Origin of the sequence: Streptomyces sp. NPDC000134, from assembly GCF_042899225.1 — a bacterium.
Taxonomy (GTDB): Bacteria; Actinomycetota; Actinomycetes; order Streptomycetales; family Streptomycetaceae; genus Streptomyces.
In genome coordinates this window covers 111,101-166,959 of sequence record NZ_JBIAZN010000012.1, presented here as the reverse complement: position 1 = coordinate 166,959, position 55,859 = coordinate 111,101, and the positions used below count along the sequence as shown (strand labels likewise).

52 protein-coding genes (2 of these 52 running past the window's edge) are annotated in these 55,859 nt (G+C 72.9%); 30 read left to right on the top strand and 22 right to left on the bottom strand.

Going from position 1 to position 55,859, the window contains the following annotated elements:
- Positions 1-112, top strand: partial view of a 3-hydroxyacyl-CoA dehydrogenase gene (locus ACFY32_RS19865; RefSeq protein ID WP_359190285.1) — the 3' end only. The gene continues 1,406 nt to the left of window position 1, outside the view; only the last 112 of its 1,518 coding nucleotides appear in the window; its start codon lies off the left edge, out of view; it ends in the stop codon at positions 110-112.
- Positions 109-699 (top strand): TetR/AcrR family transcriptional regulator, encoded by a 591-nt coding sequence (locus ACFY32_RS19860; RefSeq protein ID WP_359190282.1) that lies wholly within the window; start codon positions 109-111, stop codon positions 697-699. The genes ACFY32_RS19865 and ACFY32_RS19860 overlap by 4 nt, the downstream gene beginning before the upstream one ends.
- A 24-nt stretch (positions 700-723) precedes the next feature.
- Here the strand turns inward: ACFY32_RS19860 and ACFY32_RS19855 are convergent, their stop codons facing one another.
- On the bottom strand, positions 724-1,359 hold the full coding sequence (locus tag ACFY32_RS19855) for an Lrp/AsnC family transcriptional regulator (protein WP_390674900.1): 636 nt from the start codon (positions 1,357-1,359) through the stop codon (positions 724-726).
- 189 nt (positions 1,360-1,548) lie between these two features.
- On the opposite strand from ACFY32_RS19855, the gene pdhA (ACFY32_RS19850) reads away from it, so the two are divergent.
- The 7 genes from pdhA (ACFY32_RS19850) (at position 1,549) to ACFY32_RS19820 (ending at position 10,099) form a co-directional block, all read left to right on the top strand.
- Positions 1,549-2,685, top strand: coding sequence for a pyruvate dehydrogenase (acetyl-transferring) E1 component subunit alpha (gene pdhA / locus ACFY32_RS19850; RefSeq protein WP_390674856.1), 1,137 nt, complete (start codon positions 1,549-1,551; stop codon positions 2,683-2,685).
- On the top strand, positions 2,682-3,686 hold the full coding sequence (locus ACFY32_RS19845) for an alpha-ketoacid dehydrogenase subunit beta (protein WP_359190276.1): 1,005 nt from the start codon (positions 2,682-2,684) through the stop codon (positions 3,684-3,686). Before pdhA (ACFY32_RS19850) ends, ACFY32_RS19845 begins: the two co-directional genes overlap by 4 nt.
- Positions 3,686-5,494 (top strand): dihydrolipoamide acetyltransferase family protein, encoded by a 1,809-nt coding sequence (locus ACFY32_RS19840; RefSeq protein ID WP_390674855.1) that lies wholly within the window; start codon positions 3,686-3,688, stop codon positions 5,492-5,494. Before ACFY32_RS19845 ends, ACFY32_RS19840 begins: the two co-directional genes overlap by 1 nt.
- A gap of 107 nt (positions 5,495-5,601) precedes the next feature.
- A complete protein-coding gene (locus ACFY32_RS19835) occupies positions 5,602-6,576 on the top strand; it encodes an NTP transferase domain-containing protein (RefSeq protein ID WP_359190270.1) in 975 nt (324 codons plus the stop codon).
- On the top strand, positions 6,573-7,943 hold the full coding sequence (locus tag ACFY32_RS19830) for a molybdopterin molybdotransferase MoeA (RefSeq protein WP_390674854.1): 1,371 nt from the start codon (positions 6,573-6,575) through the stop codon (positions 7,941-7,943). The genes ACFY32_RS19835 and ACFY32_RS19830 overlap by 4 nt, the downstream gene beginning before the upstream one ends.
- Positions 7,940-9,037, top strand: a complete 1,098-nt coding sequence (locus ACFY32_RS19825) for a potassium channel family protein (RefSeq protein WP_359190264.1) — start codon at positions 7,940-7,942, stop codon at positions 9,035-9,037. The genes ACFY32_RS19830 and ACFY32_RS19825 overlap by 4 nt, the downstream gene beginning before the upstream one ends.
- An 81-nt stretch (positions 9,038-9,118) precedes the next feature.
- A complete protein-coding gene (locus tag ACFY32_RS19820; RefSeq protein WP_390674853.1) occupies positions 9,119-10,099 on the top strand; it encodes an NAD(P)H-quinone oxidoreductase in 981 nt (326 codons plus the stop codon).
- A gap of 23 nt (positions 10,100-10,122) precedes the next feature.
- Here the strand turns inward: ACFY32_RS19820 and ACFY32_RS19815 are convergent, their stop codons facing one another.
- A complete protein-coding gene (locus tag ACFY32_RS19815; RefSeq protein ID WP_390674852.1) occupies positions 10,123-10,374 on the bottom strand; it encodes a hypothetical protein in 252 nt (83 codons plus the stop codon).
- A 482-nt stretch (positions 10,375-10,856) separates the two neighbouring features.
- On the opposite strand from ACFY32_RS19815, the gene ACFY32_RS19810 reads away from it, so the two are divergent.
- Positions 10,857-11,399, top strand: a complete 543-nt coding sequence (locus ACFY32_RS19810) for a bacterial proteasome activator family protein (RefSeq protein WP_359190252.1) — start codon at positions 10,857-10,859, stop codon at positions 11,397-11,399.
- An 81-nt stretch (positions 11,400-11,480) separates the two neighbouring features.
- On the opposite strand, the gene ACFY32_RS19805 is transcribed toward ACFY32_RS19810, so the two are convergent.
- Positions 11,481-13,112 (bottom strand): protein kinase, encoded by a 1,632-nt coding sequence (locus ACFY32_RS19805; RefSeq protein ID WP_390674851.1) that lies wholly within the window; start codon positions 13,110-13,112, stop codon positions 11,481-11,483.
- A gap of 361 nt (positions 13,113-13,473) precedes the next feature.
- On the opposite strand from ACFY32_RS19805, the gene ACFY32_RS19800 reads away from it, so the two are divergent.
- On the top strand, positions 13,474-15,096 hold the full coding sequence (locus ACFY32_RS19800) for a protein kinase (RefSeq protein WP_359190246.1): 1,623 nt from the start codon (positions 13,474-13,476) through the stop codon (positions 15,094-15,096).
- Between the two features lie 67 nt (positions 15,097-15,163).
- On the opposite strand, the gene ACFY32_RS19795 is transcribed toward ACFY32_RS19800, so the two are convergent.
- Positions 15,164-16,222 carry a phosphotransferase gene (locus ACFY32_RS19795; protein WP_390674850.1) on the bottom strand — a complete coding sequence of 353 codons (1,059 nt, stop codon included), beginning with the start codon at positions 16,220-16,222 and terminating at the stop codon, positions 15,164-15,166.
- A gap of 200 nt (positions 16,223-16,422) precedes the next feature.
- Entirely contained in the window at positions 16,423-17,085 is a 663-nt protein-coding gene (locus ACFY32_RS19790; protein ID WP_359190243.1) for a response regulator transcription factor, read from the bottom strand.
- A 324-nt stretch (positions 17,086-17,409) separates the two neighbouring features.
- Here ACFY32_RS19790 and pdhA (ACFY32_RS19785) point away from each other — a divergent pair, with 324 nt between their 5' ends.
- From pdhA (ACFY32_RS19785) to ACFY32_RS19775, 3 genes are read left to right on the top strand one after another with little or no spacing between them, the layout of a single operon-like run.
- A complete protein-coding gene (gene pdhA / locus ACFY32_RS19785) occupies positions 17,410-18,651 on the top strand; it encodes a pyruvate dehydrogenase (acetyl-transferring) E1 component subunit alpha (protein WP_390674849.1) in 1,242 nt (413 codons plus the stop codon).
- A 1-nt stretch (position 18,652) separates the two neighbouring features.
- On the top strand, positions 18,653-19,630 hold the full coding sequence (locus ACFY32_RS19780; protein ID WP_390674848.1) for an alpha-ketoacid dehydrogenase subunit beta: 978 nt from the start codon (positions 18,653-18,655) through the stop codon (positions 19,628-19,630).
- Positions 19,631-19,640: 10 nt separating this feature from the next.
- Positions 19,641-21,083, top strand: a complete 1,443-nt coding sequence (locus tag ACFY32_RS19775; protein WP_390674847.1) for a dihydrolipoamide acetyltransferase family protein — start codon at positions 19,641-19,643, stop codon at positions 21,081-21,083.
- Positions 21,084-21,153: 70 nt separating this feature from the next.
- On the opposite strand, the gene ACFY32_RS19770 is transcribed toward ACFY32_RS19775, so the two are convergent.
- Positions 21,154-22,002 carry a D-alanyl-D-alanine carboxypeptidase family protein gene (locus tag ACFY32_RS19770; RefSeq protein WP_390674899.1) on the bottom strand — a complete coding sequence of 283 codons (849 nt, stop codon included), beginning with the start codon at positions 22,000-22,002 and terminating at the stop codon, positions 21,154-21,156.
- A gap of 239 nt (positions 22,003-22,241) precedes the next feature.
- On the opposite strand from ACFY32_RS19770, the gene ACFY32_RS19765 reads away from it, so the two are divergent.
- Entirely contained in the window at positions 22,242-22,892 is a 651-nt protein-coding gene (locus ACFY32_RS19765; RefSeq protein WP_390674846.1) for a GntR family transcriptional regulator, read from the top strand.
- The gene (locus tag ACFY32_RS19760; protein ID WP_359190225.1) at positions 22,889-24,205 is read left to right on the top strand and encodes an MFS transporter; all 1,317 of its coding nucleotides are present in this window, start codon (positions 22,889-22,891) and stop codon (positions 24,203-24,205) included. The genes ACFY32_RS19765 and ACFY32_RS19760 overlap by 4 nt, the downstream gene beginning before the upstream one ends.
- A gap of 92 nt (positions 24,206-24,297) precedes the next feature.
- On the opposite strand, the gene ACFY32_RS19755 is transcribed toward ACFY32_RS19760, so the two are convergent.
- Positions 24,298-25,122: a maleylpyruvate isomerase family mycothiol-dependent enzyme gene (locus ACFY32_RS19755; protein ID WP_359190222.1), complete on the bottom strand. Its 825-nt coding sequence runs from the start codon at positions 25,120-25,122 to the stop codon at positions 24,298-24,300.
- A 192-nt stretch (positions 25,123-25,314) separates the two neighbouring features.
- On the opposite strand from ACFY32_RS19755, the gene ACFY32_RS19750 reads away from it, so the two are divergent.
- Entirely contained in the window at positions 25,315-26,118 is an 804-nt protein-coding gene (locus tag ACFY32_RS19750) for a carbon-nitrogen family hydrolase (protein ID WP_359190219.1), read from the top strand.
- Between the two features lie 48 nt (positions 26,119-26,166).
- Here ACFY32_RS19750 and ACFY32_RS19745 read toward each other — a convergent pair whose 3' ends face one another.
- Positions 26,167-26,667, bottom strand: coding sequence for an LURP-one-related family protein (locus ACFY32_RS19745; protein ID WP_359190216.1), 501 nt, complete (start codon positions 26,665-26,667; stop codon positions 26,167-26,169).
- A complete protein-coding gene (locus tag ACFY32_RS19740; RefSeq protein WP_390674845.1) occupies positions 26,664-27,731 on the bottom strand; it encodes a helix-turn-helix domain-containing protein in 1,068 nt (355 codons plus the stop codon). Before ACFY32_RS19740 ends, ACFY32_RS19745 begins: the two co-directional genes overlap by 4 nt.
- Before the next feature lie 52 nt (positions 27,732-27,783).
- Here ACFY32_RS19740 and ACFY32_RS19735 point away from each other — a divergent pair, with 52 nt between their 5' ends.
- Positions 27,784-28,194 (top strand): cupin domain-containing protein, encoded by a 411-nt coding sequence (locus tag ACFY32_RS19735; protein WP_390674844.1) that lies wholly within the window; start codon positions 27,784-27,786, stop codon positions 28,192-28,194.
- Positions 28,195-28,223: 29 nt separating this feature from the next.
- Entirely contained in the window at positions 28,224-30,089 is a 1,866-nt protein-coding gene (locus ACFY32_RS19730) for a thioredoxin-like domain-containing protein (RefSeq protein WP_390674843.1), read from the top strand.
- A 12-nt stretch (positions 30,090-30,101) separates the two neighbouring features.
- On the opposite strand, the gene ACFY32_RS19725 is transcribed toward ACFY32_RS19730, so the two are convergent.
- From ACFY32_RS19725 to ACFY32_RS19715, 3 genes are all read right to left on the bottom strand, one after another.
- On the bottom strand, positions 30,102-30,353 hold the full coding sequence (locus tag ACFY32_RS19725; RefSeq protein WP_359190204.1) for a DUF6458 family protein: 252 nt from the start codon (positions 30,351-30,353) through the stop codon (positions 30,102-30,104).
- Between the two features lie 147 nt (positions 30,354-30,500).
- Entirely contained in the window at positions 30,501-31,802 is a 1,302-nt protein-coding gene (locus ACFY32_RS19720; RefSeq protein WP_359190202.1) for a M18 family aminopeptidase, read from the bottom strand.
- A 172-nt stretch (positions 31,803-31,974) separates the two neighbouring features.
- Positions 31,975-33,801: an acyl-CoA dehydrogenase gene (locus tag ACFY32_RS19715; RefSeq protein WP_359190199.1), complete on the bottom strand. Its 1,827-nt coding sequence runs from the start codon at positions 33,799-33,801 to the stop codon at positions 31,975-31,977.
- 150 nt (positions 33,802-33,951) lie between these two features.
- Here ACFY32_RS19715 and ACFY32_RS19710 point away from each other — a divergent pair, with 150 nt between their 5' ends.
- The 3 genes from ACFY32_RS19710 (at position 33,952) to ACFY32_RS19700 (ending at position 36,644) form a co-directional block, all read left to right on the top strand.
- Entirely contained in the window at positions 33,952-34,416 is a 465-nt protein-coding gene (locus tag ACFY32_RS19710) for an SseB family protein (protein WP_359190196.1), read from the top strand.
- Between the two features lie 123 nt (positions 34,417-34,539).
- Positions 34,540-35,517 (top strand): pirin family protein, encoded by a 978-nt coding sequence (locus ACFY32_RS19705; RefSeq protein ID WP_359190193.1) that lies wholly within the window; start codon positions 34,540-34,542, stop codon positions 35,515-35,517.
- Between the two features lie 65 nt (positions 35,518-35,582).
- Positions 35,583-36,644 carry an AI-2E family transporter gene (locus tag ACFY32_RS19700; RefSeq protein ID WP_390674842.1) on the top strand — a complete coding sequence of 354 codons (1,062 nt, stop codon included), beginning with the start codon at positions 35,583-35,585 and terminating at the stop codon, positions 36,642-36,644.
- On the opposite strand, the gene ACFY32_RS19695 is transcribed toward ACFY32_RS19700, so the two are convergent.
- Entirely contained in the window at positions 36,599-38,743 is a 2,145-nt protein-coding gene (locus ACFY32_RS19695) for a SpoIIE family protein phosphatase (RefSeq protein WP_390674841.1), read from the bottom strand. The genes ACFY32_RS19700 and ACFY32_RS19695 overlap by 46 nt on opposite strands.
- 151 nt (positions 38,744-38,894) lie before the next feature.
- On the opposite strand from ACFY32_RS19695, the gene aspS reads away from it, so the two are divergent.
- The gene (aspS, locus tag ACFY32_RS19690) at positions 38,895-40,658 is read left to right on the top strand and encodes an aspartate--tRNA ligase (RefSeq protein ID WP_390674840.1); all 1,764 of its coding nucleotides are present in this window, start codon (positions 38,895-38,897) and stop codon (positions 40,656-40,658) included.
- Positions 40,659-40,715: 57 nt separating this feature from the next.
- Here aspS and ACFY32_RS19685 read toward each other — a convergent pair whose 3' ends face one another.
- The 3 genes from ACFY32_RS19685 to ACFY32_RS19675 form a co-directional block, all read right to left on the bottom strand.
- On the bottom strand, positions 40,716-41,648 hold the full coding sequence (locus ACFY32_RS19685; protein ID WP_390674839.1) for a hypothetical protein: 933 nt from the start codon (positions 41,646-41,648) through the stop codon (positions 40,716-40,718).
- Positions 41,645-42,229, bottom strand: a complete 585-nt coding sequence (locus ACFY32_RS19680; RefSeq protein WP_390674838.1) for a DUF6932 family protein — start codon at positions 42,227-42,229, stop codon at positions 41,645-41,647. The genes ACFY32_RS19685 and ACFY32_RS19680 overlap by 4 nt, the downstream gene beginning before the upstream one ends.
- Before the next feature lie 98 nt (positions 42,230-42,327).
- Positions 42,328-42,840, bottom strand: a complete 513-nt coding sequence (locus tag ACFY32_RS19675; RefSeq protein WP_359190178.1) for an ATP-binding protein — start codon at positions 42,838-42,840, stop codon at positions 42,328-42,330.
- A 134-nt stretch (positions 42,841-42,974) separates the two neighbouring features.
- Between ACFY32_RS19675 and ACFY32_RS19670 the strand changes: the two genes are divergently transcribed.
- Together ACFY32_RS19670 and ACFY32_RS19665 are read left to right on the top strand one after the other, a co-directional pair.
- On the top strand, positions 42,975-43,850 hold the full coding sequence (locus tag ACFY32_RS19670; RefSeq protein ID WP_390674837.1) for a helix-turn-helix domain-containing protein: 876 nt from the start codon (positions 42,975-42,977) through the stop codon (positions 43,848-43,850).
- Positions 43,847-44,068 carry a DUF397 domain-containing protein gene (locus ACFY32_RS19665; RefSeq protein WP_390674836.1) on the top strand — a complete coding sequence of 74 codons (222 nt, stop codon included), beginning with the start codon at positions 43,847-43,849 and terminating at the stop codon, positions 44,066-44,068. Before ACFY32_RS19670 ends, ACFY32_RS19665 begins: the two co-directional genes overlap by 4 nt.
- On the opposite strand, the gene ACFY32_RS19660 is transcribed toward ACFY32_RS19665, so the two are convergent.
- From ACFY32_RS19660 to ACFY32_RS19650, 3 genes are all read right to left on the bottom strand, one after another.
- Positions 44,046-44,411: a PH domain-containing protein gene (locus ACFY32_RS19660; RefSeq protein ID WP_390674835.1), complete on the bottom strand. Its 366-nt coding sequence runs from the start codon at positions 44,409-44,411 to the stop codon at positions 44,046-44,048. The two genes, ACFY32_RS19665 and ACFY32_RS19660, sit on opposite strands and share 23 nt — an antisense overlap.
- 105 nt (positions 44,412-44,516) lie before the next feature.
- Positions 44,517-46,133 carry a methionine--tRNA ligase gene (gene metG / locus ACFY32_RS19655; RefSeq protein ID WP_359190165.1) on the bottom strand — a complete coding sequence of 539 codons (1,617 nt, stop codon included), beginning with the start codon at positions 46,131-46,133 and terminating at the stop codon, positions 44,517-44,519.
- A gap of 10 nt (positions 46,134-46,143) precedes the next feature.
- Entirely contained in the window at positions 46,144-47,610 is a 1,467-nt protein-coding gene (locus tag ACFY32_RS19650) for a VWA domain-containing protein (protein ID WP_390674834.1), read from the bottom strand.
- A 232-nt stretch (positions 47,611-47,842) separates the two neighbouring features.
- Here ACFY32_RS19650 and ACFY32_RS19645 point away from each other — a divergent pair, with 232 nt between their 5' ends.
- Positions 47,843-49,918 (top strand): PhoX family protein, encoded by a 2,076-nt coding sequence (locus ACFY32_RS19645; protein WP_359190888.1) that lies wholly within the window; start codon positions 47,843-47,845, stop codon positions 49,916-49,918.
- Between the two features lie 34 nt (positions 49,919-49,952).
- Here the strand turns inward: ACFY32_RS19645 and ACFY32_RS19640 are convergent, their stop codons facing one another.
- The 3 genes from ACFY32_RS19640 to ACFY32_RS19630 all read right to left on the bottom strand — a co-directional run bounded on the left by ACFY32_RS19640 (position 49,953) and on the right by ACFY32_RS19630 (position 52,452).
- Positions 49,953-50,960, bottom strand: coding sequence for an endonuclease/exonuclease/phosphatase family protein (locus tag ACFY32_RS19640; RefSeq protein WP_390674832.1), 1,008 nt, complete (start codon positions 50,958-50,960; stop codon positions 49,953-49,955).
- A gap of 52 nt (positions 50,961-51,012) precedes the next feature.
- Positions 51,013-51,927 carry a hypothetical protein gene (locus ACFY32_RS19635; RefSeq protein WP_359190159.1) on the bottom strand — a complete coding sequence of 305 codons (915 nt, stop codon included), beginning with the start codon at positions 51,925-51,927 and terminating at the stop codon, positions 51,013-51,015.
- 162 nt (positions 51,928-52,089) lie between these two features.
- On the bottom strand, positions 52,090-52,452 hold the full coding sequence (locus tag ACFY32_RS19630; protein ID WP_359190156.1) for a hypothetical protein: 363 nt from the start codon (positions 52,450-52,452) through the stop codon (positions 52,090-52,092).
- 219 nt (positions 52,453-52,671) lie between these two features.
- Here ACFY32_RS19630 and ACFY32_RS19625 point away from each other — a divergent pair, with 219 nt between their 5' ends.
- From ACFY32_RS19625 to ACFY32_RS19610, 4 genes are all read left to right on the top strand, one after another.
- A complete protein-coding gene (locus ACFY32_RS19625) occupies positions 52,672-53,814 on the top strand; it encodes a PP2C family protein-serine/threonine phosphatase (protein ID WP_359190153.1) in 1,143 nt (380 codons plus the stop codon).
- Between the two features lie 82 nt (positions 53,815-53,896).
- Positions 53,897-55,009: a hypothetical protein gene (locus ACFY32_RS19620; protein ID WP_359190150.1), complete on the top strand. Its 1,113-nt coding sequence runs from the start codon at positions 53,897-53,899 to the stop codon at positions 55,007-55,009.
- A 9-nt stretch (positions 55,010-55,018) separates the two neighbouring features.
- Complete coding sequence (locus ACFY32_RS19615; protein ID WP_390674831.1) at positions 55,019-55,381, top strand: hypothetical protein; 363 nt, start codon at positions 55,019-55,021, stop codon at positions 55,379-55,381.
- Between the two features lie 4 nt (positions 55,382-55,385).
- Positions 55,386-55,859 carry the start of a substrate-binding domain-containing protein gene (locus ACFY32_RS19610; RefSeq protein WP_390674830.1) on the top strand. It continues 2,193 nt past the right edge of the window, so only the first 474 of its 2,667 coding nucleotides appear in the window; its start codon is at positions 55,386-55,388; its stop codon lies off the right edge, out of view.

Genomic DNA, 55,859 nt, shown 5'->3' with positions numbered 1-55,859 from the left:
CGGACTCCTGGACGAGCTGCACCTGCGGGACCCTTGTGGCCGCTACGCGCCGTCCCTGGCGCTCTACCGCCACGCCCACGCCTCCGACAAGCGGGAGGACAGTCCCTCATGACCACCGCCAAGCGTGACACGTACACCCCCGAGACGCTGCTGACCGTCGCCGTGCGGATCTTCAACGAGCGCGGTTACGACGGCACCTCCATGGAGCACCTGTCCAAGGCCGCCGGCATCTCCAAGTCCTCGATCTACCACCACGTCTCCGGCAAGGAGGAACTGCTGCGCCGGGCCGTGAGCCGGGCCCTGGACGGGCTGTTCGGCATCCTCGACGAGGAGCAGGCGCGCGTGGGGACCGCCGCCGGGCAACTGGAGCACGTCGTACGGCGCATGGTCGAGGTGCTCATGGCCGAGCTGCCCTACGTCACGCTGCTGCTGCGGGTGCGCGGCAACACCGGCACCGAGCGGTGGGCGCTGGAGCGGCGGCGCGAGTTCGACCGCCGGGTGGCCGAGCTGCTGCGGGCGGCGGCGGCCGAAGGGGACGTGCGGGCCGATGTGGAGGTGCGGCTCGCGACCCGGCTGGTCTTCGGCATGATCAACTCGATCGTCGAGTGGTACCGGCCCGACGGCCGGGGCTCGGCCGAGCGCGAGGTGGTGGACGCGGTGGTGAAGCTGGTGTTCGCAGGGCTGCGGACCGGCGGGTGACGGCCCGCGCGGCGGGCGGTGCCGTCAGCCGCGGGGTTCCAGGTCCTGTTCCTCGAAGACCAGCAGGGTACGGGTGCTGAGCACCTCCGGGATCGCCTGGATACGGGTGAGGACCAGCTCGCGCAGGGCCCGGTTGTCCGGCGTGTGCACCAGCAGCAGGACGTCGAAGTCGCCGCCCACCAGGGCGATGTGGGAAGCGCCGGGCAGCTCTTGGAGCTGCTCGCGCACCGCGCGCCAGGTGTTCTGCACGATCTTCAGCGTGATGTACGCCGAGGTGCCCTGCCCGGCGCGCTCGTGGTCGACGCGGGCGCTGAAACCCCGGATGACACCGTCCTCGACGAGCCGCTTGATGCGCGCGTAGGCGTTGGCGCGGGAGACGTGGACGCGCTCGGCGACCGACCGTATCGAGGCGCGGCCGTCCGCCTGGAGCATGCGCAGGATGTCCTGGTCGATGGCGTCCAGGGGACGCGGCGGCGGCAGGGCGGCGGGGTCGCGGGGCGGGTCGGCGGGGGCGGCGGGAGCGGCGGCGGCGGTGCTGGGAGCGCTGCCCGCAGGGCCGTCGGGACCCGTGCCGGGACTGCCGCCCGCACGGCTGTCGGGGGCGCCGGGACCACCGCCCGCACGGCTGTCGGGACCGGGCCGATCCGGCCGTTCGGCCATTTGTTCAGAGGCCATCCGCCCCGGCCCTCCCGTCGTGGACGTCCTGCGCCCATCCCAGGCTGTGGAGAACCGTTTGTCCACAGCCTGGGGGGCACCGTAGCCAAAATGTGCCGACGACCGAACAATCGGTAGGCGAGGCCCGTCACACCCGTGAGGGGTCGCGAAGCCACTCCCACGAGGAGGTGCGTCATGACGGTCATGGAGCAGCGGGGCGCTTACCGGCCGGCCCCGCCGCCCGCCTGGCGGCCCCGCACGGACCCCGCGCCGCTGCTGCCCGACCCCGAGCCCTACCGCGTCCTCGGCACCGAGGCCGCCGCCGACGCCGACCCCGGCCTGCTGCGCACCCTCTACGCCCGCCTGGTGACCGGCCGGCGGTACAACGCGCAGGCCACGGCCCTCACCAAGCAGGGACGCCTGGCCGTCTACCCCTCCAGCACCGGCCAGGAAGCCTGTGAGATCGCCGCCGCGCTCGCCCTGGCGGACCGCGACTGGCTCTTCCCCAGCTACCGGGACACCCTCGCCGTCGTCGCCCGCGGCGTCGACCCCGTGCAGGCGCTCACCCTGCTGCGCGGCGACTGGCACACCGGCTACGACCCGTACGAGCACCGGGTCGCGCCGCTGTCCACGCCGCTGGCCACCCAGTTGCCGCACGCCGTCGGCCTCGCGCACGCCGCCCGGCTCAAGGGCGACGACGTGGTGGCGCTGGCGATGGTCGGCGACGGCGGCACCAGCGAGGGCGACTTCCACGAGGCGCTGAACTTCGCGGCCGTCCAGCGGGCCCCGGTCGTCTTCCTCGTGCAGAACAACGGCTTCGCGATCTCCGTCCCGCTCGCCAAGCAGACCGCGGCCCCGTCGCTGGCCCACAAGGCCGTCGGCTACGGCATGCCCGGCCGCCTGGTCGACGGCAACGACGCGGTCGCCGTCCACCGGGTCCTCTCCGACGCCGTGCGGCACGCGCGTGCGGGCGGCGGCCCCACCCTGGTGGAGGCGATCACGTACCGGATGGACGCGCACACCAACGCCGACGACGCCACCCGCTACCGGGGCGACGCCGAGGTGGAGACCTGGCGCCGGCACGACCCGATCGACCTGCTGGAGCGCGAGCTGACCGCCCGGGGGCTGCTCGACGAGGACGGCGTCCGCGCCGCCCGCGAGGACGCCGAGGCCATGGCCGCCGACCTGCGGGCCCGGATGAACCAGGACCCGGAGCTGGACCCCATGGACCTGTTCGCCCATGTGTACGCCGAACCCACCGCGCAACTGCTGGAACAGCGCGAGCAGTTGCGGGCCGAGCTGGCGGCCGAGGCGGAGGGGGCGCAGCGATGACGACCGTCGCCACCCGCCCGGCCACCATGGCGGGAGCCCTCACGCGTGCGTTGCGCGACGCCATGGCCGCCGACCCGGCCGTGCACGTGCTGGGCGAGGACGTGGGCACGCTCGGCGGGGTCTTCCGGGTCACCGACGGCCTGGCGAAGGAGTTCGGCGAGGACCGCTGCACGGACACCCCGCTGGCCGAGGCCGGCATCCTCGGCACGGCCGTCGGCATGGCGATGTACGGGCTGCGGCCGGTCGTGGAGATGCAGTTCGACGCCTTCGCCTACCCGGCGTTCGAGCAGTTGGTCTCGCACGTGGCCAAGACCCGCAACCGCACGCGCGGGGCGATGTCCCTGCCGCTGACGATCCGCGTCCCCTACGGCGGCGGCATCGGCGGCGTCGAACACCACAGCGACTCCTCCGAGGCGTACTACCTGGCCACCCCCGGCCTGCACGTCGTCACCCCGGCGACGGTCGCCGACGCCTACGGGCTGCTGCGGGCCGCCATCGCCTCCGACGACCCGGTGGTCTTCCTGGAGCCCAAGCGGCTGTACTGGTCGAAGGACGCCTGGAACCCCGAGGACCCGGCGCCCGTCGAACCCTTGGGCCGCGCGGTGGTGCGGCGCTCGGGGCGGAGCGCCACACTCATCACGTACGGGCCGTCCGTACCCGTCTGCCTGGAGGCGGCCGAGGCGGCCCGGACCGAGGGCTGGGACCTGGAGGTGGTCGATCTGCGCTCGCTGGTGCCGTTCGACGACGGGACGGTCTGCGCCTCGGTGCGGCGGACGGGACGCGCGGTCGTCGTCCACGAGTCGGGTTCCTTCGGGGGCCCCGGCGGCGAGATCGCGGCCCGGGTCACCGAGCGCTGCTTCCATCATCTGGAGGCGCCGGTGCTGCGGGTGGCCGGGTTCGACGTGCCGTACCCGCCGCCGATGCTGGAGCGCTACCACCTGCCCGGTGTGGACCGCATCCTTGACGCGGTGGGGCGTCTGCAATGGGAGGCCGGAAGCTGATGGCACAGGTGCTGGAGTTCAAGCTCCCCGACCTCGGGGAGGGGCTCACCGAGGCGGAGATCGTGCGCTGGATGGTCGAGGTCGGCGACGTGGTCGCGGTCGACCAGCCGGTCGTCGAGGTGGAGACGGCCAAGGCGATGGTCGAGGTGCCCTGCCCCTACGGCGGCGTGGTCACCGCCCGCTTCGGCGAGGAGGGCGCGGAACTCCCGGTCGGCGCGCCGCTGCTGACGGTGGCGGTGGGCGAACCGGCGTCGGGTGGCGAGGGCTCGGCCGGTGCCGGGGGGGCGGTGCGTGCCGAGGGGCCGGCGGGCGTCGGGAACTCGGCGGGTGCCGGGGCCCTGGCGGGCGTCGGGAACTCGGCGGGCGCCGCGGGCTCGGCGGGCGCCGACGGCTCGGTCGCGGGCGAGGGCGCGGCACGCGAGGAGGCGCGGGCCGGTGGGGCGCGGGCCGGTGAGGCGCGGGCCGAGGGCTCGGGGAACGTGCTCGTCGGGTACGGCACCTCGCGGGCGCCGGCCCGGCGGCGCAGGGTACGGCCGGGGGAGCCGGCACCGGCCGGGACGTCCGCGGCGGGCTCGGTGCCGCCGGTCTCTTCGCCGTCCACGGCGGGCTCGGTGCCGCCGCCCTCCCGGCCGCCTATGGCACAGGTGGACGGCGGCTCTCGCGGTGCCGACGGGCACGGGCACGGGTCCGTCGCCGAGCGGGCCGACGGGCCCGTGCCCGTCATCTCGCCGCTGGTGCGCAGGCTGGCCCGGGAGAACGGGCTCGACCTGAGCGAACTGACCGGTTCCGGGCCGGACGGGCTGATCCTGCGCGCGGACGTGGAGTACGCGCTGCGTGCCGCCGCCGCGCGGAACCGGACGCTCGCGACCGGCGTCCCCGCGCCGGGGACCGCCCCCGCACCGGAGGCCGCCGGGTCCGCCGGGGTCGCCCGATCTGCTGGGATCACCGGGGCCGACGGGATCTCCGGGGCCGACGGGATCTCCGGGTCCGCCGGGATCACCGGACCCGCCGGTGTGCACAGCGTCTCCGGAGCGCACGGCAGCCCCGACGCCCACGGCGCCCCCGGAGCGCACGGCACCCCCGACGCCCACAGTGCCCCCGGAGCGGACGGCACCTCCGGTGCCGTCCGGGTTCCCCTCAAGGGCGTGCGCGGGGCCATCGCCGACAAGCTGTCCCGCAGCCGGCGGGAGATACCGGACGCGACCACCTGGGTGGACGCCGACGCGACGGAGCTGCTGCGGGCGCGGGCCGCGATGAACGCGGTGGGCGGGCCGAAGATCCCCCTGCTCGCCCTGCTGGCCCGGATCTGCACCGCCGCCCTCGCCCGCTTCCCCGAGCTGAACTCCACGGTCGACCTGGAGGCCAGGGAGATCGTGAAGCTGGACCGCGTCCACCTCGGGTTCGCCGCGCAGACCGACCGGGGCCTGGTGGTGCCGGTCGTCCGGGACGCGCACACCCGGGACGCCGAGTCCCTCGGCGCGGAGTTCGCCCGGCTCACCGAGGCGGCCCGCACCGGGGCGCTGACCCCCGCGGAGGTCACCGGCTCCACCTTCACGCTCAACAACTACGGCGTGTTCGGCGTCGACGGCTCCACCCCGATCATCAACCACCCCGAGGCGGCCATGCTCGGTGTCGGCCGGATCGCCGCCAAGCCCTGGGTGCACGAGGGGGAGCTGGCGGTGCGGCAGGTCGTCCAGTTGTCGCTCACCTTCGACCACCGGGTCTGCGACGGCGGCACCGCGGGCGGCTTCCTGCGGTACGTGGCGGACTGCGTGGAGCAACCGGCCGTCCTGCTGCGCACGTTGTGACCGTACGCCGTGGCGAGCCCGCCGTAATCGCGTGGGCTCCCCCGCGTTCGTAATCGCGTGGGCTCCCCCGCGTTCCCTGTGATCGCCCGGACACGCATACTCGGGGGGTGACCGCCTACCCGCCCCCCGGCACCCCCGGCGCCGGCCCCGACCCGGGGCCGCCCGTCGCGTACGACGCCGTCGTGCTGGCCGGCGGGGCCGCCCGGCGGCTCGGCGGCGCCGACAAGCCCGGCGTCCGCGTGGGCGGGCGGGCCCTGCTCGACCGGGTGCTCACCGCCTGCGCCGACGCCTCGGTCACCGTCGTCGTCGCCGGTCCCCGGCCGACCGTGCGGCCCGTCGTCTGGGCCCGCGAGGAACCGCCGGGCGCCGGACCGCTCGCCGCGCTCGCCGCCGGGCTGCGGCACACGACGGCGCGGTACGTCGTCGTCCTCTCGGCCGACCTGCCGTTCCTGCGCGGACGGACCGTCGGCCGCCTGCTGTCGTCCCTCGCCGCGAGCCCCGCCGACGCGGTGCTGCTCACCGACGCCGACGGCCGCGACCAGCCGCTGGTGGCCGCCTACCGGACGGCCGCCGTGCGCCGCGGGCTCGCCGCGCTGGCCGACGACGGGACCGGGCTCGCCGGGCTGCCGCTGCGGAGACTGACCGCCGGTCTCACGCTCGCCCGCGTCCCCGACGCCGTCGCGTCCTTCGACTGCGACACCTGGGACGACATCGCTACCGCCAGGTCACGGATCAGGGAGCATGGGCACGTGCTGAACGAATGGATCTCCGCCGCCAAGGACGAACTCGGCATCGAACTCGACGTCGACACCAAGGTCCTGCTCGACCTCGCACGCGACGCCGCGCACGGTGTGGCCCGGCCCGCGGCCCCGCTGACCACCTTCCTCGTCGGTTACGCCGCCGGGCGGGCCCAGGGAGGTCCCGAGGCCGTCGCCGAGGCCGCCCGCAAGGCCGCGGCGCTCGCCCTGCGCTGGGCGGCGGAGGCCGAGGGCGCCGAGGGTGCCGGTCCGGGCGGTTCCGCCGGGGGCCGGGCGGACGTGGCCCCCGACGCCACGCCCGACACCCGCCCGGACGCCGGATGACCGCCCGCGCCGGGACCGGCACCGACGCCCACGACCTCGACGTCGAGGAGGCACTCGCCCTCGTGAAGGAGGAGCCCGTTCCTCCCCCGGCCCCGGCCCCCGGTGACGACGGCCCGGCGTCCCCCGGGCAGGCCGGCGGTAGGCCGGAGCGGCACCGCGCCACCCCCTGGCGCGAGGCCCGCGCGATCGCCGCCCGCACCGCCCGGAGCGGCCCCCGCCGTACCCCCGTCTCCATGGGTCTTGAGGCCGCGCTCGGGCTCGCCCTGGCCGCCCCGCTCACCGCCCTCACCGACCTGCCCTCCTTCGACACCTCGGCGATGGACGGCTGGGCGGTCGCCGGACCCGGCCCGTGGGCCGTGCGCGACGAGGGCGTCCTGGCCGGACCCGCCACGCACGCGCCCCTCACCGACGGCGAGGCCGCCCGTATCGCGACCGGCGCCAGGGTCCCCGCCGACACCACGGCCGTCCTCCGCACGGAACACGGCCGCACGGAACACGGCCGCACGGACGCGAACCGCCTGCACGCCCTCCGGGACGTCGTCCCCGGCCAGGACATCCGCCCCCGAGGCCAGGAGTGCCGCACCGGCGACCGGCTTCTGCCGGCCGGGACGACGGTGACCCCGGCCGTGCTGGGGCTCGCGGCGGCGGCCGGGTACGACGCCCTCACCGTCGCCCCCCGCCCGCGCGCCGAGATCCTCGTCCTGGGCGACGAGTTGCTGACCGAGGGGCTGCCCCACGGCGGTCTGATCCGGGACGCGCTCGGCCCGATGCTGCCCTTCTGGCTCCGGGCGCTCGGCGCCGAGGTGACCGCCGTACGCCGCCTCGGTGACGACGCCGAGGCCCTGCACCGGGCGGTCACCGACTCCGACGCCGACGTCCTGCTCACCACCGGCGGCACCGCCGCGGGCCCCCGCGACCACGTCCACCCCACCCTGCGCCGGATCGGCGCCGAACTGCTCGTGGACGGCGTCCAGGTGCGCCCCGGCCACCCGATGCTGCTGGCCCGCCTCCAGGACGGCCGGCACCTCGTCGGACTGCCCGGCAACCCCCTCGCCGCCGTCTCCGGCCTGCTCACCCTCGCCGAGCCCCTGCTGCGCGGCCTCGCCGCCCGGCCGGTCCCGGGGCCGCACGGGAGGCCGCTGCGGGAGGCGGTGCAGGGGCACCCGCACGACACCCGGCTGGTGCCCGTGGTGCTGCGCGGCGGCGGGCCCGTACCGCTGCGCTACAACGGACCGGCCATGCTGCGTGGTATCGCGGCGGCCGATGCGCTGGCCGTGGTCCCCCCCGGCGGGGCACGGGCGGGTCAGGAGGCCGAACTGCTCGGCCTGCCCTGGGCCAGCGGCGGAATCGAAGGGTGTTTCATGTGAAACTTCCGCGCCAGGACGCGATCGCCCGCCAGGCGGACGAGCATCTCGTGACCCACAAGGTGAAACTCCCCAGGAAGATGGTGGAGCACCCGATCCGCCAGGTCGGCAAGCGGCTCTCCATGGCCCTGTTCGTCCTCCTGGCGACCGCGCTGATCGTCTATGTGGACCACGACGGCTACAACGACAACTCCGACGGTTCCGTCGATCTCCTCGACGCCTTCTACTACGCGACCGTCACCCTCTCCACCACCGGATACGGCGACATCACGCCCGTCGGTGACGCCGCCCGGCTGACCAACATCTTCGTCATCACGCCGCTGCGCGTGCTGTTCCTGATCATCCTGGTCGGCACCACCCTGGAGGCGCTCACCGAGCGCACCCGGGAGGAATGGCGACTGACCCGCTGGAGGTCCACCTTGCGCGATCACACCGTCGTCGTCGGCTTCGGCACGAAGGGAAGGTCGGCGCTGAAGACCGTCTGCGCGACCGGTCTGCGCAAGGAGCAGGTCGTCGTGGTCGACCCGAGCGGCAAGGTGATCGACGCCGCGACGGCCGACGGTTTCGCGGGCGTGGTCGGCGACGCGACGCGCAGCGAGGTGCTCAAGCGGGCGGAGGTGCACAAGGCCCGGCAGATCATCATCGCCACCCAGCGCGATGACACGGCCGTGCTGGTCACGCTGACGGCCCGGCAGCTCAACCGCGGCGCCAAGATCGTGGCGGCGGTCCGCGAGGAGGAGAACGCGCCGCTGCTCAAGCAGTCCGGCGCCGACGCCGTGATCACCAGTGCCAGCGCCGCGGGCCGGCTGCTCGGGCTCTCCGTGCTCAGCCCGGCCGCCGGCATGGTGATGGAGGACCTCATCAGCCAGGGCAGCGGCCTCGACATCATCGAACGCCCGGTCATAAAGGCCGAGGTGGGCAAGACCCCGCGCGAGGTCGACGACCTGGTGGTGAGCGTCCTGCGCGGGCACCGGGTGCTCGGGTACGACGATCCGGCGGTCGGCAGGCTGGAGCTGACGGACCGGCTGATCACCATCGTGCGGGCGACACCGGGCAGCCAGGTCGCGCCCGACGCCCGCCCGCTGCCGATGGACTGAGACCTCGGTGACCAGGCGGCCTCCCCGGCCGGCGGCGGCGTCCGCGGGCTCCGGGGCGGCGGGGGGAGTAGCGTCCCCCTCATGCATGCGATCACGATTCCCGAACCCGGAGGCCCCGAGGCACTGGTCTGGGCCGAGGTCCCCGATCCGGTGCCCGGCGAGGGCGAGGTCCTGGTCGAGGTGACGGCCAGCGCCGTCAACCGGGCTGACATCATGCAGCGCCAGGGCTACTACGACCCGCCGCCCGGCGCCCCCGCCTACCCCGGCCTGGAGTGTGCGGGCCGGATCACCGCGCTCGGCCCCGGCGTGACCGGCTGGAACGTCGGCGACGAGGTGTGCGCGCTGCTCGGCGGCGGCGGTTACGCGGAGAAGGTCGCCGTCCCGGCCGGCCAGCTCCTGCCGCTGCCCCAGGGCATCGGCGTCAAGGAGGCGGCGGCGCTGCCCGAGGTGGTCTGCACGGTCTGGTCGAACGTGTTCATGGTCGCCCACCTCCGTCCCGGCGAGACCCTGCTGGTGCACGGCGGTTCCAGCGGCATCGGCACCATGGCGATCCAGTTGGCCAAGGCGCTGGGCGCCAGGGTCGCCGTGACCGCGGGCACCAAGGAGAAGCTGGAGCGCTGCGCCGAGCTGGGCGCCGACATCCTGATCAACTACCGGGAGCAGGACTTCGTCGCCGAGATCGCGGAGGCCACGGACGGCGCCGGCGCCGATGTCATCCTCGACAACATGGGCGCCAAGTACCTCGACCGCAACGTCCAGGCGCTGGCCGTCAACGGCCGGCTGGCGATCATCGGCATGCAGGGCGGCACCAAGGGCGAGCTGAACATCGGCGCCCTGCTCGCCAAGCGGGGCGCGGTCAGCGCGACCTCGCTGCGGGCCCGCCCGGCGCGGGAGAAGGCGGCCATCGTGGCGGCCGTGCGCGAGCATGTCTGGCCGCTGTTCGGGGACGGTCACCTCCGGCCGGTCGTCGACCGGGAGATGCCGATGAGCGAGGCCGCCGCCGCCCACCGGGTGGTGGAGGAGAGCGGGCACATCGGCAAGGTGCTCCTGGTCACCGCGTAGCACCGGGTCCGGGCCCGCCGCGGTCACGGCCGGCCGCGGCGGAGCCGGAGCCCGGCGAAGGCGAGGGCGAGCCCGAGGCCCATGAGCACCAGCCCGGTGCCGAGCGGCAGCACCCGCAGCACCGGCTCGGGCCCGGCCCGGGGCACGGTCCGCGGACCGCGCTCCGGCGCCGGCGAGGACGGCACCGCGGCGGTCCGCCCGGCCCCCGCCGAGGTCCGCACGTCCCTGGGCGGTACGTCGTGCAGCGGTACGTCCCCGCCGCCGCGCTCCTCCACCGGGCGGGCGGCCTCCTCAGCCGGCGTCTCCCGCCGTCCGGGCCGCTGCCGCCCCTCCCCGGCCCGGCTCCCGGCCCGGGACGGCTCATCGGCGGAGGCGGCGGCGGACGGGGACCCGGAGGCGGCCCTCGACCCGGCCGCCGAGGCGGAGGAAGAGGGAGAGGGAGAGGAAGAAGGGGACGCGGGACCGGAGGCGGAAGGGACGCCGGGAGCGCTCGGCCGCCCCGAGGCCGGAGAAGAGGGTGCGGCCGCCTCCCCCGGTGGCGGCGCGGACGCGCCGTACGCGTGCGGCGACAGCAGCACGACCGCCGCCAGGACACCCGCCGGCCCCGTCGCGCCCAGGGTGCGTAGCCATCGAGTCACGGAACAAGCCTCCCGCTCCCGGACCGTTCCGGCATTCCGGGCGCCGCCGTACGCGGTGGACCGGGCTTGTGCGGGGGCGCCGCCCAGGTAGGGAGCACCCGTACGAGACAATGGACGGTATGGAGATGCCGAGGAACGACAGGTCGTCGGAGAACCCCCAGATCCTGGTCGTCGGCCAGGACGGTATGGCGCTGAGCGGCGGTGACGGGGACGAGGACTCCCGTGAGACCCCGGTGACGGAGCAGGTCGAGCAGCCCGCGAAGGTCATGCGGATCGGCAGCATGATCAAACAGCTCTTGGAGGAGGTGCGCGCCGCTCCCCTGGACGACGCGAGCCGGGCCCGGCTGAAGGAGATCCACGCCAGCTCGGTGAAGGAGCTGGAGGACGGTCTCGCGCCGGAGCTGGTCGAGGAGCTGGAGCGGCTCTCGCTGCCCTTCACGGAGGAGTCGACGCCGAGCGACGCGGAGCTGCGGATCGCGCAGGCCCAGTTGGTGGGCTGGCTGGAGGGCCTGTTCCACGGCATCCAGACCACGCTGTTCGCCCAGCAGATGGCCGCCCGCGCCCAGTTGGAGCAGATGCGCCGCGCCCTGCCGCCGGGCATGACCGGGGACGGCGACGACGGCCAGGGTCTCGGCGGCCGCTCGGGCGGCCCGTACCTCTAGGGGACCCGCCCGGCGGGCGTCCCACCGAACCGGAGGGCCCGGCAGCTCAGGCTGCCGGGCCCCGATGTCTTCCGCGGGCGGTCAGGCGGGGTTGCCGGTCGAGACCTTGAGCTGGATCTGCGGCATGTCCTTGGGGTCGACATCGGTGCCGGCGGCCGGGAACTGGTCCATGACCGAGCCCTCGCCGTACGTGTTCTCGTCGACGTCGACGATCTCCATCGTCCACCCGGCGGCCTGGAAGCACTCCTTCACCGAGCCGATGTACTTGAAGCCGAAGTCCGGGACCCGGATCTTGTCGGGGTCGTTGTACGACTCGTCCGGCTCCGTGCACTCCTCTTTGTCGATCTTCTTGCTGGTGTCCGGGCCGCGGTAGCCCGCGACCTGGGAGGGCGAGGCCGAGGCGCCGGCCGTGCCGCTGCCGCCGCCGCCCTCCGGGTCCTTGTCGCCGCCGTTCATCATCAGCGCCGCGACCAGACCGCCCACGGCCAGCAGGGCGACCAGGACGGAGCCGATCACGACGGGCCGGTTGCTCTTCCCGGCGCCCGAGGGGCCCGCCGCCGGGGCGGACGGAGTGAGGTCGTAGGGCGGCGGCGTTTGATGCGCCGCGTACCCCGGGGCCGGGCTCGGCGCCGGGTAGCCGCCCTGCTGCGGATAGCCGTACGCCGGGGCGGGCGTGGCCGGCGGCGGGGTGCCGTAAGGGTTCGGGGTGTAGGGCGTCTGTATACCGCCCTGGGGGGCCGGGCCGGACCGGTCGACGGGCGGGAAGACCGCGGAGCCGACGCCCGCGCCGCTGGGCGTGGGCGCGTCCGGCACGATGTTCGGCGCGGCGGGCCGGAGCGACTGGGCGACGCGCAGGCACTCGTCGCGCATGGCGACCGCGCTCGGGAAACGCTCGTTCGGGTTCTTCTTCAGGGCGCGGGCCAGCAGCGCGTCCACGGCCGGCGGCAGCGACCGGTTGATCGAGGAGGGCGCCGGCGGCTCCTCCTGGACGTGCGCGTACGCGATGGCCAGCGGCGAGTCGGCGTCGAAGGGCAGCCGCCCGGTGACCAACTGGAAGAGCATGATCCCGACCGAGTACAGGTCGGAGCGGGCGTCCACGCCCCGGCCCAGCGCCTGCTCGGGCGAGAGGTACTGGGGGGTGCCGACGACCATGCCGGTCTGCGTCATCGAGGTGACCCCGGACTGCATGGCCCGCGCGATGCCGAAGTCCATGACCTTGATCACACCGCGCTTGGTCATCATCACGTTGCCCGGCTTGATGTCCCGGTGGACCAGCCCCATCTCATGGCTGATCTCCAGCGCGGCGAGCACATCCACGGTGATCTTCAGGGCCTTGTCGGCGGGCATCGCGCCGTACTGCCGCACGTCCTCGTCGAGGACCGAGCCGAGCGGGCGGCCGTCGATGTACTCCATGACGATGTACGGCGTCGTCATGCCGTCGACCTCGTCCTCGCCGGTGTCGAAGACCGAGACGATGTTGGTGTGCGTCAGCCGCGCGACGGCCTGTGCCTCGCGGCGGAACCGCTCGCGGAACGCCTGCTCGCGGCCCAGCTCGGTGTGCAGGGTCTTGATGGCGACCTGGCGGTCGAGCACGGAGTCGTGGGCGAGGTGCACCGAGGCCATGCCGCCCTCGCCGAGCAGGTCGCGCAGCCGGTAGCGGCCACCGGCCAGCGCTCGTCCCGCGTACCGGTTCCGCGCGCCGTCCTGGCTCATGATGTCCGCTCCCCCGCCCGGCTTCACCGGAGCCGGCACCCGTACCTGGCCGGGCGCCGGTCGAATGTCTTGATCCAACCTGCTATTCCCGGCCAAGTCTGCCCGAGGGCACTGACACGTCAAGCGCGGTGCCCGTTCCGTGACCGTACGCGAAAGAAGCGTCGCGGAAGCGTTACAGCGGGCGTACGGCCGGTGCACAGAATTTGCACGACAGTACGGAACCAGGGTTTCATGACCGGTCCGTCTCGTGCCGGTCCCGGCGCCCATCTCGGACCGGAGGCTTGCGCGGAGGCTGTAGCGTGGCCGACGGAGACCGTAACAACACCGCGCGCACCGCGGGCAGAAACGACGGCGAGGACTGATGGCACAGCAGCAGCGCGCTCAGGGCCCGTCCGACCCCGAGGCGACTGGCGGCGGTATGTCGGACGCGCCGGACACCTGGGGGAACGGTGGGCTGGTCGGCGACGGCCGGTACCGGCTGACCCGCAGACTCGGGCGGGGCGGCATGGCCGAGGTGTTCGCCGCCGAGGACGTCCGCCTCGGGCGCACCGTGGCGGTCAAACTGCTGCGCGCGGACCTCGCCGAGGACCCGGTCTCCAAGGCGCGCTTCACCCGCGAGGCCCAGTCCGTGGCGGGCCTGAACCACCACGCGATCGTCGCCGTGTACGACTCCGGCGAGGACGTCGTCGGCGGCCAGTCCGTGCCGTACATCGTGATGGAGATCGTCGAGGGACGCACCATCCGCGACCTCCTGCTGAACGCCGAGGCGCCCGGCCCCGAGCAGGCGCTGATCATCGTCTCCGGGGTCCTGGAGGCGCTGGCCTACTCCCACCAGCACGGCATCGTGCACCGCGACATCAAGCCGGCCAACGTCATCATCACCAACAGCGGCGCGGTGAAGGTGATGGACTTCGGCATCGCCCGCGCCCTGCACGGCGCGTCCACCACGATGACGCAGACCGGCATGGTCATGGGCACCCCGCAGTACCTCTCCCCGGAGCAGGCCCTCGGCAAGGCCGTCGACCACCGCTCCGACCTGTACGCCACCGGCTGCCTGCTCTACGAACTCCTCGCGCTGCGGCCGCCGTTCACCGGCGAGACCCCGCTGTCGGTGGTCTACCAGCACGTCCAGGACATCCCCACGCCCCCGTCCGAGGTCTCCGACGCCGTCCCGCCGGAGCTGGACGGCCTCGTCATGCGCTCGCTGGCCAAGGAGCCCGACGACCGCTTCCAGACCGCCGAGGAGATGCGCGGCCTGGTCCAGTACGGCCTGCAGATGCTGTACGAGCAGGGCGGCCACACCGGCACCTGGAACACCGGCCCGGTCGGCACGCCCGACGGCCGGCACACCCCGGCGGCCGGGCTGGCGGGCACCACCGTGCTGCCCCACTCCGACCAGGGCGCGGGCACCACGCAGATCCCGCAGCAGGTGCTGCCCACCGGGTACGGCGGCGGTGACGACGGCGGCTTCGAGGGCCACGGCAACCGGGGCAGCGGCCGGGGCAAGCTGTGGATTCTCGCGGTGCTCGCGGTGATCGCCATCGCGGCGGGCGTCGCGCTGGCGCTGAACAACGGCGAGAGCGGCGGCGGGGCCGACCCCGAGACCACCAAGTCGCCGTCCGTGACGCACAGCACCAAGGACGACGAGCCGAGTTCCTCGCCGTCCGACGAGAAGACGGACGAGGCCACCGACCCGGAGACCGAGCAGGGCAGCGGCGGCGGCACCGGCGGCGACTGGACGCCGGAGTACACGCCGTCGTACCGGCAGACCCAGGAGACCACGCAGGAGGCGTCCCCGGACCCGACCGGCGAGGAGACGCCGGTGGACCCGCCGTCCGACGAGCCGACCGGCGAGGAGACCTCCGGCGGCGGCCAGTCCACGCCCCCGGCGACCGGCGGCGACAACGGCAACGGCGGTGGCGGCGGCGAGGAGGACGACGGCGGCACCGCCGTCGGCGCCGACAACGGCGGCGCCGGGGGCTGAGCGAGGCGCACGTCGGGCGTCCGGCGGCGTCCGGTCCACGCGCACGGGCCGGGGGGGGGCGGGCGTCTCACTCCACGAACGTCCCGCACACCGCCTCGTACTCCCGGGTCCACCACACGGCAAGCGCGGACGCCGCCGGGAACTGCGGGTCCGCGCGCCGGTCGCCGCGCTCGTAGTGCCAGCGCAGCATCCAGAAGTCGTTGAGCCGCTCCCACCACACCCGGTGCACGGCCGCCGCGAGCTGCGCGACCGTCGCCCCGGCGGTACGCCGGTACGCGCGTGCGTAGGCGCGCACCCTCGGCAGGTCCAGGGCGCCGTCGGGCCGGACGAAGAAGATCGCGGCGGCGCGTACCGCCTCCTCGGCGCGCGGACGCACGCCCAGCTTGTCCCAGTCCACGATGGCGGCCGGGGCATCGCCCTTGTAGAGCAGGTTGTACGGGTGGAAGTCCCCGTGCACCCAGCCCACCGCGCCGCCGCGCGGGGGACGCCGGCCGGCGTGGCGTTCCAGCAGCGCGCGCCGCTCCAGGAGGCGGTGGCGGGCGAGCGCGTCGAAGGAGTCGGCGGGCCGGTGCCGGCGGACGCGGGCGAGCAGGTCGTCGATGAGGGTGAAGGTGGCGGCGGGGTCGGCGCTGCCGGCCGGGTCGGCGTCCGGGGCGTCCGCCGCGCGTGCGGCGCCGGTCCGTGAGTGGGCCGGCATCACCCGCTCCAGCCCGGCGTGCACGAGCCCCAGCAGTGCGCCCAGGCGTGCGCACTGGCGCACGGTGAGCTGGCCGCCGTGGCGGTGCCGGCCGTCGATCCAGGGGTGCAGCGCGTAGCTGTGGCCGCCGATCACCACGACGGTGCGCCCGTCCCGGTCCGGCAGCGGCGGGGCGACGGGGACGCCGAGGCGGGCCAGGCGCCGGGTGGCCCGGTGCTGGCGGGCGATGGCGGCCGGGGCGGCGGTCTCGGGGTCGAAGTGGTGCTTGAGGAAGTAGCGGCCGCGTGTGGTGCGCAGGCGGTAGCCCCGGTTGAGCAGCCCCTGGTCGACGGGCTCGCAGGAGAGCGCGGAACCGGCGCGGTACTGGCTCAGCAGGACGCGCAGCGGGGGCGTGCGGGGCACGGGGGGTGGTACACGTAAGGGCGGCACGCCGCAGATGGTAGGGCACGGGAAGCGGCCGTGAGCTGGGCGTTGTCACAGACAGTCGCCCACGGTCGCTTCCGGTCACCAGCAGTCGCCGAGAGCCGTCGGGAGCCGTCGGCAGTCGCCGGGAGCAGCCGGACGTCGCTGAGGGCCGCCGGAAGTCGCCGGGAGCCGCGAGGGCCGCCGGCCCGGCGAAGGCGCGGAGGTCAGCGCTTCTCGGCCTGCATCCGTGCCACGTACGCGGCCGCCTGGGAACGGCGCTGCATGCCGAGTTTGGACAGCAGGCTCGACACGTAATTCTTGATCGTCTTTTCGGCGAGATGGAGCCGCTCGCCGATCGCGCGGTTGGTCAGCCCCTCGCCGATCAGGTCCAGGATGCGGCGCTCCTGCTCGGTGAGGCGGGCGAGCCGCTCGTCCGGACCGGGGCCGGCGGCGCCGTCGCGCAGCCTCTGGAGCACCCGCGCGGTGGCCACCGGGTCCAGCAGCGACCTGCCCGCGGCGACGTCCCGCACGGCGGCCAGCAGCTCGCCGCCCCGGATGTCCTTCAGGACGTACCCCGAGGCACCGGCCATGATCGCGTCGAAGAGGGCCTCGTCGTCGGCGAAGGAGGTCAGCATCAGACAGCGCACCGACTCGTCCCGGGCGCGGATCTCCCGGCAGACCTCGACCCCGCTGCCGTCCGGCAGCCGCACGTCCAGCACCGCCACGTCCGGGCGGGCGGCCGGGACCCGGGCCAGCGCGTCGGCCGCCGTACCGGCCTCGCCGACCACCTCGATGCCGTCCTCGCCGGCCAGCAATTCGTGCACGCCCCGACGGACGACCTCATGGTCATCGAGAAGGAAAACCCTGATATTTCCGTCATCGTGCACGGAGTCAGTCTCCCACACGAACTCTTCCCGCGCCCGGCCCGCCCGGGATAACGTGCCGTTGTTCCGGCCCCCTGCGAGGCTGTGACCAGTAACTGTTCCCGACTTTCGCGATTTACTTGGAAACCCAAGTAAAAACGCAGGTCAGGAGGGGTTTCACAGAAATGTGGAGCACTGGGTAACGTGCTTTTTGCAGGACGCTCGCCGGGGCGCCTGTCACGCCTGTCTCCCGGTCGGGACGCACCCACCCCGTGTGCCCCGGCGGACGACAGGTGAGCCGCACTGGCTCCCGGCGAACCCGGGGGCTGGACCGACGGAGGAGCACACGTGACCGTGGAGAGCACTGCCGCGCACAAACCGCGACGCAGCGCCGGAGGCAAAACCGGGGGCACCGGTACGAAGGCGACCGGCACCACCGGCACCAAAGGCACCACCCGCAGCACCACTCGCACCACCAGCACCACCCGCACCGCCAGGACGAGCGCCGACCCGCAGCTCGTCCAGTTGCTGACGCCCGAGGGCGAGCGCGTCGAGGACCCCGAGTACGCCCCGTACGTCGACGGCATCACCCCCGAGGACCTGCGCGGCCTGTACCGGGACATGGTGCTCACCCGGCGCTTCGACGCCGAGGCCACCGCGCTCCAGCGCCAGGGCGAGCTGGGCCTGTGGGCCTCGCTGCTCGGCCAGGAGGCCGCCCAGATCGGTTCCGGGCGGGCCACCCGCGGGGACGACTACGTCTTCCCGACCTACCGCGAGCACGGCGTCGCCTGGTGCCGCGGGGTCGACCCGACCAACCTGCTCGGCATGTTCCGCGGCGTCAACAACGGCGGCTGGGACCCGAACAGCAACAACTTCCACCTCTACACGATCGTCATCGGCTCGCAGGCCCTGCACGCCACCGGCTACGCCATGGGCATCACCATGGACGGCGCCGACTCGGCCGTGATCGCCTACTTCGGCGACGGGGCCTCCAGCCAGGGCGACGTCAACGAGGCGTTCAACTTCGCGGCGGTCTACAACGCGCCCGTGGTGTTCTTCTGCCAGAACAACCAGTGGGCGATCTCGGAGTCCAACGAGAAGCAGACCCGCGTGCCGCTCTACCAGCGCGCCCAGGGCTTCGGCTTCCCCGGCGTCCGGGTCGACGGCAACGACGTGCTGGCCTGCCTCGCCGTCACCCGCTGGGCCCTGGAGCGGGCCCGCCGCGGCGAGGGACCCGCGCTGATCGAGGCGTTCACCTACCGCATGGGCGCCCACACCACCTCCGACGACCCCTCCCGCTACCGCCACGACGACGAGCGGATCGCCTGGGAGGCGAAGGACCCGATCCTGCGGCTGCGCCGCCACCTGGAAGCCGCGAACCACGCGGACGAGGGGTTCTTCGGGGAACTGGAGGCGGAGAGCGAGGCGTTGGGCAAGCGAGTGCGCGAAGTGGTCCGGGCCATGCCGGACCCGGACCGGTTCGCTCTCTTCGAGCACGCGTACGCGGACGGGCACGCGCTCGTCGACGAGGAGCGGGCCCAGTTCGCCGCCTACCAGGCGTCGTTCGCGGACGCAGAAGGGGGTCAGTGAGATGGCGGAGAAGATGGCTCTGGCCAAGGCGATCACCGAGTCGCTGCGGCACGCCCTGGAGACCGACCCCAAGGTCCTGGTCATGGGCGAGGACGTCGGCAAGCTCGGCGGCGTCTTCCGCGTCACCGACGGTCTCCAGAAGGACTTCGGGGAGAACCGCGTCATCGACACCCCGCTCGCCGAGTCCGGCATCGTCGGCACGGCGATCGGCCTCGCCCTGCGCGGCTACCGGCCGGTGGTGGAGATCCAGTTCGACGGCTTCGTCTTCCCGGCGTACGACCAGATCGTCACGCAGTTGGCGAAGATGCACGCCCGCGCGCTCGGCAAGGTCAAGATGCCCGTCGTCGTGCGCATCCCCTACGGCGGCGGCATCGGCGCGGTGGAGCACCACTCCGAGTCCCCCGAGGCGCTGTTCGCGCACGTGGCGGGCCTGAAGGTGGTCAGCCCCTCGGACGCCTCCGACGCGTACTGGATGATGCAGCAGGCCATCCAGAGCGACGACCCGGTGATCTTCTTCGAGCCCAAGCGGCGCTACTGGGACAAGGGCGAGGTCGACCCCGAGGCGATCCCCGGCCCGCTGCACGCCGCGCGGGTGGTGCGCGAGGGCACCGACCTCACGCTGGCCGCGTACGGCCCGATGGTCAAGCTCTGCCGGGAGGTCGCGGACGCCGCGGCCGAGGAGGGCCGGTCCCTGGAGATCGTGGACCTGCGGTCGATCTCGCCGGTCGACTTCGACACCCTCCAGGCGTCGGTGGAGAAGACCCGCCGCCTGGTCGTGGTGCACGAGGCACCGGTGTTCTTCGGCTCGGGCGGGGAGATCGCCGCGCGGATCACCGAGCGCAGCTTCTACCACCTGGAGGCCCCGGTGCTCAGGGTCGGCGGCTATCACGCCCCGTACCCGCCGGCGCGTCTGGAGGAGGAGTACCTGCCCGACCTGGACCGGGTGCTGGATGCCGTCGACCGCTCGCTGGCGTACTGAGGAGAGGGCCGTGACGACGATGACGGAAGGGTCCGTACGCGAGTTCAAGATGCCCGACGTGGGCGAGGGACTCACCGAGGCGGAGATCCTCAAGTGGTACGTCCAGGTCGGTGACCGGGTCACCGACGGCCAGGTGGTGTGCGAGGTCGAGACGGCGAAGGCCGCCGTCGAGCTGCCCATCCCCTACGACGGCGTGGTCCGCGAGCTGCGCTTCGCCGAGGGCACCACGGTCGACGTGGGCACGCCCATCATCACGGTGGACGTGGGAGGCGGCGCCGCCCCGGCGGCCCCCGCCGCCTCCGCCGTACCGGAGCAGGCCGCCGGGGCCGGGTCCGGGGCCGGGTCCGAGGCCGGGTCCGGCGAGGAGGCGAAGCCCGCGGGCCGCCAGCCGGTGCTGGTCGGCTACGGGGTGGCGACCTCCTCCACCCGCCGCCGCCCCCGCCGGACCGCGGAGCCCGCCCCCGCCCCGGAGGCCGCCGCCGCGGTCCACTCCGAGCTGAACGGCCACGGGCCCGCCCAGGCCCCGCGGGAACGCCCCCTGGCCAAGCCCCCCGTACGCAAGCTCGCCAAGGACCTGGGCGTCGACCTGGCCACGGTCACCCCGACCGGCCCGGACGGGATCGTCACCCGCGAGGACGTGCACGCGGCCGCCGCTCCCCGGCCGGCCGCGGAGCCGGTGACCGGGCCGGAGTCCGGGGCCCCGGCGAGCCCGGCGCCCGCGTCCGCGTCCGCGCCGGTGTCGTACGACCCCGCCCGGGAGACCCGTGTCCCGGTCAAGGGCGTCCGCAAGGCGACGGCGGCGGCGATGGTCTCCTCGGCGTTCACCGCGCCGCACGTCACGGAGTTCGTGACGGTCGACGTGACCCGCACCATGAAGCTGGTCGAGGAGCTGCGGCAGGACAAGGAGTTCGCGGGCCTGCGGGTGAACCCGCTGCTGCTGATCGCCAAGGCCCTGCTGGTGGCGATCCGGCGGCACCCGGAGATCAACGCCTCCTGGGACGAGGCCGCCCAGGAGATCGTGGTCAAGCACTACGTCAACCTGGGCATCGCCGCGGCCACCCCCCGGGGCCTGCTGGTGCCCAACATCAAGGACGCGCACGCCAAGACGCTGCCCGAGCTGGCCGAGGCGCTCGGTGAGCTGGTGTCGACCGCGCGGGAGGGCAGGACCTCCCCGGCGGCGATGCAGGGCGGCACGGTGACCATCACCAACGTGGGCGTCTTCGGCGTCGACACCGGCACGCCGATCCTCAACCCCGGCGAGTCGGCGATCCTCGCGGTCGGCGCGATCAAGCCCCAGCCGTGGGTGCACAAGGGCAAGGTGAAGCCCCGTCAGGTCACCACGCTGGCGCTGAGCTTCGACCACCGGCTGGTCGACGGGGAGCTGGGCTCGAAGGTGCTCGCCGATGTCGCGGCCGTCCTGGAGCAGCCCAAGCGGCTCATCACCTGGGCGTGAACGGGGGAGGCGGTCCACCCGGTTCGGGTGGACCGCCTCCGCCGTTCGGCGCGGGTCGTCGGACTCCGCGTCAGATCTTGCCGAAGCCGTAGTTCATCAGCTTCTTCGCGTCCGTGGTGCGCTGGGTGGACGACGAGGAGGCGAGCACGGTGCCGATGACCGTCTTGCCGTTCCGGGTGGCGGCGAAGACCAGGCAGTACTTGGCCTCCGGGCCGGAGCCCGTCTTCACGCCGATGGTGCCGCTGTAGCTGCCGAGCAGCGTGTTGGTGTTGGTCCAGGGCGCCATGGTGCGGGTGCCGCCGCTCTTGGTGACCGTCTTGGCCGTGTACTTCGTGGTCTTGACGATCGAGCGGAAGGTCGGGCTCTTCATCGCGCTGCTGGCGATCTTCGTCAGGTCGCGCGGCGTGGAGTAGTTGCTGCCGTTGCCGATGCCGTCGAACGAGTCGAAGTGGGTGTTCTTCAGACCCAGGCTCTTCGCGGCGGCGTTCATCTTGCCGATGAACGACTTCACCCGCGCCGAACGCGTCGAGCCCTTGCCGAACTTGTCGGCGAGCGCGTACGCGGCGTCGCAGCCGGAGGGCAGCATCAGCCCGTACAGCAACTGCTTGACGGTGACCTTGTCGCCCACGATCAGCCGGGCGGACGAGGCGTTCTTCGACACGATGTAGTCGCTGTACGCCTTCTGGATCGTGACCTTGCTGCTGAGGTTCAGGTTCGACTGCGCGAGCACGACCTTCGCCGTCATGATCTTGGTGGTGGAACCGGTGGAGCGCCGGGTGTCCGCGGCCTTGGTGTAGAGCGACTTGCCGTTCGCGTTGTTCATCACGTAGCCGCCCTTGGCCACGATGCTGGGCGCGGTGGCGGCCTGCGCGGGCGCCGTCGAGAGGGCGCCGGTGGCGAGCACGGCCCCGGTGGTCATGGCGACGGCGGCGGCCCTGCGGACCCGAATGCCGTGAATGGCGATGTTCAAGTTGAATACCCCGATTATGTCGAATGCCCCTGCGGCGCGGCCTGGTTGAGCTCAAGACAGCATGGGGCCGCGTGTGTTCGACTCGTCAAGGGGGTGGATGGTTGTACTGATGCGGAAGAAGTTTCACGGGGCGGTCCGCATCGCGGACGGGGGACATCATGCGTCTCTGTTGTATCTATCCTGTGGGCATGACCTTGTTCGTGAAGCAGCCACCCGCCGCCGACCGCGTCTACACCCATGTCAAACAGGGCGTCCTGGAGCGCCGCTACGAAGGCGGCACCCTGCTCACGGAGGGCGAACTCGCCGAGGCCGTGGGCGTCTCCCGCACCCCGGTGCGCGAGGCGCTGCTGAGGCTGGAGGTCGAGGGCCTGATCCGGCTCTACCCGAAGAAGGGCGCCCTGGTGCTGCCGGTCTCCGCCCAGGAGATCGCGGACGTGGTGGAGACCCGGCTGCTCGTCGAGGAGCACGCGGCCCGCAAGGCCGTACCCGCCCCGCCCGGACTGATCGAACGGCTGGCGGGGCTGCTGGCCCGGCAGCGCGAGCAGGCCGCCGCCGGCGACTTCGCGGCCGCCGCCGTCACCGACCGCTGCTTCCACGCCGAGATCGTGCGCAGCGGCGGCAACGAGATCCTCTCCCGTCTCTACGACCAGCTCCGCGACCGGCAGTTGCGTATGGGCGTCGCCGTCATGCACTCCCATCCCGACCGGATCGCCAAGACCCTCGCCGAGCACGGGGAGATCCTCGACGCGCTGCGCGCCGGGGACGCGGAGGCCGCCGTCGCCGTGGTGCGGCGGCACGTCGGCTGGTTCTCGCACCTGGCCCGGGGGGAGGTCCGATGAGCACCGCCGCCGGCCTCCCCGGCGACCCGCTCCCGCAGGGGGCGCCTCCGGGCGGGCGGCGCGCCGTCGCCGTCTGGGGCGTCGGCGTCGCCGTCTACTTCGTCGCCGTCATCTTCCGTACGTCCCTCGGGGTCGCCGGACTCGACGCCGCCGACCGCTTCCACGTGGGCGCCTCCGCGCTGTCGACCTTCTCCATCCTCCAGTTGCTGGTCTACGCGGGGATGCAGATACCCGTCGGCCTGCTCGTCGACCGGCTCGGCACCAAGAAGGTGCTGGGCATCGGCGTGGTCCTGTTCACCCTCGGCCAGCTCGGCTTCGCGTTCTCCCCGTCGTACGGCACGGCGCTGCTCTCCCGGGCGCTGCTGGGCTGCGGTGACGCGATGACCTTCATCAGCGTGCTGCGGCTGGGCAGCCGCTGGTTCCCGGCCCGGCGCGGGCCGATGGTCGCGCAGTTGGCCGGGCTGGTGGGCATGGCGGGCAACCTCGTCTCGACCCTGGTCATCGCCAGGCTGCTGCACGGCATCGGCTGGACGGCGGCGTTCGCGGGCAGCGCGCTCGCCGGGGTCGTCGTCCTGGTGCTGCTGCTCCTCTTCCTGAAGGACCACCCCGAGGGCCAGGCGCCGCCGGCGTCGCGGCACCAGGGCGCGGCGTACGTGCGGCGGCAGATCGCGGAGTCCTGGCGGGAGCCGGGGACGCGGCTCGGGATGTGGGTGCACTTCACCACCCAGTTCCCGGCGATGGTGTTCCTGCTGCTGTGGGGCATGCCGTTCCTGGTCGAGGCGCAGGGCCTGTCCCGGGCCACCGCCGGTGGCCTGCTCACCCTGGTGGTGCTCTCCAACATGTTCGTCGGCCTGGTGTACGGCCAGGTCGTCGCCCGGCACCAGGGGGCGCGGCTGCCGCTGGCGCTCGGCACGGTGGCGGCGTCGGCGCTGCTGTGGGCGGCGACGCTGGCGTATCCGGGCGAGCACGCGCCGATGTGGCTGCTGATCGTGCTCTGCGCGGTGCTGGGGGCGTGCGGCCCGGCGTCGATGATCGGGTTCGACTTCTCCCGGCCGGCCAATCCGCCGGAGCGGCAGGGGACGGCGTCCGGCATCACCAACATGGGCGGCTTCGTGGCGTCCATGACGACGCTGCTGGCGATCGGGGTGCTGCTGGACGCGACCGGGGACGACTACGTCACCGCTTTCTCCTCGGTGTTCGTGCTCCAGGCCGTGGGGGTCGGTCAGATACTGCGGCTGCGGCGGCGGGCGGCCCGGCGGGAGCGCGAGCGGCTGGTGGCCAGCCGGGTGGAGACGGTGCACGTGCCGGTGTAGGCGGACCGGCCCGGACCCGCCCGCCCCGGGGCGTGGGTGGGCGCGGGCGCCCCGGGCCGCTCCGGCGCCGGGGGAGGCGCCACCGCCCGCGGCTAGGGCGTCACCGTGAAGTGCCGCAGGATCGCCGCGCCCAGGTCCGGGTCGCCCTCCGTCTTCACCCGGTCCGAGACCGCGTCCACCGTCACCCGGCCGCAGGCCAGACGGACGTACGTCTCCCAGTCGAGGGTGAGGGTGGCGGCCGGGCCGAGCGCCGGGGCCGTCTCCAGGGTGCCGCGGCCCTGGATGTCGACGCGGATGGTGCGCAGGAACTCGACCGGGCCGTGCACGTCGAAGACGACGGCCGAGCTGCGGGGGGCGTCCGCCTCCTCGGCGACGACGCGCGGGAGCTCGGCGAGCAGCACGTCACGGGCGACGTACGCGCCGGGGGAGTCGAGGTTGCCGGGGCGGCCGACGGCGGTGCGCAGGTCCTGCTCGTGCACCCACACGTCGAAGGCGTGCCGGCGCATGGACTCCTCCAGGGTCAGCTCGGTGCCGAGCGGGCCGCGGACCTTGGTGCCGGGGTCGCGGGAGTCGTTGCGCAGTTGCCGGTTCCGCCGGATGATCATGTACTCCAGCTCGGAGGTCATCTCGGGCGCCGTGTGGTGGCGGCGCACGTCGACCTGCATCTCCATGTAGCGCTGGTGGTCGTTGGTGACGTGGAACAGGTCGCGCGGGAGCGTGTGGATGGGCCGGGGGTCGCCGAGCATCTCCGAGTCGAGGCCGATGACATGCGAGATGATGTCCCGCACCGACCAGCCGGGGCACGGCGTCCGGCGGTTCCACTCTGCGTCCACGAGCGACTGGGCCAGCTCGGATATCGCCTCGATGGAGTGAGTCCAGGCGTCGGCGTAGGGCTGGAGGGTGGGATGCAGACTCACGGAACGGGACCCCTCGGCGGTCGGTACACGGGCGGTTGTGGCGGCGTTGCCAGTGGGAGGTGGCTGCGGTCGGCGGCGATTCGGCGGGCGTCTTGGAACGCTAAGTTACGCTGCTGTGCGGCACCCCGGCAGTGCTTTCGTGTGACGATCGTAGGCCCGTGTTGACGGCTCGAATGCCAGGACGGTGGTAGTGTGCGCGCCTCTTTGATCCAAATCGCCGTGAACGAGGACGAATCAGCCGAAGCGCGTCGCCGCAGGGCGGCGTCGCTGGTGGTGGAGCAGGCGGGCGCCGATCTGGTGGTGCTGCCGGAACTGTGGACCACGGGCGCGTTCGCCTTCCAGGCGTTCGACGCCGGGGCCGAGCCGCTGCGGGGGCCGACGTACGAGGCCATGGCGAAGGCGGCGAGCGACGCGGGCGTGTGGCTGCACGCCGGCTCGATCCCCGAGCGCGCCGAGGACGGCACCCTCTTCAACACCTCCCTCGTCCTCTCTCCCGCCGGCGATCTGGCCGCCGCCTACCGCAAGATCCACCGGTTCGGCTTCGACCAGGGCGAGGCCGTGCTGATGGGCGCCGGGCGGGACTTGGTGACCGTGCCGCTGCCGGACACCACCCTCGGTGTGGCGACCTGCTACGACCTCCGTTTCCCCGAACTCTTCCGCGGTCTCGTCGACGCGGGCGCCGAGACCCTCGTCGTCCCGGCGGGCTGGCCGGAGCGCCGCCGGTCGCACTGGACGCTCCTGGCACAGGCACGGGCGGTGGAGAACCAGGCGTTCGTCCTCGCGTGTGGAACGGCCGGGACCCACGCGGGGGTTCCGCAGGCCGGTCACTCGATCGTGGTCGATCCGTGGGGCGAGGTGCTCGCGGAGGCCGGCGCGGACGAGGAGGTCCTGACGGTCGAGTTCGACCCGGCGACGGTGGCGGCGACGAGGGACCGCTTCCCGGCCCTGAAGGACCGGGTCCTGGGCCTGCCGGCCCCGCGAACCCCGCGCCCGTAGGGCGGGAGGCCCCGGGGGCCGCCCATAAGGCGTGAGGTCCCCGGGGCCCTACTCCTGCGCCCCCTCCCGCTCCTTCTCCGCCAGGTGGATCACGCACACCGTCAGCGCCAGCAGCAGCGCCGGGTCCGCGTCGTCCCGTACGACGTCCAGGCCGTAGGTGTCCCGGACGGTCAGCCACCGCCGGGAGACCACGGCCAGCAGTTCGCCGTCGTACTCGATGGCGAACTCCCGGTCGAGGATCTTGCCGCTGATGTCCAGCTCGTTGCCGTCGGCGAGGGCGACGCGGTAGTGGTTGCGCAGCAGGGAGAGGCGTTTGCGCCGGATGGTGGCCAGGGGCTCGCCGGCCCGCTCGATCACCATGGTGTCGCGCAGCGCGAACATCTTCTGGTGGATGCCGATCAGGACCCGCCCCCGGGTGTCCTTCAGCTCCCAGGTGTCCCGCAGCCTCATCGCCTTGCCGTCGACGAGGAACACCTTGGTGCCGCGGTCGTCCTCGATCCAGTAGTCGTCGCCGAAGCCGAGGAGGCGGTCGTACACGAGGAATCTCATGCGGTGATCGCTTCCCCGGCGCCGCGGCCGAAACGCCGCCGGTAGGCCGAGGGGCTGAGTCCCGTCTCGCGCCGCAGCCTCGCCCGCAGGTTGGCGGCGCTCCCCAGGCCGCTGCGGGCGGCCACCACGTCGAGCCGCTCCTCCCCGCGTTCGATCAGCCGCCGGGCGAGGGTGACGCGCTCGGCCGTCAGCCAGGCGAGCGGCGTCGTGCCGAGCTGCGCCCGGAACCGGCGGTGCAGGGTGGCCGGCGACACCGCCGCGCGGGCGGCCAGGTCCGGCACCGTCATCGGCTCGCCCAGGTGCTCCTGCGCCCAGGCCAGCAGCGGGGCGAGCGACTCGTCCGGCACGTCCGGCACCGGCCGCTCCACGAACTGCCGCTGTCCGCCGTCCCGGTGGGCGGCGAACACCAGCCGCCGGGAGACGGCGTTGGCGATCTCGGCGCCGTGGTCCCGGCGCCAGATGTGCAGCCCGAGGTCCAGCGCCGCCGCGCTGCCCGCCGCGGTGAGCACGTCGCCCTCGTCCACGAACAGCACGTCCGGCTCCAGCAGCACGCGCGGGTGCAGACGGCGGAAGGAGTCGGCCCACATCCAGTGGGTCGCGGCCCGCCGCCCGTCCAGCAGCCCGGCCTCGGCGAGCGCGAAGCTGCCGGTGCACAGGCTGACGATCCGGGTGCCCCGCGCGTGCGCGCGCCGGATGGCGTCCAGGACCTCCGGGCCGCGCGGGACGACGTTGTCCGGCCGGCCGGGGACGACGAGGGTGTCCGCCGAGTCCACGGCGTCCAGACCGGGCAGGCCGGCGAGGCTGAGGAAACCGTGGTTCATCCTGATCCCGGGCCGTGGCCCGCAGACCGTCACCTCGTACCAGGGCACCCGCCGTCCCAGCTCGGGCCGGGGCAGCCCGAACAGTTCGGTGGCGCAGCCGACCTCGAACGGGTTGATGCCCTCGTCGACGAGAACGACGACCTGATGCGGACGGGACGGCCGGGACGGACGGGACGGACGGGGAGGGCGAGGCGGACGGGACGGCCGGGGTGCCGGGGCGGGCTGAGAGGAATCTTGCGGCATGTGCGATTCCTAGCACTCGTCCGGGCCCCCGCCCACCCCGCACGATGACGCCATGACTCAGGAACCGATCACGCCCCGGGAACCGATCTCCCTGGCCACCGCCCTCGCCTCGTTCGCCGAGTGGTGGAGCCCCCGGATCGTCACCACCGTCAACGACTACGACGTGCGCGTGGCGAAGGTCGAGGGCGAGCACGTCTGGCACGTGCACGACCGCACCGACGAGTTCTTCCTCGTCCTCGACGGCGAACTCCACATCGGCCTGCGGGAGGCGTCCGGCGAGCGCACGGTCGTCCTGCCCAAGGGCTCGGTCTTCACCGTCCCCCGGGGCACGGAACACAAGCCGTACGCCCCCGTCCCCACCGCCATCCTGCTGCTGGAGCCGACCGGTACCCTCTCCGTCGGCGACCGCCACGACGAGGTGCCGGACCACGTGGACGCCACCTCGGGGCACGCGCTCGGCTGAACGCCGGCGGCGGGTGGCACCCTGGTGCCATGAGCGATTCCACCCCGGCGCCGGCCACCCGCCGCGCCCGCGTCCGTGCCCCCGAGCTGATCGGCAAGGGCGGCTGGCTGAACACCGGCGGCACCCAGTACACCCTCGCGGACCTGCGAGGACGCATCGTCGTGCTCGACTTCTGGACGTTCTGCTGCATCAACTGCCTGCACGTCCTGGACGAGCTGCGGGAGCTGGAGGAGAAGCACCGGGACACGGTGGTGATCATCGGCGTGCACTCGCCGAAGTTCGTCCACGAGGCGGAGCACGCGGCGGTGGCCGACGCGGTCGAGCGGTACGGGGTGGAGCACCCGGTGCTGGACGACCCGGAGCTGGCGACCTGGAAGCAGTACGCGGTGCGGGCGTGGCCCACGCTGGTCGTCATCGACCCGGAGGGGTACGTCGTCGCCCAGCACGCGGGCGAGGGGCACGCGCACGCCATCGAGCGACTGGTGACGGAGCTGGAGGCGGAGCACGCGGCGAAGGGCACGCTGCGCCGCGGGGACGGCCCGTACGTGGCGCCGGAGCCGGAGCCGACCACGCTGCGCTTCCCGGGCAAGGCGCTGCCGCTGCCCTCGGGGAACTTCCTGGTCAGCGACACCACCCGGCACCAGGTGGTGGAGCTGGCCGCGGACGGGGAGAGCGTGCTGCGGCGGATCGGGTCCGGGGCGCGCGGCTTCGCGGACGGGCCCGCCGGGGCGGCGGCGTTCAACGAACCGCAGGGCCTCGCGCTGCTGGCGGACGGCTCGGTGGTGGTCGCCGACACCGTCAACCACGCGCTGCGCCGGCTCGACCCCGGCACCGGCGAGGTGACGACCCTGGCGGGCACCGGCCGGCAGTGGATGCAGGGCGAGCCCACGGCGGGCCCGGCCCGCGAGATCAGCCTCTCCTCGCCGTGGGACGTGGCCTGGTGGGAGGGCCGGGTGTGGATCGCCATGGCCGGTGTCCACCAGTTGTGGGCCTACGACCCGGCCGACGGCACGGTCGCCGTGACCGCCGGGACGACCAACGAGGGGCTGGTGGACGGGCCGGGCGGCGAGGCGTGGTTCGCGCAGCCGTCGGGGCTCGCGGCGACGCCCGAGCGGCTCTGGCTCGCCGACTCCGAGACCTCCGCGCTGCGCTGGGTCGACCGCGACGGGTCCGTGCACACGGCCGTGGGCACCGGGCTGTTCGACTTCGGGCACCGGGACGGCGACGCCGGGCAGGCCCTGCTCCAGCACCCGCTGGGCGTCACCGCGCTGCCGGACGGCTCGGTCGCGATCAGCGACACGTACAACCACGCGCTGCGCCGTTACGACCCGGCCAGCGGCGAGGTGACCACGCTGGCCACGGATCTGCGCGAGCCCAGCGACGCCGTGCTGGCCGGCGAGGACATCGTGGTCGTGGAGTCCGCCCGGCACCGGCTGACCCGGCTGAAGCTGCCCGAGGAGGCGGTGCGGGTGGCGGGCGTCGCCCACCGCACCCGGCGCGCGGCGACCGAGGTGGCCCCCGGCGCGCTGAGGCTGGACGTCGTCTTCCAGGCGCCCGCGGGCCAGAAGCTGGACACCCTCCCCCACGCTCGAACAGACTCGCGCGGGGGCACCCCCATCGGCCCCTCGACCCGGCTGCTGGTGTCGTCCACGCCGCCCGAGCTGCTGCTGCGCGGCGAGGGCGCGGGGACCGAGCTGTCCCGCGCCCTCGAACTGAACCCCGCCGTGCCGGAGGGGGTCCTGCACGTCTCCGCGATGGCCGCGTCCTGCGACGACGACCCGGCGAACGAATACCCGGCCTGCCATGTGCACCAGCAGGACTGGGGCGTGCCCGTCCGGCTGGCCGAGGGCGCGGCGGACCGGCTGCCGCTGGTGCTGGCCGGGCTGGACGCCTGACCCGCGCCGCGGTCAGACGCCGTAGCCGTTGCCGTAGCCGTCGCGGTGGTGGTGGGGAGCCGTCTCGTCGACGACCGGTGTCGTCGGCGGCACCATCACACGCCGGCGGCGGGCGATGCTGCTGAAGGTCGCGACGCCGATCAGGCCGACGATCATGAAGATGACGCCGACCAGGTCGAGGTTGACGCCCTGCATGTCCCAGTCGGTCGCGAACGTGAGGATGGCTCCCACGGCGATGAGGATGATGCACCCGCCGAGGCCCATGAGTGTTGCCTCCCTGTCGGTCCGGTCTGTCCGGTCGTTCCGGTCGATCCGGCTCCGTTCGGGTACCCCCGGTGCCAACACCCATGCGGCGCCGGGCACTTCCGGCCTCGACGGCCGCCCCCGGTCCGGCCCCGGTCCGGCCCCGGTTCAGCCCTGGAGGAACGCCACCAGCGCGTTGGCCAGCAGATACGGGTCGTCGGCGCCGCACAGTTCGCGGGCGCTGTGCATCGACAGGATGGCCGTGCCGATGTCCACGGTGCGGATGCCGTGCCGGGCGGCGGTGATCGGGCCGATCGTCGTGCCGCACGGCATGGAGTTGTTGGAGACGAACGACTGGAAGGGCACGCCCGCCTTCTCGCACGCGGCGGCGAACACCGCGCGGCCCGAACCGTCCGTGGCGTACCGGTTGTTGACGTTGACCTTCAGCAACGGGCCGCCGTTGAGGCGCGGGTGGTGCGTCGGGTCGTGCCGCTCCGCGTAGTTGGGGTGCACCGCGTGGCCGGTGTCGGAGGACAGGCAGACGGTGTCGGCGAAGGCGCGGGCCCGGTCCTCGTAGGCGCCGCCGCGGGCGAACACCGAGCGTTCCAGCACGGTGCCGAGCAGCGGGCCGTCCGCGCCGGTGTCCGACTGCGAGCCGGTCTCCTCGTGGTCGAAGGCGGCGAGCACGGGGACGTACGGCAGCGGGTCCCCGGCGGTCGCGACGGCGGCCAGCGCGGCCACCCCGGCGTGCACGGAGAGCAGGTTGTCCATCCGCGGCCCGGCGACCAGCTCCCGGTCCCGGCCGAGGTAGGCCGGCGGTTCCACGGAGTGGGTCATCAGGTCCCAGCCGGCCACCGAACCGGCCGCCAGGCCCGCTTCCTGCTCCAGGAAGGCGATCAGGTCGCCGTCGCGGACGGTGTCGGCGAGGCCCCAGACGGGCTGGAGGTGGCGCTGCTTGTCGAGCTTGAGGCCGTCCGCGGTGACGTTGCGGTCCAGGTGGATGGCGAGCTGGGGGACGCGCAGCAGCGGCCGGCCGACGTCGACCAGCCGGGTCGAGCCGTCGCGCAGGGTGAGCCGGCCGGCGAGCCCGAGGTCGCGGTCGAGCCAGGAGTTGAGCAGCGGTCCGCCGTACAGCTCCACGGCGACCTGGCGCCAGCCGTGCGCCCCGCTGTCCGGCCGGGGCTTGACCCGCAGGTTGGGGGAGTCGGTGTGCGCGCCGACGATACGGAACGGGGTGTGCGCCGCGGCGCCCTCGGGGACGTACCAGGCGATGATCGCGCCGCCGCGCAGCACGTACTTGCCGCCGGTGGTGCCGTCCCAGGCGTCCGTCTCGGCGACCTGCCGGAATCCGGCCTTCTCCAGGCGGGCGGCGGCGTTCGCCACGGCGTGGTACGGCGTCGGGCTCGCCGACAGGAAGGACATCAGGTCGTCGGTGTGCCCGCGGTCGAAGCGGGAGGCGCTGCTGCTCATGCCAGCCACCATAAGGCGCCCCGCCTCGGTGGCGGGTCGGGGTTCCGTGAAGGTCCGCGGCGGGGGGGGGGGGGGCGCGCGGGCGGGGGCGCGGGCGGCCCGGGCCGGCGCCCCCCCCGCCGGCCCCCCGCCCCCCCCCCCCCCCGCGGCGGACGGACCCTCGCGCGAGCGCCTAGAACGCGTCCTCGTCCAGCTCCATCAGGTCCAGCTCGACGCCCTGGGCGACCTTGCGGGCCAGGGTGACGCCGGGCAGGACGTCGGCGGCGAAGAACTTCGCCGCGGCGATCTTGCCGGTGTAGAACGCCTGGTCCTTCGCGGAGGCCGTCGGCAGCTTCTCGGCGGCCACGGCGGCGCCCTTGAGCAGCAGGTAGCCGACGATCACGTCACCGGAGGCGAGCAGCAGGCGGGTGGTGTTGAGCCCGACCTTGTAGATGTTCTTGACGTCCTGCTCGGTGGCGGCGAGGTCGGTGAGCATGTGGCCGACGATGGCCTCCAGCTCGACGGCGGCCTTGGCCAGGTGCTCGCGGGCCGGGGCCAGGTCCTGGCCGCCGGTGCCGAGGGCGAGGAACTTCTTGATGTCCTCGGCGAGCGAGTTCAGCGCGACGCCCTGGTTGCGGACGATCTTGCGGAAGAAGAAGTCCTGGCCCTGGATCGCCGTGGTGCCCTCGTACAGGGTGTCGATCTTGGAGTCCCGGATGTACTGCTCGACCGGGTACTCCTGGAGGAAGCCGGAGCCGCCGAAGGTCTGCAGCGACTGGGCGAGCTGCTCGTACGCCTTCTCCGAGCCGTAGCCCTTGACGATGGGCAGCAGCAGGTCGTTGAGGGCGTGGTCGGCGGTGGCGTCCTCGCCGTTGGCCTCCTTGACCTGGATCTCGTCCTGGACCGAGGCGGTGTACATCACCAGGGCGCGCATGCCCTCGGCGTACGCCTTCTGCGTCATCAGCGAGCGGCGCACGTCGGGGTGGTGGGTGATGGTGACCTTGGGCGCGGTCTTGTCCATGAAGTTCGCCAGGTCGGGGCCCTGGACGCGCTCCTTGGCGTACTCCAGCGCGTTGAGGTAGCCCGTCGACAGGGTGGAGATCGCCTTCGTGCCGACCATCATGCGGGCGAACTCGATGATGCGGAACATCTGGCGGATGCCGTCGTGCTTGTCGCCGATCAGCCAGCCCTTGGCGGGGTGGCGGTCGCCGAAGGTCATCTCGCAGGTGTTGGAGACCTTCAGGCCCATCTTGTGCTCGACGTTGGTGGCGTAGACGCCGTTGCGCTCGCCCAGCTCGCCGGTCTCGAAGTCGAAGAGGTACTTGGGCACGAGGAAGAGGGAGAGCCCCTTGGTGCCGGGGCCGGCGCCCTCCGGCCGCGCGAGCACGTAGTGGAGGATGTTCTCCGACATGTCGTGCTCACCGGAGGTGATGAAGCGCTTCACGCCCTCGATGTGCCAGGAGCCGTCCTCCTGCTGGACCGCCCTGGTGCGGCCGGCGCCCACGTCCGAGCCGGCGTCCGGCTCGGTGAGGACCATGGTGGAGCCCCACTGCTTCTCCACGGCGATCTTCGCGATGTGCTTCTGCACGTCGTTGCCCTCGTCGAAGAGGATGCCCGCGAAGGCCGGGCCGGAGGAGTACATCCACACGGCCGGGTTGGCGCCCAGGATCAGCTCCGCGTAGGCCCAGATCAGGGAGCGGGGCGAGGTGGTGCCGCCGATCTCCTCGGGCAGGCCGAGCCGCCAGTACTCGGAGTCCATGAACGCCTGGTAGCTCTTCTTGAAGGAGGCCGGGACCGGCGCCGTGCTGGTCTCCGGGTCGAAGACCGGCGGGTTGCGGTCGGCGTCCGCGAAGGACTCCGCCAGGTCGTTCTCCGCCAGGCGGGTCATCTCCTCCAGGATGCTCCGGGCGGTGTCGACGTCCATCTCCGCGAACGGGCCGGTGCCGTACAGCTTGTCGCGGCCGAGCACCTCGAAGAGGTTGAACTCGATGTCCCGGAGATTCGGCTTGTAGTGCCCCATGGCGACGGCTCCGTTGAGAGATCGGCGAGGCACTGACTCCTCGCGCCTGTATCACGTACCAGCAAGTAGCTACGATGATGCTACCCGTCGGTAATAAGTCGCAACCCCGACCGCTCCATCTGTGACTCTTCACTCGCTAGTCTTTGCGGCATGTACGGCTACGACCAGACCGCGGGACCGCAGCAGCAGTACGCCCCGCCCCAGCAGCCGATGTCCGGCGGATACGGGCAGCAGCCGCCGCTGTACCCGGAGCCGTCACCGCCCTCGCTCGCGGACGCGGTGCGCGCGTTCACCACCGGGCAACTGGCCGCCGAGGACTTCCAGCAGATCTTCGCGACCTCCAAGGTCTACTGCCCGCGCGGCGACAACCCGGGCTTCCTCGCCCTGCACAACACCCAGCAGCCGGTGATCCCGATGTTCACCACGCTGAAGGAGCTGCGCCGGTACGCGGGCAAGGAGTCCAAGTACTTCGTGATCACCGGCGCGGAGGTGCTGGACCTGCTGCCGACGGGGTACGGGTTCGTCCTCGACATGGAGGGCGAGCACCGGATGGTCTTCGACGCCACGGCGGTCGAGCAGATGGTCGATTTCGCGATGCGCCGCATGTACGGGTGACCGGCCAGGTGCCTGCGCGCGGCCGAGCCCGGAGGGAATGCCCTCCGGGCTTTCGTGGTTCTGGGGTAGCAAGAAGTTCAACGCTCAACTAAAGTGGTCCGTACGCCGCCCAAGGAGGTCGACATGCCTGCCGTGACCGTCGAGAACCCGCTGACGCTGCCCCGGGTGACCGCTTCCGCCGACGCCGTGGCACGTCCCGTGCTCACCGTCACGACCGCGCCCGGCGGATTCGAGGGCGAGGGCTTCCCGGTGCGCCGCGCGTTCGCCGGGATCAACTACCGCCACCTCGACCCGTTCATCATGATGGACCAGATGGGCGAGGTGGAGTACGCGCCCGGGGAGCCCAAGGGCACCCCCTGGCATCCGCACCGCGGCTTCGAGACCGTCACCTACATCATCGACGGCGTCTTCGACCACCAGGACAGCCACGGCGGCGGCGGCACCATCACCAACGGCGACACCCAGTGGATGACGGCCGGCTCCGGCCTGCTGCACATCGAGGCGCCGCCGGAGTCCCTGGTCATGTCCGGCGGCCTCTTCCACGGGCTCCAGTTGTGGGTGAACCTGCCGGCCAGGGACAAGATGATGGCCCCCCGCTACCAGGACATCCGCAGCGGCAGCGTGCAACTGCTCACCTCGCCCGACGGCGGCGCGCTGCTGCGGGTCATCGCCGGCGAGCTGGACGGCCACGAGGGGCCGGGCATCACCCACACGCCGATCACGATGGTCCACGCGACCCTCGCGCCCGGCGCCGAGGTCACCCTGCCCTGGCGGGAGGAGTTCAACGGCCTGGCGTACGTGATGGCCGGACGCGGCAGCGTCGGCACCGAGCGGCGGCCGATCCGCCTGGGGCAGACCGCCGTCTTCGGCGCCGGCTCCTCGCTGACCGTCCGCGCGGACGAGCGGCAGGACTCCCACACCCCCGACCTGGAGGTCGTCCTCCTCGGCGGGCGGCCGATCCGGGAGCCCATGGTCCACTACGGGCCGTTCGTCATGAACACCCGCGACGAACTCCAGCAGGCGTTCGAGGACTTCCAGAAGGGCCGGCTGGGCTCGGTCCCGGCGGTACACGGCATGTCGGCGGCCGGACCGCAGGACTGACAGCGCGTCACCCGGGCGGGCCGTCCCGACGGGACGGCCCGCCCGGCACGTGATCGGCTGGCGGGGTGCGACTCCTTCCCGTCCCGGTCCTGCGGTTCGCCGCCTGGTGCGCCGTCGTCCTGCTCGCCGCCGGCGTGGTCTACGTCGGCATCCGGCTCTGCGGGGAACTGCGCACCGCCGTGATCCCCGCGCTGCTGGCGCTGCTCGGCACCGCCCTGCTGCGCCCGCTGTACCGGCGGCTGCTCGCGGCCCATGTGCAGCGCTCGCTGGCGGCGGGCCTGACCTGCGTCGCCGTGGTCGCGGTGGTCGGCGGCGCCGTCTACATCGTGGTCGCCGCGCTCGTCGACAGCGGCGACCAGATCGTCGCCTCCCTGCGGTCGTCCGCGCAGGACCTCGCCGACCACTTCGGCGCGGCCGGCACCTCCCTGGACGACATGGCCTCCAACGCCCGGGAGCTGCTCGGCAAGTTCGGCGGGACCGCCGCCTCCGGGGTGATCAGCGGGGTCAGCGTGGTCGGCGAGACCGCCGCCATGGCCGTACTCGCCCTGCTGCTGGTCTTCTTCTTCCTGCGTGACTCCGACCGCGCCGTCACCACCGTGCGCGCGCTCGTCCCGCACAGCGGCGGCGACATGGCCGAGGCGATGGCCCGGCGGGCCTTCGGGGCCGTCGAGGGCTTCATGCGGGGCACCACGCTCATCGCCCTCATCGACGCCTTCTGCATCACCGTCGGACTGCTGATCCTGCGGGTGCCCGGCGCCCTCGGGCTGGGCGCGCTGGTCTTCGTCGGCGCCTACATCCCCTACCTCGGCGCCTTCATCTCCGGGGCGGTGGCCGTGCTGGTCGCGCTCGCCGACCGGGGGTTCGCCATCGCGCTGTGGACGCTCGGCGTGGTGGTCGCCGTGCAACTGCTGGAGGGCCATGTGCTCCAGCCGGTGATCCAGAGCCGGACCGTGCAGATGCACCCGGCCGTGGTGCTGCTGGCGCTCACCGCGGGCGCCTCGGTCGCGGGCATCCTCGGCATGCTGCTCGCCGTCCCGCTCACCGCCGCCGCGTTCGGGATCGTGCACGAACTCCAGGCGCGCTACGCCGACAGGGGCGCCGGCTCGCCCGCCGGGGACGACTCGTAGAGGTCGAACCAGATGCTCTTGCCCTCGCCGCGCGGGGCGACGCCCCACTCGTCGGCGAGCAGCTCGACCAGCATCAGACCGCGTCCGGAGGACGCCATCTCCCCCGGCCGGCGCTTGTGCGGCAGGTCCTCGCCGGTGTCGCTGACCTCGACCCGTATCCGCCGCTCGCCCGGGACGCCGGTCACCTCGGCGACCAGCAGGGCGTCGGTGTCGGTGTGCACCAGGACGTTGGTCAGCATCTCGGAGAGCAGCAGGACCGCCGACTCCTTCTGGTCCTCGCTGGCCCAGTCGTGCAGCAGCTCCCGCAAGTGCCGGCGGGCGGCGGCGATCCGCTCGGGCTCGGCCTGCGCGACCGACAGCGCGGTACGGCGCACCGGCGGCCGGGGGGCACCGCCGCCGTCGCCGCACTCGCAGCCGTGCCCCTCCCGGCAGAGCAGCACCAGGGCGATGTCGTCCTCCCGCCGGTCGGCGAGCGGTCCGGTGTCATGGTGCGAGGAGGGCCCGTGCACCGCCTGGACCAGCGCGTCGGCGAGTTCCTCCATGTCGCCGTCGTGGTCCTCCAGCACCCGGCGCAGCCGCCGCCAGCCCGAGTCCAGGTCGTGCCCGCCGGTCTCCACCAGGCCGTCCGTGCACATCAGCAGCGTCTCCCCGGGCTCCAGAGTGAGCCGGGTGATCGGGTAGTCGCAGTCCGGGTCCAGGCCCAGCGGCAGCCCCCCGGCCGTGTCCCGGAACAGCACCGTCCCGTCCGCCATGCGCACCGCCGGGTCCAGATGACCGGCCCGCGCGCTCTCCACGGTCCCGGTGGCGGGGTCGACCTCCACGTACAGGCAGGTCGCGAAGCGCGGGTCGCCCGGGTCCTGGTCGGAGTGGGTGAGCCCGTAGAAGAAGCGGGAGGCGCGGGAGAGCACCGCGTCGGGGCGGTGGCCCTCGGAGGCGTAGGCGCGCAGGGCGATGCGCAACTGGCCCATCAGCCCGGCCGCCCGCACGTCGTGCCCCTGGACGTCGCCGATGACCAGGGCGAAGCGGCCCCGGGGCAGCGGGATCATGTCGTACCAGTCGCCGCCGACCTGGAGTCCGCCGCCGGTGGGGACGTAGCGGGCGGCGAGGCTGACGCCGGGGATCTCGGGGCCCAGCACGGGCAGCATCGAGCGCTGGAGGCCGTCGGTCAGCTCCCGCTGGGTCTCGGCGGCGCCTGCCCGGGTCAGGGCCTGCGCCAGCATCCGGGCCACCGTGGTCAGCACCGAGCGCTCGTCCGGGGTGAACGCGACCGGGTAGGTGAAGGCGGCCATCCAGGCGCCCATCGTGCGGCCCGCCACGGTCAGCGGGAGATACGCCCAGGACTGCCGGTGGAAGCGCTCGGCCAGCGGCCAGGCGAGCGGGTAGCGGGAGCGGTACTCCTCCGGGGAGGAGAGGTAGACGGCGCGGCCGGTGCGGATCACCTCGGCGGCCGGGTAGTCGGTGTCCAGGGACATGTCCAGGAACGGGTGCTCGGCGCCCTCCTGCTGCCCGTGGTGGCCGATGATCGTCAGCCGGTCGCCGCTCACGCCGAAGACCGCCAGGCCGTCCGGGGAGAAGCCCGGCATCGACAGTCCGGCCGCGACCCGGAGCACCTCCTCGGTGGACCGGGCCTCGGCCAGCGCCCGGCCCGCGTCCAGCAGGAACGCCTCCCGCGAGCGGCGCCAGTCGCCGGTGACCGCGCTGCGCCCGGCCGGGGTGCCCGGGGCCGGTTCGGTGACCTCCTGGAGGGTGCCGATCAGCTCGTAGCTCTTGCGGACGCGGTCGAAGGAGGGCTTCGAGCGGCTGCGGACCACCCGGATCACCCGGCCTCCGGGGTCCATGATCCGGATGCGCACCTCCGCGAGGGTGCCCTCGGCGGAGGCGAGGCGGATGACGCCGGTGATCTCGTTCCAGTCGACCGGGTGCAGCCGGGCCCGCACCTGGGCCTCGCTGAGGCTCGCCCGCCGGGCGGGCAGCCCGAGCAGCCGTGCCGCCTCGGCGTCGACCGTGACCAGCCCCGTGGCCGTGTTCCAGTGCCACAGACCGGTCGCGAGGGCGGCCAGGACGTCCCCCACGGCGGGCAGGGGCTCACCAGTGCGCATTGCCCCACTGTAAGAACAGGTGATCGGGGACTGCCACCGGTGGTCAATGGGGAGGAAGCCGGGCGCGGGTGCCCGGTACGCTGGGGTTGTTTCACGTGAAACACCCACCGTGAGACACCATCCCCGATCCGCGAAGACTGGATGAACGACGATGCATCGGTACAGGTCCCACACCTGCGGCGAGCTCCGCGCCTCTGACGTCGGCACCGACGTCCGGCTGAGTGGCTGGCTGCACAATCGGCGCGACCTGGGCGGCATCCTCTTCATCGATCTGCGCGACCACTACGGCATCACCCAGCTCGTCGCCCGTCCGGGTACGGAGGCGTACGAGGCGCTGGACAAGCTGTCCAAGGAGTCGACGGTCCGGGTCGACGGCAAGGTCGTCTCCCGCGGCACCGAGAACGTCAACCCCGACCTGCCCACCGGCGAGGTCGAGGTCGAGGTGGGCGAGGTGGAGCTGCTGGGCGCCGCCCAGCCGCTGCCCTTCACCATCAACGCCGAGGACGGGGTGAACGAGGAGCGGCGCCTGGAGTACCGCTTCCTGGACCTGCGCCGCGAGCGGATGCACCGCAACATCATGCTGCGCACCCAGGTCATCTCCGCGATCCGCAGCAAGATGGTCGCGCTCGGCTTCAACGAGATGGCGACGCCGATCCTCACCGCGACCTCTCCCGAGGGCGCCCGTGACTTCGTCGTCCCCTCCCGGCTGCACGCGGGCCGGTTCTACGCGCTGCCGCAGGCCCCGCAGCAGTTCAAGCAGCTTCTGATGATCTCCGGCTTCGACCGGTACTTCCAGATCGCGCCCTGCTTCCGGGACGAGGACGCCCGCGCCGACCGCTCGCCGGGCGAGTTCTACCAGCTCGACGTCGAGATGAGCTTCGTCGAGCAGGAGGACGTCTTCCAGCCGATCGAGAAGCTGATGACCGAGCTGTTCACCGAGTTCGGCGGCGGCCGCGAGGTCACCTCCCCGTTCCCGCGCATCCCGTTCCGCGAGGCGATGCTGAAGTACGGCTCCGACAAGCCGGACCTGCGCGCCAAGCTGGAGCTGGTGGACATCACCGATGTCTTCGCGGGCTCGGAGTTCAAGGCGTTCGCCGGCAAGCACGTGCGCGCGCTGCCGGTGCCGGACGTCTCCGGCCAGCCCCGCAAGTTCTTCGACCAGCTCGGCGACTACGCCGTCTCCCAGGGCGCCAAGGGCCTGGCCTGGGTCCGGGTCGGCGAGGACGGTGCGCTGACCGGCCCGATCGCCAAGTTCCTCACCGAGGAGAACGTCGCGGAGCTGACCAAGCGGCTCGGTCTGGCCCCCGGCCACGCGGTGTTCTTCGGCGCGGGCGAGTTCGACGAGGTCTCCAAGATCATGGGCGCGGTGCGGGTCGAGGCCGCCAAGCGCGCCGGGCACTTCGAGGAGAACGTCTTCCGGTTCTGCTGGATCGTCGACTTCCCGATGTACGAGAAGGACGAGGAGACCGGCAGGATCGAGTTCTCGCACAACCCGTTCTCGATGCCGCAGGGCGGCCTGGAGGCCCTGGAGAGCCAGGACCCGCTGGACATCCTGGCCTGGCAGTACGACATCGTCTGCAACGGTGTGGAGCTGTCCTCCGGCGCGATCCGGAACCACGAGCCGGACATCATGCTCAAGGCGTTCGAGATCGCCGGCTACGACGCCGAGACGGTCGAGCGGGAGTTCGCGGGCATGCTGCGGGCGTTCCGCTTCGGCGCCCCGCCGCACGGCGGCATCGCCCCCGGCGTCGACCGCATCGTGATGCTGCTGGCCGACGAGCCCAACATCCGCGAGACCATCGCCTTCCCGCTCAACGGCAACGCCCAGGACCTGATGATGGGCGCGCCGACGGAACTGGACGAGTCCCGCCTGAGGGAACTGCACCTTTCGGTGCGCAAGCCGCAGCCGAAGTAGGACGCAGAGGCGAACGAAGCGCCCGGGACCTTGTGGGTCCCGGGCGCTTTCTTCTGATCAGGTTTCGAGCGGCAGAGAAGACTGTTCCGCTGCCGGGCCGAGATACGTGTACTCGGCCGACCGGGCGATTCCCACCGCATCGAGGCGCTGACGGAAGCGGACCCGGAAGTGCACGTTGTCCCCGAGGCCGGGGCGCATGCGGAGCAGCGCCTCCGGCTCCTCGAAGTGGACGTCGTACGCCTGGGCGTTCCTGGCCGTGCCCGTCTTGACCTTCACCCAGCCGCTTTCGCGCAGCTCGGTGATGCGGCCAGAGATGATGATCTCCTGGTCACGGGGTCTCGTCTCCCGCAGCCGCTCGACATAGCGTCTGCCGCGCTCGGTCAGTCGGGCCCTGCGCGTGTCACCGTCGGCGCCGTACCAGGTCATTCCCAGGTCGAGCTCGTACTTGCCCAGAGCCCGTGCCAGGGCGTCCACCGCGTCGAAGAGGCGCGACCACTCACGGACGTCCTGTTCGGCCTCGATCGCGCCGAGCAGTCTGGTGAGCATCTGCATCCCACTGCTCGCGGCCGACGTGGCGGGAGTGTCCATGGCCGCAGGCTCCGAGAGAGCCACGGAAGCCACGGGACGCGCATGGACCACGGTGCTGCCGGCTGAGATGCCGGTCAGCTCCAGATGCACCGGAGTGCCCGCTGCGGCGGAGATCGCGTTCTCCACGGGGTTCAGCAGAGCGTCACCCCACTGGAAGCGCAGAGCGCCCCCTTCGGTGTCCGGCCCGGTCAGCCGGAGCCGGAGTTCCTCGTCGAGGCGGGCGTCAGGTTCATAGGCGCGTACCGCTGCGAGGCGGCCGGCCCGGTGCGCCGCCTCGACCTCCTCGTCGTCCCGTTCTTCGGTGCCCATTTCATCGAGGAGGCGCGCGGCAGCCTCGGCGGCTGCCGGGTCGTCCCTGAGCAGCGCGCGCCTGCGCTCACGCCAGCTATCGCCGGTGGTCACAGTCGCACCTCCAGGTATCCGCGTGCCGGGGCGGCACTCTCGCGCGACGGAGAGCGGTCCGACGGACCGGGCAGTCGGCAGCGCTGCCACCAGTCGTCCCACACACCCCGTTCCATGAAGTATGTCCGTTCCTCGGGCGTGAAGCGCTCCGGCCGGAAGACATGACCGACAGGCTGGTAACCCACCCTGACCGGTGAGACTCCGAACTTGCGCAACATATTGTCCCGGCTCTGGAAAGCGGTGGTCAGCCATTTGGAACCGGGTCTGCCGCGTACGGCGCGTTCGGCTCGCACGTCGATCAGGAGAGTCGCGTCGATGTTTCGTGGGTCGGTCTTCGTGCTCACGAAGCTGCCGCCGAGCCACAACCTGTGGATGAGCGTGTGCCCGTTCATTGCGTCCGCGTACGCATCCTCCAATGTGAAGAAGCGTTCCAGGTAGTCGTGCAGTCCGTCCCACAGTCTCTGACGCATGCCGGAGTCCTGGAACTCCGGCGCGCTGACCAGCATGGCCTCCGCCTCGTCGAAGGAGACGGAGTAGCGGCCCAGCGGAAGGAATCCGTTCGCGGCGAAGGAAGGCAGCACGTGAAGTCCTGTCGGGTACGGATGGACGCCGTGGGGTGCGGGGTGCGACGGCGAGCTCTGCGGCCACGGCTCATCCTGCCGCGCAGGTCGCACCGCAGTCAGAGGTTTTCCGGTACTTGGCCGTTCGCCTCTCTGCACTCACGGCACCTGCCCGGCCGAGGCGCCCGGAAGGCGCGGTCGGGTGCCGGTGCGTGTTGTGAGGGGACGGTGAGTTCGGCCCATACCGTCTTCAGGGGTGGCGGGCCCGGGATCACTCCCCAGCGGTCGGCCAGGGCGTTCACCAGGGTCATGCCCCGGCCGCCCTCCTCCGTCGGCCGCGGGGCGCGCAGGCGCGGGAGCCGGTCGCCGCGGGTGTCCGTGATCTCGACGCGGAGGGTCCCGTCGACGACGTGGAGCAGCAGCCGGTAGTTCCGGCCCGGTACGCGTCCGTGCGTCGCCGCGTTGTTCGCCAGCTCGGCCACGATCAGTGCCGCCGGGTCCGGCGGGAGACCCCAGGTGCGCAGTTGCTCCGTGGCCAGCAGCCGGGCGAGGCGGGCGCCGCGTGGTGTCGGTGACAGCAGCACGCTGTACTGGTGGATCGGGCTGCCCGGTGGGGGGAATTGCTCGTTCACATCACTCAGCGTGGCCGGGCGTGCGTACGGTGTGAAGGGATCGCCGTGTTGCGTACGGTGACTGTCCGCTCGTTGTCCGGAGGTGTCCGGCTTGTCGGGGCGGTGCGTACGGAGTGGTACGAGGAGGGGCGCGTATGTCGGTGGACGGCGAGGTTCGGCGGCTGAGGACCGAGGCGGACGAGCCGGGGTGGGAGGTGGACCCGGACGACGAGTGGGGCGTGGCGGTGATCGCCACCGTGGGGCGGCAGTTGAGGCTGCGGCGGGAGGCGGTGGGGATGCGCGCCGGCGAGTTCGGCAAGGCCGTGGGGTACGGCGAGGATCTCGTCTACAAGATCGAGAGCGGCCAGCGGATTCCCCGGCCGGAGTACCTGGACAAGGCGGACGAGGCGCTGGGGGCGGACGGTCTGATCGCGGCCATGAAGGAGGATGTGGCCAAGGTCCGGTATCCGAAAAAGGTACGGGACTTGGCGCAGATGGAGGCGCGGGCGGTTGAGATCGGGGTGTACGAGCACAGCAACATCCCGGGCCTGTTGCAGACCCCGGATCACACGAGGGCGCTGCTGGAGTCGTGGCTGCCCGCTTACGCGCCTGACGATCTGGAACGCCGCGTAGCAGCCCGAGTCGCTCGGCAAGCGATCTATGAGCGGTGCCCTGCGCCCGCGCTGAGCTTCGTCCTGGAAGAGCCGACGCTTCGGCGCAAGGTTGGAGGCACAATGGTCCAGCGGCAGCAAGGCGAACGCTTGCTGGAGGTCGGGCAGTTGAGCAATGTCTCCCTCCAGGTGATGCCGATGGACAGTGCCCCACACCCCGGCATGAGCGGCAGGATCGAGTTGCTGAAGTTCGAGGACGGTACCGCCGTGGGGCGCTCAGACGGGGCGTTCAACGGACGCCCCGTCACTGACCTGAGACAGCTCCGCGTTCTTGAGCTGCGGTATGGCACCATCCGGGCGCAGGCTCTTCCGCCTGGGGAGTCGCTGGCCCTTATCGAGCAACTGCTGGGAGAGACATGATCCGCAAGGCCCCCGCCGGTGACACCTCCGGACTGGTGTGGTTCAAGAGCAGCTACAGCAGTGGCCCTGACGGCGATTCCTGCATCGAGGTCGCCACCACCCCCGGCACTGTCCACGTCCGGGACTCCAAGTACCGGGACCGCAGTCCCCGCCTCGTTCTCGCGCCGGAGGCGTGGGCGGGGTTCGTCGGTGTGTTCAGCGGGCGACGAACTGGGTGAGGATGGCCTGGACCTCGTAGATGTCGACGCCCTTGGTGAACGTCTTCTCGATCGGGGCGGGGTTCCCGGAGAGCCAGATCTTCAGTTCGGCGTCGAGGTCGAAATGGCCGGCCGTCTCCACCGAGAAGTGGCTGATGCTGCGGTACGGCACGGAGTGGTACTCCGTCTTCTTGCCGGTCAGGCCCTGCTTGTCGATCAGGATCAGACGGCGGTCGGTGAGCAGGATGGTGTCGCGGATCAGCAGGTAGGCGGCGTAGACCTGCTCGTCCCGGCCGAGCAGCCGGGCGTACTCCTGCTGGGCCTGGAGCGGGTCGACGCTGTGGGCGTTGCCGAACAGTGCCATGGGTGATCCCCCCGGGAGCGTGTGGGCGTATGGGGGGATCGTCGCAGAGCGAGGGGCCGGGGAGAAGATCGTGCCCTCCCCGGCCCCTCGCTTGTGGCGAGCGCGTTACGCGGTCGGCTTCTCCTCAAGACGCGGGAAGAGGACCGCGCCCTTGGTGACCGTCGAGCCGGCCGGGAGGCGGCCCCAGTCGGCCGCGTCCTGGACCCGCTGCTCGGCGAGGGCGCCCAGCGACGCCTCGGCGCCGAGGGAGTCCCAGAGCTTCTGGGAGGTCTCCGGCATCACCGGGTTCAGCAGGACGGCGACGGCGCGCAGCGACTCGGCGGCCGTGTAGAGGATGGTCGCCAGGCGGGCCTTGCCCTCGGGCGAGTCGTCCTTGGCGACCTTCCAGGGCTCCTGCTCGGTGATGTAGCCGTTGACCTGCTTCACGAAGTCGAAGACGGCCAGGATGCCGCCCTGGAAGTCCAGCTCCTCGCCGATGCGGCGGTCCGCCTCCGCGACCGCCTTCGCCAGGCCGTCGTGGATGGCCCGCTCCGCCTCGCCGTCGGCCGTGGCCGCCGGGAGTTCGCCGCCGAAGTACTTGCCGACCATCGCCGCGACGCGGGAGGCGAGGTTGCCGTAGTCGTTGGCCAGCTCGCTGGTGTAGCGGGCGGAGAAGTCCTCCCAGGAGAACGAGCCGTCCTGGCCGAAGGCGATCGCGCGCAGGAAGTACCAGCGGTAGGCGTCCACGCCGAAGTGCGAGGTGAGGTCCTGCGGCTTGATGCCGGTCAGGTTGGACTTCGACATCTTCTCGCCGCCGACCATCAGCCAGCCGTTGGCGGCGACCTTGCCGGGCAGCGGGAGGCCCTGCGCCATCAGCATCGCGGGCCAGATCACCGCGTGGAAGCGGAGGATGTCCTTGCCGACCAGGTGCACGTCGGCGGGGAAGGTCTCCTCGAACTTCTCCTGGTTCTCGTTGTAGCCGACCGCCGTGGCGTAGTTCAGCAGCGCGTCGACCCACACGTAGATGACGTGCTTCTCGTCCCAGGGGATCGGGATGCCCCAGTCGAAGGTCGAGCGGGAGATGGAGAGGTCCTGGAGGCCCTGGCGGACGAAGTTCACGACCTCGTTGCGCGCGGACTCGGGCTGGATGAAGCCCGGGTTGGCCTCGTAGTGGGCGAGGAGCTTCTCGCCGTACGCGCTCAGCTTGAAGAAGTAGTTCTCCTCGCTGAGGATCTCCACCGGCTTCTTGTGGATCGGGCACAGCTTCTGGCCCGCGTACTCGCCCTCGCCGTCGAGCAGCTCGCCGGGGAGCTTGTACTCCTCGCAGCCCACGCAGTACGGGCCCTCGTAGCCGCCCTTGTAGATCTCGCCCCTGTCGTACAGGTCCTGCACGAATTCCTGGACGCGGTCGGTGTGCCGCTTCTGCGTGGTGCGGATGAAATCGTCGTTCGCGATGCCGAGGTGGTCCCAGAGGGGCTTCCATGCCTCGTCGACGAGCTTGTCCGCCCACTGCTGCGGGCTGACGCCGTTCGCCTCCGCGGTGCGCATGATCTTCTGACCGTGCTCGTCCGTGCCGGTGAGGTACCACACCTTCTCGCCGCGCTGACGGTGCCAGCGGGTGAGCACGTCCCCTGCGACGGTCGTATAGGCGTGGCCCAGGTGAGGAGCGTCGTTTACGTAGTAGATGGGGGTGGTGACGTAGAACGCCTTGCCACCCTGCTTCTCTGATCCAGTGGCCGCCATGGTCGAAATCCTACTTGGCCTCGGGAGATCGACTCACCCGCGTTTCGGGGCGCCAGGCGGCGACGATGCCCTCGTACATCTCCTTGTCGGTGAGTTCCTTCGGGGTCTCGCCGGCCAGGAAGTACGACGTGTTGGCCGTCTTCAGCTTGCGGAGGTAGTCGAACGCCTTGTTCTCCGGGTCACCGAAGGCGACGAAGGAGAAGAACACGGCCGGGTGACTCTCCGCGGCGGCGGTGAGGGCCTCGGTGGCGGGGGTCCGGGCGTCCGGGGCGCCGTCCGTCTGGAAGACGACCAGGGCGGGGGCGGCGGGGTCGTCCGACTTGTCGTGCAGGGCGAGGATCTCGGCCACGGCGGCGTGGTAGCTGGTACGGCCCATGCGGCCCAGCTCGGCGTGCACCTTGTCGATCTTGTCCTGGTGGTCGGTGAGGGTGAGGTGGGTGACGCCGTCCAGCTCCGTGGAGAAGAAGACGACCGGGACGGCGGGGTCGGGGTCGACCTGGGCGGCGAGGGCGAGGGTCTGCTCGGCGAGGGCCTGGGCGGAGCCGTCCTTGTAGTACGGGCGCATGCTCGCGGAGCGGTCCAGGACGAGGTAGACGGTGGCGCGGGTGCCGGTGAGGCCGTGCTTCTTGAGGGCGGCGGTGGCGGCCTTGTGGGCGGGGAGGAGGTGGGGGGCGCGGGAGCGGATGCGGGTGGGGGGTGTCGCGGGTTTTTTGTGGGTGCCTGTGCTGCTCGTGGCGGGTTCGTCGTCGTGTGCGGGTTCGCCTTCGGCGGGAGTGGAGGTGTTCCCACCCGCACCACCCGTGACGCTCTCGTCGTCGTGTGCGGGTTCGCCTTCGGCGGGGGTGGGGGTGTTCCCACCCGCACCACCCGTGGCGGTCTCGTCGTCGTGTGCGGGTGGCCCCTGTGGGGCGGGATCGCCGTCGGCGGCTGCGGGTTCGCCTTCCGCGGGAGTGCGAGTGGGGGTGGGGTCCGGTTCGGGCTCCGGCTCCGGCTCTGGTTCCGGGGTCGCCTCGGGCTCAGGCTTCGCCTCGGGCTCCGGCTCGGGTTCGGCCTTCGCCTCGGGCTCCGGCTCGGGCTTCGGCTCAGGCTCAGCCTTCGCCTCGGGCTCGGGCTCAGGCTCGGCCTTCGCCTCGGGCTCGGGCTCGGGCTCGGGCTTCGGCTCAGGCTCAGCCTTCGCCTCGGGCTTCGGCTCCGGCTCGGCCTTCGCCTCGGGCTTCGGCTCCGGCTCGGGCTCCGGCTTCGGCTCGGGAGTGGGGTCGGTCTTCGTCTTGGGTTCTGGGTCGGGGTTCTTCTGGGTGGGGAGGGTGAGTTTGTCGAAGGCTTCCGTCACCAGGTCGTGGACCTTGGAGCGGGGTTCGGGGACGTGCGGGGTCGGCTCGGGCGGGGCCGTGGGCGGCGGCGTGGAGGGGGTGGGGTCGGGGGTCTGCGGTGTGCGGGAGCGGCCGAACGCTTTCCGCAGGAGAGAGAGAATGCCCATGTGCGCAACCCTTCACGTGAGTTGATGCCCGTCGATCCCTGGCCAGGACGGACACGTAAGGTTAGCGGCCCCGGCTACCCTCTCCGCGCCCGCGTCAAGGGCTGGATTCGGCCTCCGTCGGCGTCACTCCGGATGTCATGGGTTCACTCCCTGTTCACGCGGGCGCCCGGCTCCCGCACATATGCGCACCTACGGTCACGCTGACACCATGGGTATCCAAGGGGAGAGCAAAGTGCGCAAGCTGCTGCCGTTGATCGGAACACCGTCCGGTTCGCACCCTGGCGGACGGTCCGCCATGACCTGTCGTTTCCGGTGTGGTGACGCCTGCTTCCACGAGGTGCCCAACACCAGCGACAACGAGTACGTCGGTGACGTCATCGCCGGCGCCCTCAGCCGCCGTTCGATGATGCGGGCCGCCGCCGTGGTCACCGTCGCCGCGGCCGGCGCCGGTGCCGTCACCGTCGGTGCCGCGCCCGGGGCGCAGGCCGCGCCGGCCGCCGGGAAGGGCCACGGCCAGGGCAAGCCGAAGGGCGCCCGGGGCCTGCGCTTCACGCCGGTGGCGCCCAACAAGGAGGACGCCGTCGTCGTACCGGACGGGTACCGGCAGAACGTCGTCGTCCGCTGGGGCGAACCGATTCTGCGCGGGGCGCCCGCCTTCGACCCGGAGCGGCAGAGCGCCAAGGCGCAGGCCGGGCAGTTCGGGTACAACAACGACTTCCTCGCGCTGCTGCCGCTGCCGGGCGAGCGCGACCGGCAGTTGCTGGTGGCCAACCACGAGTACACCGACGAGGTGCTGATGTTCCGGGGCTACGACCCCGCGAACCCCACCCGCGAGCAGGTCGAGATCGCCTGGGCCGCGCACGGGCTGTCCGTGGTGGCCGTGGCGGAGGACCGCCGCAGCGGCAAGCTGACCGTCGTCAACCGGCACCACCTCAACCGGCGCGTCACCGCCACCACCGAGTTCCGGCTGACCGGGCCCGCGGCCGGCTCCGACCTGGTGAAGACCTCCGCCGACCGCACCGGCCGCAAGGTGCTCGGCACCCTGAACAACTGCTCCGGCGGCACCACCCCGTGGGGCACCACCCTGCACGGCGAGGAGAACTTCAACCAGTACTTCGCCAACAGCAGCCGCGCCACGGACAAGCGGTACGGCATCGGCACCGGCGCCACCGAGCGCAAGTGGGAGCGGTTCGACAAGCGGTTCGACGTCTCCCAGGAGCCCAACGAGGTGCACCGCTTCGGGTACGTCGTCGAGCTGGACCCGTACGACCCGGACTCCACGCCCCGCAAGCACACCCTGCTCGGGCGCTTCAAGCACGAGGCGGCCACCGTGCGGCTGACCCGGGACGGGCGCCCCGTCGTCTACACCGGCGACGACGAGCGCTTCGACTACTTCTACAAGTTCGTCGGCAGCAAGCGGATGAAGAAGGGCGACAGCCGCGCCGCCCGCGAGCACAACCTGTCGCTGCTGGACGAGGGCACGCTGTACGTCGCCAAGCTGACCGGCGACTCCCCGGCGATCGAGATCGACGGCACCGGCAAGCTGCCCGCCGACGGCGAGTTCGACGGCAGCGGGGTGTGGATTCCGCTGGTGACGGCCGACGAGCACGGGGCCGTCTCGCACGTCGAGGGCATGACCGCCGAGGAGGTGTGCGTCTTCACCCGGCTCGCCGGCGACAAGGTCGGCGCCACCAAGATGGACCGGCCCGAGGACATCGAGCCCAACCCGCACACCGGCAAGGTGTACGTCGCCCTGACCAACAACAGCAACCGCGGGGTCGGCGCGAACGCCCCGGCGGACGAGGCCAACCCCCGCAACGCCAACAAGCACGGGCACATCCTGGAGCTGACCGAGCGCTGGAACCAGGCCGACGCGACGCGGTTCGCCTGGTCGCTGTTCCTGGTCGCGGGCGACCCGGCGGACCCGGCGACGTACTTCGCGGGCTTCCCCAAGGAGGCGGTCAGCGCCATCTCCTGCCCGGACAACGTCGCCTTCGACGACCACGGCAACCTGTGGATCTCCACCGACGGCAACGCGCTCGGCACCCACGACGGCCTCTTCGGGGTGGCGACGGCCGGCGAGCGGCGCGGTGAGCTGAAGCAGTTCCTGACCGTGCCGAACGGCGCCGAGACCTGCGGTCCGGTCGTCCAGGACCGGCGCGTCCTGGTCGCCGTGCAGCACCCGGGCGAGATCGACGGGGCCTCGGTGGAGAAGCCGGCCAGCACCTGGCCCGACGGACCGGGCCGGATCGTCCGCCCGGCGGTCGTGGCGGTGTGGCGCGCGGACGGCCGCGACATCGGCGTCTGAGCACCGGCGTCGACCCGACCCTGTGCCGGGCCGGTCAGACCACCCGGTACAGGGTCAGGTCGACGAGCAGCGCCCGGTGGTCGGTGCCGGGCAGGTCGAGGAACCGGGCGTCGCGGGCGGAGAAGTCCTCCGAGACCAGGACGTGGTCGATCTGCGCGCCGAAGGCCGGAGTGGTCCGCGCCGGCCAGCTCGGCGCCCGGGAGGAGCCGGCCAGCCGGGCCGCGTCGCGCACCCCGGCGTCGAGGATGCGGCGGAACGCGGCGTGGTCCTGCGAGGCGTTGAAGTCGCCGGCCACGACGGTCGGGGTCCTGGTGTCCGCGGCGACCGCGGCCCGCAGCCGGCCCAGCTCGGCACGCCACAGGCCGACCTGGCCGGGCACCGGCGGCATGGGGTGGGCGAGCTGGAGGCGTACGGAGGTGCCGTCGACGTCCGCGACCGCCGCGGGCATGCCCATGCTGGCCTCGACGCCGTCGGCGGCCGTCAGCGGCAGGCGGCCGAGGATGACGGAGCCCGCCGCGCCGTCGCCCCCGACGGCCCGGTGGTGCGGGTAGTCGGCGGCCAGGTCGCGGCGCAGGGTCCTGGCGCAGGCGTCGTCGCACTCCTGGACGAAGACGAGGTCGGGCTTCTCCTCGCGGACGGCGGCGACCAGGGCGCCGGTGGCCTGCCCGAACTCGACGTTCGAGGTGAGGATGCGCAGCTCGGCGGCGGGCTGCCCGATGGGGTCGCCGGTCTTGCCGTACGGCTGGAGATACCAGGCCAGCAGGCCGAGCAGGAGGACGCCCCAGAGCAGGCCGAGCCAGGAGCGGCCCAGCAGCGACAGCAGCAGCGCGAGGCCGACGGGGACCAGCAGCCAGGGCAGGAAGGCCAGCAACTGGGGCACCGGGGTGATGCCGTCGCTGTCGGCGACGCGGTGGCCGACGACCACGCTGACCCCGGCCAGGAGCAGGGCCGCGCAGCAGACGGCGAACCGCCGGCCGGTGCGGCGCTCCCCGGGTATGCCGCCCGGGGCTCTCCGCTCGGCGGCCGTGATGTCCGTGTCCACGTCCCGGCCTTCCGCTCGCAGGTGAGGGGCCGTTCCCTGCGCGAGCCCTTTCTCACAGACGCGGGGCGCGGTCGGAAAGTTCCCTCGCGGCGCCGGCGGTCGTCGCGCGGCGCGACCGGCCGGCCAGCCAGGACGCCAGGGCGACGGTCAGACCGAGGGCGATCAGCAGCCAGGCGGCGGTGCGCAGGGTCGCGGTGAGGGCGTCGTACACGGCCCCGGCGGCGGGGCCCCGGGCGGCGCCGGGCAGCTCGGCGAGGGTGAGGCGGCGGCCGACGGCGACCGCCAGGCCGAGCAGCGCGCCGCCCAGGGCGGTGCCGAGACCGGCGGCCAGCACCGCGCGGCGGCGGCAGGCGGCGACGGCGATCCCGGCGACCGCGCAGACGACGGCGGCCAGCGGCAGCCAGAACGCGGCGAGGTCCAGCACGCGGTAGCCCTTCCTCAGATGTTCCGTCTCGGCGGCCGGGAGCACGGTGACGGCGAGGTGCCGGACCGGGATGCGGTGGGCGAAGGGCACGTGGTCGTGGGCGAGGCGCTGCTTGACCCGGGCGGTGACCGGCGCGAGGTCGACGGTGACCGCCCGGCCGCGCGCCCCGTCCTCGCGCAGGGCGCGCAGCACGGCCCGGTGGACGGCCCGGTTCGCCGCGTCCCATCCGGCGCGGAAGGCGGGGGTGCGGGTGAACGACCGCGCCGCGTCGTGCACGAACACGGCGACGGTGCCCGGGGGCGGGCCGGGACGGGTGCCGTCGACGGCGTCGGCGGCGACCTGGTCGAGGACGCCGTCGCGCACGGTGTCCGCGACCGCGTCCCGCACCGCCGGGTCGGCGGCGAGCGGCGCCATGGCGGCGACGTACCGGCCGGTGTCGGTGAGTCCGTACGCCGCCCAGCCCGCCAGCGTCCCGCAGGGCACCAGCAGGCAGGCGAGGGTGATCAGCACGCCCGACAGGGCGCCGCGCAGACGTGGGGTCACCCTCCCAGGCAAACCCCCGCCCGCCTCCCGCGCGAGCACGCACGCCCGAACGGGCGAGGAGAACGGCCCACCCGGGCGCCCCCCGGGGGCGGTCCTGGACCGACCGGGACGGCGCGGTGGGCCGGCCTTCCGGGAGGCGTGCTGGGGTCGGCCGTCCGCCGGTCAGGTGACGGACCGGCCGCCCGGGTCCTCGCGCGTGTAGTAGACGTAGAACAGCATGACGAACACGCCCAGCGCCGCCGCCAGCGCCGGGATCACCGCCCGCAGCAGGCTGACGTAGGGCGACTGGCTGATCAGGAATCCGGTCGCGCAGCCGGTGAACGCGGCCCACAGCAGGGCGTGGTGCTCGCGCCGCAGATGCCGGGCCACCTCCCGCACCACGGAGTACGCCACCACGAACACCAGCGTGCACAGCCAGCCGAACAGCAGGTTCCAGCCGGTGATGGGCCCGCCGTAGCGCCGGTTGGCCGCCGCCCAGAACCCGAAGACCAGGCCGAGCAGGACGGGCAGCGCCCACTTCGCCATCCGGTGGGCCCTCGGTCCGAAGACGTCGGGCGTCCCGCCGGAGCCGGAGCCGGGCCTCGAACCGGGCCTCGGACCGGAGCCGGGCACGGATGACACGGGTGCCGCATGAGCCATGAGAGCACTCCCTTCTCGCCTCGCCCCCGCCTACCAGCGCACACCCCGCGAGCCCCGCGGGCAACTCAGGATGCGGCCCGCGCGGGCCCGTGTTTCGCTGAGGCGGTGAGAGGCCGCGACCCCGAGCGCCCCGACCCGGTGCACCGGCACCAACTGGTGCGGGTCCGCGGTCGCGGCGTCGGCTGGGTCGCGCCGCTGCTGCTGCTCCTCGCGGTCGCGGTGGCCGACGCCAACACCACCGGGGAGTTCCGCATGATCTCCTGGATCGTGCTGGTCCCCGGGATCGCCGCCGCGCTGTGCGGGGTGTGGGCCACCGCCGTCTTCGCCGTCCTCGCGGTCCTCACGTACCTCATGGTCGACAGCGCCTGGCCGCACCAGTACCAGAGCGGGCTGCCCGACTTCATCCTCGTCGCCGTCGGCGGTCTGCTGGCCACTGCGGCCTGTGTGCTCCGGGTGCGCGGCGAGCGGCGGATGCTGCACATGCGGGACGTCGCCGACACCACCCGGCGGGCCGTGCTGCGCCCGCTGCCGCCGGGCTGGGGCGGCCTCGACCACGCCGGTGTCTACCTCGCCGCCGACACCGAGGCCCGCGTCGGCGGCGACTTCTACGACATCCAGCCCGGCCCGCACGGCACCCGGGTCCTGGTCGGCGACGTCCAGGGCAAGGGCCTGGGCGCGGTGGAGACGGCGGCGGCGCTGCTCGGCGCGTTCCGCGAGGCCGGCTACCACGAGGCCGACCTCGCCACGGTCGCCGAGCACCTGGAGGTACGGCTCACCCGGCACCGGCGGCACACCGTGGCCCTCGGCCGGGCCGACGGCGACCGCTTCGCCACCGCCGTGCTGCTGAGCTTCCCCGACGACCCGCCCGACGCGGTCGACACGGTCGTCTTCGGCCACGAACCCCCGCTCGCCGCCGGCCCCGGGGGCGTACGTCAGTTGCCGGTGACCGGCGGGCTGCCGCTGGGCATGGCGGAGCTGGGCACCGGGCCGCCCCCGGTGCGCCGGCTGCGCCTCGCCCCCGAGGAGACGCTGCTGGTCGTCACGGACGGCGTCACCGAGGCCCGGGACCGCGAGGGCTGCTTCTACCGGCACGCCGAGGAGGTCGCCCACGCGGTCGCCGCCGACCCCGGGGCGATCACCCCGCGCAAGCTGGTCGCCGTGGTCCGCGAGGGCACGCTGAAGCACTGCGGGGGGAGACTGGCGGACGACACGACGGTGTTCGCGGTGCGGCGGCCCGTGGTCGAGTAAGGGCCCAACTCGCACTCCGGGCCCCTCTTTGCAGCCGCAGCGGTTACCGTGCTGCCGTACGTGATCGACAGGGGGAGGGGACATGCCCGGAACCGTGCTGCTGCTCGCGGCGGCGCCCGCCGGCAAGGGACGCCTGGTGGACGCGGCCTCGGTGCTCCCCGTCCTGGCGGCGGTGGAGCCCGCCGTGCTGTCCGGCACCGGCACCGCCAACGTCGTCGAGCTGGCCGACCCGCTGGAGCCGCAGGCGGTCCTGACCCGGCTGCGCGCCGCCGCCGCGGCCCCGGGACCGCTCACCGTGTACGTCACCGGGCAGCTCCAGTTGGACCGGCGCCAGCGCCTGCCGCATCTGGCGCTGGCCCGCACCACCCCGTCGACCGTCCGCTACACCGCGCTGCCCTGGCACTGGGTCCGCGAGGAACTGCGCCTGCGGCCGACCGGCGCGACGACGCTCCTCCTCGACCTGCACGCCGACCAGGAAACCTGGGAGTGGCTCGGCGAGCACCCGTTCGACTGCGGGCGGAACAACGCCGTTTACGGTCGCATCGCGCCGCCCCCGTCCCGGCGGAAGGTGGGCGTCCCGGCGTACATGCGGGGCGTGGCGACGGTGCTGCGCAGCGGGCACCGGCCGCCGCTCGACGTCCTGCACCAGCAGGCGCTGGACCGCGCTGCGGCCGAGGGCGCGACCGGCGCCGACCTGGTGCTGGCCGCTCCGGGACCGGACACCGGCGATCCGCACGCCGCGATCGCCGCCGCCGTCCAGGCCGGCCGGCACGCCGAGGCCGACGCGCTCGCCGCCCGGCACGAGCGGGCCGCCGGCCAGGCCCACGGCCCCGCCTCCGAGGACGCCCTGCACTGGACGGAGGTCCGGGCCGACCTGGCGATGTTCGCCGGGGACCCGGTGCGCAGTTGCCGGGCCTGGCTGACGGTGGCCGCCGCCCGGCTCGGCGCCGGACAGGCACCGGACGCGCCCGCCGTCGAGGCCGCCGTGGACCGCGCCCACCACCAGTGGGGCCAGATCCACGACCCCGCCGCCGCCCGCGAACTGGGCGCCTCGCTCGCGGAGTTGCGCGGGCGGGTCCCCGGCCGCCGTCAGGGCGCGCTGGACCATGTGCGCCGCCAGCTCGGCCAGTTGGACCCCGAGGCCCGGCAAGCGGCCCGTCCGGACCCTCGCCCCGGCTCGACCGCGCTGTCATGATGGTGAGTCATGGCTGAGGGGGACGAAGGGGCCGCGTTGGACATCCGCGTGCGACTGGACGGCACCGCGACCGAGAGCGACATCGGCGCCCTGCGCAAATGGCTGGAGCGGGAGAAACCGCTGGACGAGCTGGTCCGGGCCGGCCGGCTCCGGATCGACGAGCGCAGCCGCACCGACGGGACCGGCGCCCCGATGGGCATCGGCATGGAGATCGTGGTGGCGCTGGTCGGGGGCGCCGCGTCCGTGACGTTCCGGGAGCTGCTGGACCAGGTCAAGGCGGCCGTGGAGGCGTGGCGGACCAACCGCCGCCAGGTGGAGGACGGCGAGCCGCCCGAGAGCCGCGTCGATCCGGTGAACCCCGACGACAGGTGACCCGGTGGCCGGTCTCGACCCGCGTGGGCTGGTGAACCGGGCGCTGCTGGTCGGGGTGTCCGAGTACGACCTCGTCCGGCCGCCGCACGGCGTGCCGGGAGACCTGCCCGCGGTCAAGCACAGCCTCAACCGACTGCGGGAGGCGCTGCGCCGGGGCGGGGTGTTCGGCGAGCGCGAGATCACCGTCTCCCGGTCGCCGTCGCTGGACGACTTCAGCCGGGCCCTGCGGCAGACCGCCGCCGAGGCCGAGGGCGTGCTGCTGCTGTACTTCGCCGGGCACGGGGCGATCCCCAGCGCGGGCGACGAGCTGTTCCTGCAGATGCGCAACGCCAGCGTGGTGGCGGGCGGGCACGCGGTGTTCCCCGGCGCGGAGATGTTCACCACCGTGCTGACGGTCCTGGCCACCAGCGAGGCCCGGCGGATCGTGATCGTCCTCGACTGCTGCTTCGCGGGCAACGCGGCCTGGGTCTGGGAGACC

Excerpts from the sequence above, each read along its gene's own strand:
- ACFY32_RS19765 (WP_390674846.1), top strand. The coding sequence starts at position 22,242 with ATGACCTTGTTCGTGAAGCAGCCACCCGCCGCCGACCGCGTCTACACC.
- ACFY32_RS19695 (WP_390674841.1), bottom strand. The coding sequence starts at position 38,743 with ATGCGCACTGGTGAGCCCCTGCCCGCCGTGGGGGACGTCCTGGCCGCC.
- ACFY32_RS19770 (WP_390674899.1), bottom strand. The coding sequence starts at position 22,002 with ATGACCACCGGGGCCGTGCTCGCCACCGGCGCCCTCTCGACGGCGCCC.
- ACFY32_RS19730 (WP_390674843.1), top strand. The coding sequence starts at position 28,224 with ATGAGCGATTCCACCCCGGCGCCGGCCACCCGCCGCGCCCGCGTCCGT.
- ACFY32_RS19735 (WP_390674844.1), top strand. The coding sequence starts at position 27,784 with ATGACTCAGGAACCGATCACGCCCCGGGAACCGATCTCCCTGGCCACC.
- ACFY32_RS19725 (WP_359190204.1), bottom strand. The coding sequence starts at position 30,353 with ATGGGCCTCGGCGGGTGCATCATCCTCATCGCCGTGGGAGCCATCCTC.
- pdhA (WP_390674856.1), top strand. The coding sequence starts at position 1,549 with ATGACGGTCATGGAGCAGCGGGGCGCTTACCGGCCGGCCCCGCCGCCC.
- ACFY32_RS19810 (WP_359190252.1), top strand. The coding sequence starts at position 10,857 with ATGGAGATGCCGAGGAACGACAGGTCGTCGGAGAACCCCCAGATCCTG.
- ACFY32_RS19740 (WP_390674845.1), bottom strand. The coding sequence starts at position 27,731 with ATGCCGCAAGATTCCTCTCAGCCCGCCCCGGCACCCCGGCCGTCCCGT.
- ACFY32_RS19670 (WP_390674837.1), top strand. The coding sequence starts at position 42,975 with ATGTCGGTGGACGGCGAGGTTCGGCGGCTGAGGACCGAGGCGGACGAG.
- aspS (WP_390674840.1), top strand. The coding sequence starts at position 38,895 with ATGCATCGGTACAGGTCCCACACCTGCGGCGAGCTCCGCGCCTCTGAC.
- ACFY32_RS19660 (WP_390674835.1), bottom strand. The coding sequence starts at position 44,411 with ATGGCACTGTTCGGCAACGCCCACAGCGTCGACCCGCTCCAGGCCCAG.
- ACFY32_RS19860 (WP_359190282.1), top strand. The coding sequence starts at position 109 with ATGACCACCGCCAAGCGTGACACGTACACCCCCGAGACGCTGCTGACC.
- ACFY32_RS19830 (WP_390674854.1), top strand. The coding sequence starts at position 6,573 with ATGACCGCCCGCGCCGGGACCGGCACCGACGCCCACGACCTCGACGTC.
- ACFY32_RS19615 (WP_390674831.1), top strand. The coding sequence starts at position 55,019 with ATGGCTGAGGGGGACGAAGGGGCCGCGTTGGACATCCGCGTGCGACTG.
- ACFY32_RS19840 (WP_390674855.1), top strand. The coding sequence starts at position 3,686 with ATGGCACAGGTGCTGGAGTTCAAGCTCCCCGACCTCGGGGAGGGGCTC.
- ACFY32_RS19820 (WP_390674853.1), top strand. The coding sequence starts at position 9,119 with ATGCATGCGATCACGATTCCCGAACCCGGAGGCCCCGAGGCACTGGTC.
- ACFY32_RS19620 (WP_359190150.1), top strand. The coding sequence starts at position 53,897 with ATGCCCGGAACCGTGCTGCTGCTCGCGGCGGCGCCCGCCGGCAAGGGA.
- ACFY32_RS19650 (WP_390674834.1), bottom strand. The coding sequence starts at position 47,610 with ATGGGCATTCTCTCTCTCCTGCGGAAAGCGTTCGGCCGCTCCCGCACA.
- ACFY32_RS19715 (WP_359190199.1), bottom strand. The coding sequence starts at position 33,801 with ATGGGGCACTACAAGCCGAATCTCCGGGACATCGAGTTCAACCTCTTC.
- ACFY32_RS19720 (WP_359190202.1), bottom strand. The coding sequence starts at position 31,802 with ATGAGCAGCAGCGCCTCCCGCTTCGACCGCGGGCACACCGACGACCTG.
- ACFY32_RS19780 (WP_390674848.1), top strand. The coding sequence starts at position 18,653 with ATGGCGGAGAAGATGGCTCTGGCCAAGGCGATCACCGAGTCGCTGCGG.
- ACFY32_RS19845 (WP_359190276.1), top strand. The coding sequence starts at position 2,682 with ATGACGACCGTCGCCACCCGCCCGGCCACCATGGCGGGAGCCCTCACG.
- ACFY32_RS19800 (WP_359190246.1), top strand. The coding sequence starts at position 13,474 with ATGGCACAGCAGCAGCGCGCTCAGGGCCCGTCCGACCCCGAGGCGACT.
- ACFY32_RS19665 (WP_390674836.1), top strand. The coding sequence starts at position 43,847 with ATGATCCGCAAGGCCCCCGCCGGTGACACCTCCGGACTGGTGTGGTTC.
- ACFY32_RS19745 (WP_359190216.1), bottom strand. The coding sequence starts at position 26,667 with ATGAGATTCCTCGTGTACGACCGCCTCCTCGGCTTCGGCGACGACTAC.
- ACFY32_RS19805 (WP_390674851.1), bottom strand. The coding sequence starts at position 13,112 with ATGAGCCAGGACGGCGCGCGGAACCGGTACGCGGGACGAGCGCTGGCC.
- ACFY32_RS19710 (WP_359190196.1), top strand. The coding sequence starts at position 33,952 with ATGTACGGCTACGACCAGACCGCGGGACCGCAGCAGCAGTACGCCCCG.
- ACFY32_RS19760 (WP_359190225.1), top strand. The coding sequence starts at position 22,889 with ATGAGCACCGCCGCCGGCCTCCCCGGCGACCCGCTCCCGCAGGGGGCG.
- ACFY32_RS19855 (WP_390674900.1), bottom strand. The coding sequence starts at position 1,359 with ATGGCCGAACGGCCGGATCGGCCCGGTCCCGACAGCCGTGCGGGCGGT.
- ACFY32_RS19705 (WP_359190193.1), top strand. The coding sequence starts at position 34,540 with ATGCCTGCCGTGACCGTCGAGAACCCGCTGACGCTGCCCCGGGTGACC.
- ACFY32_RS19630 (WP_359190156.1), bottom strand. The coding sequence starts at position 52,452 with ATGGCGAAGTGGGCGCTGCCCGTCCTGCTCGGCCTGGTCTTCGGGTTC.
- metG (WP_359190165.1), bottom strand. The coding sequence starts at position 46,133 with ATGGCGGCCACTGGATCAGAGAAGCAGGGTGGCAAGGCGTTCTACGTC.